Genomic DNA, 55326 nt, shown 5'->3' on the forward strand with positions numbered 1-55326 from the left:
GGTTTTTTTGAGGCTCCGAACGGAGCCTCGGGAAGCGTAGATCCGGCGGTGCCAAGTCAGCGCGAATCACGCATGACGCAGCATCACGCGCTCGACGATCCGCAGATAGTGGTTCAGATCGGGCGTCGGCTTGCCTGCCATCTTGGCGAGGTCGTCCCAGCGGCGCAGGCGCACCGCATCCTCCGCGAACGGGCGCTCGGCAAACTCGCGCGCCTGTTCTTCGCTGAAAATGCCGCCCTGCAGTTCGAGGCTGCGGACCGAATCCGCCGACAGGCGACCGAAATAGGCCTTGTCGGTCGCGCAGAGATAGCGCTTCGCGTCCACGTGCAGCTTGATCGGCTCGAGCACGCTATCCGGCAGCACCGCCCGCAGAAACGGGAGTGCGTAGTACTGGTGGAGGTCGTCGATGCCGCGCTCGGTCGGCGTTTCGCCCTGGCGATTGAGCAGGTGCCCAAGATCGTGGAGGAACGCCGCCGCCACCAGTTCCTCGCTCGCGTCCTCCTCCTCGGCCAGCGCACCGCTCTGCAGCGCGTGCTCCAGCTGTGTGACCGGCTCCCCGCTATACGCGAGCGCGCCGTAGCCGTCGAACAGCCCCTTGATATCCGCCAGGCTCAATGCCATACCTTCTTGCTCCTTGTTTCATAGCGGCAGCCCATACGCTCCGGCTTCCCGCCTCAACCCCTGCGGCTCACGCCGCCCGAATCCTCAAATCCTCAGTCCGCCCGGCGCCTCGGCACCCGCGCCGCGATCACCAGCAGCGCCGCCAGCGACACGATCAGGAGGATCAGCGAGAGCGCCGACGCCGGCAGGTAATAGCCACGCTCGACGGCGCCCACCACCACGATCGGCACCGTGGCAAAGCCCGGCGGATACACCGTGAGCGTCGCGCCCAGTTCGCCCAGCGACAGCGCAAAGCCGAGCGCGAGGCTCGCCCGGATCGCCGGCACGAGCTGAGGCAGCACCACGCGGCGCAGCACCATCGACGGCGGCGCGCCAAGGCTGGCCGCCGCTTCGCGCAGGATGGTCAGCTCGGGGCGCAGCGCGGCCGATGCGCAGCGATAGCAGAACGGCAGCACGAGCGCGAGCTGCACCAGCACGACAATCGCGGCGGACCCCGACAGGTCGAGCGGCGCCTTATGGTAGGCAATCAACACCGCGAGGCCGAGCACGACGCTCGGTACGCCATTGGGCACCATCGCCAGCGTATCGACCACCACGCCAAGGCCGCGCCGGTCGCGCCCCTCGAGCGCCAAAGCGAGCCATAGTCCCAGTACGGTGCCGAGCACCGCCACGCCGAAGCCGACCTCGAGGCTAGTGAGGAGTGCGTCGAAGTCGTCCGAACCGAGACGCTCGAACCAGCGCATGCTGAAACCGTCGGGGAAGATCGTGCCGGACCAGTGTGACGCAACGCTCGACAGCGCCACGACGATTACCGGCAGCACGAACAGCCAGAAACAAAGCAGCGCGGCAAAACCCGCCAGCACGCCGCCTGCGATGCGCGCGACGAGATTGCGCTCGGCCGCCTTCTCGCGCGGATGAAGCGGCGGCAGCGCCATGCGATCGGGATTAGCGGCCATGACGCGCGCCTCCTTGAGAGCGGCGATTCACGCGCCGGTACAGCGTATAGAGCGAAAGCGACATGGCCAGCATCACGACGGCGCCGGCGGCGGCGGTCGGCAGATCGAGGTCGACCGTCGCCGAACTGTAGATCGCCACCGGCAGCGTGACGAGGTGCGCGCTGCCGAGCACGAGCAGAATGCCGAATTCGTTGAACGTCAGCAGGAAGCACAGGATCGTGCCCGCCGCGATGCCCGGCCACGCGAGCGGCAAGATCACGCGCGCGGCGACCATCCACGTGTTCGCACCGAGGCTGCGCGCGGCTTCGATCAGACGCATGTCGAGCAGCGCGAACGCGGTGAGCGTCGGGCGCACGACGAACGGCGCGTAGAACACCACTTCCGCGAGAATCACGCCGCCCATGCCGAACAGGAAGTCGAGCGGCGGCGCCTGCAGATGGAAGAGGCGCTGCAGCCCGATGCTCACCGAACCCTGCGAGCCGTAGAGGAAGATCAGCGTAAAGGCGACGAGGAACGAAGGAAACGCCACGAACAGTTCGAGGAAGCGCGTCACGAGGCGCGCTCCCGGAAACGGCTTGAAGAACAGCATCGCGGCCAGCGCGACGCCAAGCACCGAGGCAAGGCCCGCGCTCACGCAGAGGATCCCGAGCGTCGTGCCGATCACGCCGCGCGCATCGGGATTGCCGAAGAACCTCGCGTAGGCGCCAAAGCTCAAGCCGTGCGCGCCGGTGAGGCTCAGCAGCACGAGACGCACGAGCGGATAAACGACGATCGGCCCGAGCACGAACACGAGCAAAAAGGCGATATGCCACTGCGCGCGGCGCTCGCGGCGGCGCACGGCGGCCGCGTGCGCGTCGGCGCCCGCCAGCGGGAGCGCGGAATCAGGGGTTGATAAGGACGACATCTTCCGCCTCGTAACGCAGGGATACACGCATGCCTTTCTCCGGCGTCAAGCCGTGGCCGCGCTGCAGGGTGACGAGCACCGGCTCGTTCGGCATGGCGTCGAGCAGCACCGGCACCGAGAGCACCGAGCCGTACCATTCGACCGATTCGATCGTGCCGTGCAGCGAGCCCTCGCCGAGCGGCACGATACGCAGGCTCTCGGGCCGCAGGCAGGCGAGCTTGTCGCGCACGTCGTGGCGCGCGTCGCCCACCGGGAACACGACGTTCGGCGGCAGCAGGTTCGCCGCGCCGAGGTAACGCGCCACATAGGCGTCGTTCGGCGTGTCGTAGAGCTCCTGCGGCGTGCCGAGCTGCGCGATGCGGCCGTCGCGCATGAGCAGGGTGCGATCGGAGAGCACGAGCGCGTCGTCCTGATCGTGCGTCACGCAGACGATCGTGAGATCGGGCAGGCGCTCGTGCAGCGCCTTGAGCTCGGAGCGCACCGAATGGCGCAGATTGGCGTCGAGCGCGGAAAGCGGCTCGTCGAGCAGCAGCACGTCCGGCTCGATCACGAGCGCGCGCGCGAGCGCCACGCGCTGCTGCATGCCGCCGGAGAGCTGCGCGGGCATGATGTGGCCCGCGTCGCCGAGCTGCACGAGCTTGAGCGCGTCGGCCACGCGCCGCGCGATATCGCGCGACGGCACGCCGCGCGCCTTGAGCCCGAACGCGACGTTCTCGAACACCGAGAGGTGCGGGAACAGCGCGTAGCTCTGAAACAGGAGACCCAGGTTGCGCCGGTGCGGCGGCACGTGGGTCAGGTCGCGGCCCGCTACGTGGAGCGAGCCGGCGAGTTCATCGGCCTCGATGAACCCGGCGATGAAACGCAGCAGCGTGGTCTTGCCACAGCCGCTGCGGCCGAGCACGGTCAACAGTTCGCCGCGCCGGATCGTGAGCGATAGATCGTCGAGGACAGTGCGGGTGCCGAAACGGACGCTCAGACGGTCGATCTGGACGCCCGCGGTTTCCGTTGCGCCTGCGGTTTCCGTTGCGCCCGTGATGCCGGACTGGTCCGGCAGGGCGCGGGCCATGCCGGCCGGCGAGAGGCTTGCTGTATTCACCGGGTTCATCTCCTTCGCTTATTACTGACTACTGACCACGCCTACTGCGGCTTGACGACTTCGAGCTGCTTGCCCGACGAGCCGATCACCTCGTTCTTCCAGCGCGTGGCCCAGTCGCCCTTCTTCGCCATCACCTGATTCCAGTCCACGGGAATCAGCTTGACGCCCGCAATCGCCTGCTTGACCGCCTCGCCGTTCTTGCCCGTGAGCGCGACGTCCGTGCGGCCCGGAATGCCGAAGATGTCCGGCACCTTCGACTGCACCTGCGTCGACATCAGGTAGTCGATCAGCTTCTTGCCTTCGGCCTGGTTCGGGCCGTTCTTGATCAGGCCGATCGCGTACGGGAGCTGGAACGTGGTGGGATGACCGCCGGCGTCGGCCGCGAGGAAGATCGGCTTGAGCGAGAGACCACCGTTGGCCGCGTCGTCGAGATCCATCTGCAGGTCGCCGTTGGCCACCGCGATTTCGTTGCGCGAGAGCAGCACGTCGAGGTAGCCCGTGCCCTTCGTGTGGAATTTTGCGCTTTGCTCGAGCTTCTTCAGGTAGTCGAACGCCTTGTCTTCGCCCATCAGCGAAGTCGTCAGGATGATGACGGCCATGCCGTCGCCCGCCGTCGCCGGGTTCGAGTACGCGACCTTGCCCGAGTAGTCCGGCTGCAGCAGATCGGCAAAGGTCTTCGGCTGGCTCTTCACGACGTCCGGGTTGATCGCGAACGAGAAGTAGTTGTTCACGAACGTGGCCCACGAACCGTCCGCCGACTTCGCCATCGCTGGCACGTTCTTGTAGTTCACGCTCTGGTACGGCTGCAGCAGACCATTTTGCTGCGCCTGCTGGATGAACGGCGGCAGCGTGACGAGAACGTCGGCCTTCGGCGAATCCTTCTCGACAGTGGCGCGGTTCACAACTTCGCCGCTGCCCGCCGTCACGATGTTGACCTTGATGCCTTCCTTCTTCTCAAAGGCCGGCAGTACATCACGGTAGAGATTTTCGAGACCGTCGGCCGTGTAAAGCACGACTGCGTCGGCCGCGTGCGCGCTCAGCGCGAAGCCTTCCAGCATCAGCGCGGCAGCCAGCGTCGGCAGCAGCTTGCGTGCGAAACCCGCGCGATGGGAATTCCGGTGGTTCATGTCGCTCTCCGAAGGCAAAAACCAGGGTTGCTCGGGAATACCCGATGCGTGTGTGATCGAACGTCGGCGGACTGTGCCGCCTGCCTTGCCCCGGCCAGCGCCGCCACGAATTGCCACTTGTTTGCAATCCGCCCGGCCCGGCCCGAAGACCGCGGCCTGCACGCGGCGCCGGCTGCGGTCCGCCTGGCGTGCAAGCCCGTCTGAACGGGCATCGAAAGAATCTCAAATTTCCGTGACATTGCCGTGACGAATGTGGCAATCAACAAAAAATTCCACAAATTGCCAATTTTCGATTCGAGTGGAATTGCGACGTGATGTGGCGCCGCAGTAGCACCATCATGGTGCAATCGACAGATTGAGATGGCGAAGAAACACCGCCCGGGAAACCGGCGCGAGAAGTCGCGCCGGCCGGCTTTCGCCTCAGGCCAAGGCTCAGGCGACGATCAGTTCGGGGCCGCGCGCCGCGATCGCGCGCACGACCGACTTTTCCGGTGCGACTTCGGTAATGACATAGCGCACCCGCTCGAAGCCGTTGATCCGTACCGGCGTCACGCGCCCGAACTTCGACTGGTCGGCCACGACGATCGCGCAGCCCGTGGCCGTGAGCATGCGGCTGCGCACCTCGGCGACCATGCGCGAGTAGTCGGTCAGCCAGCCGTCGGCGGTGATGCCGCCCGCGCCGACGAACGCATAGTCGGCGTGATACTGGTCGAGCTGCTGCACGGTGTCGAGGCCGAACGTGGCCTCCTCGTGATCGGACAGCTCGCCGCCCAGCAAGGTCACGCGGTTTTCGTTGCGGCGGCCGAGCAGCAGCGCGATGCGCCAGTCGTTGGTGTAGACGGTCAGCCGATGGCGGTCGGTGAGCGCGCGCGCCACGGCGTGCGTCGTGCTGCCCGAGTCGATGATGACCGAAGCGCCGTCGGGCACGAACGCGGCCGCGCGCTCGCCGATCACGTGCTTCGCATTGGCGTTCGCCGCCTCGCGCACGTCGATATCGGGCTCGCGCCGGCCGCTCGAAAGCGCGCCGCCGTGCGTCGTGACGAGCAGCCCGCGCTCCGCGAGCGTATTCAGATCGCGCCGGATGGTCTCGCGCGAGACGCGCAGTTCGCGCACGAGTTCGGACACCGAAAGCGCGCCATTCCTGTTCACTTGCGAAAGGATGTATTGGTGACGTTGTTCTGCAAGCATCTCGATGTGCGCATGGCGCGCGTGAGTTCGGAAAGGCCGACGTATTGTATTACGTAGGCGCCGCCCGGCATGCCCTCGCCCGCAGCCCGCGCCTCGCGAAACGCGAAGCGGCGGCGATTCGCCCCGACGAAATCGCACTGCCGCCCGACACGCAACCCTGCTACTCTCGCCCTGTGTTCAGTGCCCTGCCTTGCGCGCGGCGCGGCTTTCATCGACAACGGCATCGATGCGTTCGAAACTCCGACAACTCCGACTCCTCTTTTGTGCGCTGCGTTACGGCGTCAGGCTGCTCTGGCTCGCGGCGCCCGAACATCACAAGTTGCACTGGCTCCTCACGCTCGCCTCGCGCCTGCGCGACGACGCCCGTTTCGCCTCGAGTCTGCATGGCGCGCTGCCCCAGCTCGCACCGCTCGCGGCCACGTTCGCGCAGACGGTGGCGGCACGCCCCGAGCTCGCCACGACGACCCTGCACGACGCCATCGAGGCGATCGAGCGCCTCGAGGAACCGCTCCCGCCGGAAGGACTCGACGCGGCTCTCCATGCCGCGCTCGGCAAGCCGCCGAAGACCGTGTTCTCGTGGATCGCCCCTACGCCGGTCCATCACGGCTGGTGCGAGCAAACGCACGTCGCGCGGCTGGCGCTGCCCATCAACGGCCATCAGAGAGTGACGCTGCGCGTGCTGCGCACCGACCACATCGAAGCCGTCGACGACGAAGCCGCGCTGCTCTGCGGCGCCGCGCGCTGGCTGGAGCGCTTCTCGCGCGCCGCGCGCGAGCTGCGGCTGCGCGAGCTGGCGCTGGCGCTGCGCGAGGATCTGCAGCGCCGCTTCGATCTGCGCGCGCAGGCCGCGAACCTGAGCCAGGCCGGCCATCATCTCGCGGACAACCCCCGCATTGCCGTGCCCGACGTGATCTGGGATCTGTGCACGCCGCACACGCTCGCCGTCCAGCATATCGACACGGTCGGCGCCACCGATCTGGCCGGTCTCGCCGAGCATGGCATCAACGTGACGCGCGTTGCGACCAATCTAATCGAAGTCGTCACGCAACAGGCGTTCGAGCACGGCTTCTTCCACGCGGCCATCGACGCGCGGCACGTCTCGGTCAGCGTAGAAGAGCCGACACGCGGACGTCTCGTGCTCGCCGGTCCGGCGATGATGACGAGCCTCTCCTCGCCCGAACGCGAATTCTTCGTGCATGGCGCGACGGCGCTGTTCCAGCAGGACTACGGGCATCTCGCCCAACTGCATCATGCCGCCGGCCATGTGCCCGCGCACGCGCGCACCGAGCAGATCGAAGCCGAGCTGCGCACGCGCAGCGAAGCGCATTTCGCAGACGCCGCCGACACGCGCAGCGCCGGCGCGCTCTTCCACCAACTGCTGCATGCCGTGCAGCCGTTTGGCGGCCAGGTGTCGCCGCGGCTCATGGCGGCACAGCGCGCCTTCAGCCAGGCGGAGGATCTCGCGCGGACGATCCATCCTGGCGTCGATGCATGGGGTATCGCGCAAAGCACGCTTGCCGGCCTTGCGCAGCGCGATCTCGACCATCGCGGCTGGATCCGCCGGCTCTCGCAGGAACTGCCGCATCTGGCGCAGATCGCGCCGCGCGTGCCGCAAATGCTGTTTCATTTCCTGCAACACCACGCGGGGCCGCGGCACGGCCATCCCGCGGCCGCGCCACACGCCGATCTCGCCGAAGCGCTGCGCCGCGAATACCGGCACACGCGCACCCTGCTTGCCGCCTGCGCGCTGTGCGGCGCGGCCATCGGCGTGGCGGCGATCTGGCTGGGGCACTGAAGCCAGGCCGCGTTGCCGCCTGGCGACGGTTGCACCAGCAGTGCAGTCCTGAACAAGACGCGTCGCGGCGGCCGGGCGATACTGCCGGCCTTTCGGATCCTCCGCGCACGCGCGCTCCACCGCAACCGACACCGATGCTCGCCCCCCTCGCTCCCGCCCTGTTCGTCGTTCTCTGGTCGACGGGTTTTGTCGTCGCCCGTGCCATTGCCCCCTACGCCGACCCCAACCTGTTTCTGCTCGCGCGTTTCGCCGGGACAGCCGCGTTGTTTGCGGGCGTCGCGCTGATCGCGCGCGCGCCGTGGCCGCGCGGACGTCAGTTCGGCAAACACCTGTTTGCCGGTGCGTTGCTGCAGGGGATCTATCTCGGCGCGGGCTACTGGGCCGTAGCGCAAGGCTTGAGCGCGGGCGTCATGGCCCTGCTCGGCGCACTCCAGCCGTTGCTCACGGCGGCTTTCGCGGCGCGGCTCTTCGGCGAACCGCTCGCGCCGCGCCGCTGGGCGGGCATGGCGCTCGGGCTCGCGGGTGTCGTGCTCGTGCTGCTGCCGAAGCTGCAGGCAGCCGCGCAGGGCCACGCGCTTGCTGGACACGCGAACCCGCTGCTCGTGGTGATCGTCGCGGTGGCGGCGGTCGGCTCGATCACGGCGGGCACGCTCTATCAGAAAACCTCGCTGGCGAACGCCGATATCCGCAGCGCGAGCGCCGTGCAGAACGCAGGCGCCGCTATCGTTGCCGCGCTGCTCGCGCTGGCGCTCGAGGAAACGCGCTGGATCGCCTCGGCGACGCTCTGGGTCTCGCTCGCCTGGGGTATCGCGATGCTCTCCGGGGCGGGCGTGACGCTGCTCGTCTGGATGGTCCGCCGCGGTGATGCCGCGCGCGCCACGGCCCTGCTCTTTCTCGCGCCGCCGCTCGCGGCGCTCGAAAGCTGGCTGCTCTTCCGGGAAACGCTGGCACCTTTGCAGATCGCGGGCTTCGGGGTGGCGCTCGTGGGCGTGCTGATCGCGCGGCGCGCCCAGGCCGACGACGCGAGCGCTCGCGCGGTGCGCAAGCCATCGCGCGCCTGAACCATCACGGCGCGCTGCGCACGAGCCCGGGCTCGGCTACGTGCGCGGTTCAAGGCTCAATCGGCCGTATCGCCGCCCGCCGGCACCTTCGCGCGCGCCTTGCTGCCAGGTGCGGGCGCCCAGGCGGGACGTGTCTTGCGCTCCGAATCGACGACGACGATGAAGCGCCCGGCCCAGGGCGTGGCCTCGCGATCCGGATGCAGCACCCAGAGCGACTTGCCTGACGCAACGAGCGCTTCATACTCGGCGTCGATGATGCCGTGGTGATCGAGGAACGTATTCAGCGATGCCGGAATCCGCACGCAGCCCTTCGAATGGCGAATGCCGAGCAGCGGCTCGAGCCGGTCGGGATCCGTGGCGTGCATCTGGAAGCGCATCTGCGAGTAGCCGCCCTTGCCCCAACCGCGCTCGCCGTCCACCCAGCCGAAGTCGTAGATGCGCATGTCGCGCTTGCCGTAGCCGCGTATGCCGTTGTCGTTCATCGTGCCTTCGGCGCGGAAATCCATATTGCCGGGCGTGTGCTCGAAAACGCCGAGCGGCGTGAGGAAGTGATCGAACTCGCCGGGCCGCCCCGTCGCGACGGGCGAAGCGCCGATCAGTTGCCACCGTTCGCCGGGCATCGCCCGAAAGTAGATGAAGAGCGCCTGCACGTTCGCGGCGCGATCCACGAGGACGACGAACTCGCCCGCCAACTCGCCGAGGTTCGCCGCTTCAAGCGCCGTCTGCAGGCGCTCGCCGTAGGCATGCTGGTCCGCGGGGGGCACCCGCAGGCGGCGCGTGACCTCGCGCGCGAACACCGCGCGCATTTGCAGCGCGCGGTGCATTTCCTCGGTGGCCTGCTCGGGTGTGAGAGAGGGATGTTCGGGCAGCGTGAATCCGGCAGGTGCTGAAGCCCCAGTGGGTGCCGAAGCCGCCGGCAGCGCCGAGGCCCCGGCGGGTGCCGATGCCGCGCTGCCGGACACCGGCGCGGCCCCCGACACAGACGAAGCACCCGACGCGGGACTCGCCGCGGATACAGGCACGGCCGCTGAAGCCGGCGCCGATGCCGCACGGAACCCGGCGCCCGATGCGGCCCGCGTCGCCGTCCCGGCCGAAGCGGGCGCGGCTTGCACGGCCCCCGAAACCTCATGCGCCGCAGCCGTCGACGCAGCGTCGGCCGACCACGCGGGAGGCGCCGCCCCGCACGCGCACGCGGCGGCGCAGAGCGCGAGGCGCAACGTCAGCAGCAACGAGCGGCCGGCACGCCGCAGGGGAAAAGAGAAGGTGTTGCCCCGTGCGCCCATCTTCGCGCGCGCGCCAGGCCGGCGCGAAATCTGGTTGTTCATCGTTCGAGTACGGCCCGAGTGATTACAGCCCGATTATGCGTTTGTTCTGAAAGAGAACGGCGTAATACAGGACGTTCGGAAACCGGAACAGGAAAGCGCCGGCACCCGCAGCACTGACGAGGCGGCGTGCGCGAGAATTCGCGCCGTGCGAAACGCAGGGAACGTTACGGCTGGGCAGACTCGCCCTCGAACGGGTCGGCGCTCACCCGCAGCGCCACGCCCGCGAGATGCCGGCCCTGCAGTTGACGCGCGACCGCTTCCGCAACGTAGGGCACGTCGGCGTGCAGCTCGAGGTCGGCGTGCGCGTTGGGCGTACCGACGTCGTACACCGTCACGTCTTTCGCATAGTGACCGAGTTCGCGCGTGAAAAAGTCTCGCACTTCCTGCTCGCTGCAGGACGCGGGAACATTCCAGACCGTGAGATGCTGCATGGCAGGCTAGCGGGGATAGCGCGTGCGATCCGCACGCACGCGCACGGGCTGCAGGTTTGCACGCGAACGTGCGCGAGTCCACGCCAGCTGGCCAAGCAATGCCGCGACGGAAAGCAGCAACAGGGTGGACGCGATCATTTCACAGCTCCTTCTTTTTGACTAATGTCAGCATAGTCCCAATTCGAGACTTCTGCGCTGCGGCATATTGCCATTGAGATGGGGCCCGTTTTTGGGTTTCGCCAATCGGCATGCCCATGGGTATGGGAGCGCTCACTGACCGTCGTCGCTGGCCGCCGTGAGGTCCGCCGAGGTGCTCGCACCGCAGGCCATGCGCGTGAGGCGCTCATATTCGCTCACCCAGTCGCCGAGGATGGCGTTCTGGGCATCGGCCAGCGTCATCTGGCCCGCACATACGCAGCGCTTGAGCCGCACCGTCAACAGCGCCTTGCGGCGCTCGCCGGCATGCCCGCCCCACGGCAGCAGGTCGTAGTTCGCGACGGCATCCGGCGATCCGCCAAGCACGATGGGCACGCGCCGGTCGAGCGCATAACTGGCGCCTTCGTCGGCCTCGATGCCGCGCTGCGCGAGCAGCCTGTCCTTCAATGCCATCGACTCGTCGAACGGCGGCGCGACGGCATCGGCGTAGCCCGGACGGCAGATTGTTTCGCCAACCGATTGCTGGGTCACGCGCGAATCCAGCAACTGCGCGTCCTGCGCCGCGGCGGCCAGGTGATGCATGCCGCAGGTCACGGTGAGCAGCGCCAGCGCAATGTGCCGCACGCGCGCGCGGCGGGTCGGAACCACAGCCATGCTGCGCGCGATGCGGCGTCTTTCTGCCTTTTCTGCGTTCATGGGTAGGCGCACCATAAGATGCGGAATGGATTGTCTACCCGGATTATTAAAACATATTCGAAATTCTTCGTGGCGAATGCCGCGCAATTGCGCCGGCGGGCGCGGTGGCGCCCCGCAACGCGTCACACAAACGACATGTGAGTCAAGCCCCGGTTTCTACATGACAATTTTATTTCGCAATGCAAACTTTCAGCGCCTGAGCGGGAAGTGGGCCCGAAGCACGGCCCGTTAGCCCGCTCGGGCTCGCGCAAAGCCGGCCGGGCGGCCAATGGCGGCAAGAAAACCGATAGCGCATAATGAGCCGCCAGCCGGCGCCCGCCCGGGCGCGGCTCGCTCATTCGAAGAAACGAGGAATCCCATGTCTATCACCATGTATCAAGCCTCGGTGCCGGTTCTGATCCGCGGCCTCACCAATCTGCAAACCATCATCGGCAAGGCGCAGGCGCACGCGGCCGAGAAGCAGATCGACCCGTCGGTGCTGACCGCCGCACGGCTCTTCCCCGACATGCTGCCGCTCACGCGCCAGATCCATATCGCCACCGACACGGCCAAGGGCTGCGCCTCGCGCCTCGCGGGCGTGGACGCGCCGAAGTTCGAAGACGTCGAGGTGACGTTCGACGAACTGCACTCGCGCATCCAGAAGACCATCGACTACCTGAACATGTTCAAGCCCGAGCAGATCGACGGCTCGGAAGGCCGCAGCATCACGCTCAAGATGCGCAGCGGTCCGATCGAGTTCAGCGGCCTGAATTATCTGCTGGCCTTCGTGCTGCCCAACTTCTACTTCCACATCACGACGGCATACGACATTCTGCGCCACAACGGCGTCGAACTCGGCAAGCTCGATTACCTCGGGCACCCGTAACAAGGCAAGCCGCGGGTGAGCGGCAGACAAGCGACGCGGGCCGCGTCATGGCGGCCCGCACCGAAGCACCGGAACGGCGGCGCCTCGCGCCGCCCCTCAATCGAGCGACAGGCGCACCGCGAAAGCCACCAGCGCCGAAGAAAACGCCCACTTCTGCACGGTCTGAGCGACTGGATGCTTGCGCAACCATACGGCAATGCGCGCGGCGCCCAGCACGTAGAGCATGTCGAACAGCGCGCAGACGATCACGAGCAGGATGCCCAGCTGCAGCACCTGGAGCCACACCGACCCCGCCTGCGGCCGGATGAACTGCGGCAGCAGCACCGAGCAGAACAGCAACGCCTTGGGATTGAGCAGGTTCGTCAGCAGGCCCTTGACGAAATCCGCGCGGCGCGAGCGCGCCGCGGCCGTCGGCATGTCCGCCTCCGGCAGCGCGAAGACCGGCGCCCGGAAGATCTGCAGGGCCACCCACGCCAGATAGACCGCGCCCACGTAGCGCACCCCGTCGTAAAGCCACGGCGCATTGTGCAGCAGCGCGGCAAGGCCGCAGGCCGAGAGCGTGACGTGCGTCGCGCGGGCGATGCCGAGGCCGCACGCCGCCGCGAAGCCGCTCCTCGCGCCGCGGCTCATGCTGGTTTGCATCACGAGCGCCATGTCCGCGCCGGGCAAGGCGCTAACGATAATCAGGGCGACGACGAACATGAGCAGCAGGTGGGCGGAAATCATGATGGCCTCGTGGGTTGGAGGCTCTATGTTGCCGTCAACGATGGAGCGATTTCTGGCGATTTTCTCGTGCCTCCTCGCCATGTTTGGAGCAATACACTAAAATTTTCCCATCCAACAAGGAAATCCCCTCCCACCGCCATGAGCGACATCGACAAACTGGACAGGGCGATCCTGCGTGCGCTGCAGACGGACGCGCGCATCTCGAATGCGCGGCTCGCCGAAACGGTCGGCCTGAGCGAAACGCCGTGCGCCCGTCGCCTCAAGCGGCTCGAGCAGGACGGCTATATCGAGCGCTACCGGACGGTGCTCTCGCGCCGCGCGCTCGGGTTCGGCGTGGTGGCGTTCGTGTACGTGCGCTTTGCCCAGCACGACCGCACGCTCGCGGATCGTTTCGAGCGCGAAGTCTGCGCGATTGAGCGTATCCTCTCCTGCCATAACGTATCGGGCACGGCGGATTACATCCTGCAGATCGTCGCGCGCGACCTGGACGACTACGGCACCTTCATGCGCGATCAGCTGCGCGGCCTGCCGGGCGTGACCGCGGTGGAGTCGGCACTGTCGCTGCGCGAGGTGAAGGCCGACAACGGCCTCCCCCTGCCGTGAGCGCCTCCCGTCGCCACCATGCCCATTTCACCCCTCTCACACCGGAGCTTTCGATGACCCCAGAACAGGCGCGAGCCGAAGAATCCCAGGCCATGGCGCGCGTGCTGACCGCCACGCAGCGCGTCCAGTCGGCGTTCGCCTCGCTGCAGTCGCAGTTTCCGCCGGCCGGAGACGGCCACCCCTCCCAGTTCGCCCTGACGACGTTCGACGCCGCCCTGCAGGAACTGGAAGACGCCCAGGCCGCCTTCGACGAACTGCTCAACGATCTACTGGACGGCGAGCGCTGAGCAGTCGAAGCGCTCGCGCGCGAAGGCCGCGATCCGCTCGCAGGCCTCGACGAGCCGCGGCTCGTCGACCACGAAGCCCAGGCGCACGTAGCCATTGGCCGTCTCGCCGAACGCGCTCGCATCGAGCACCGAGACCTTCTGCGCGCTGAACAACTGCCAGGTGAATTCGTGCGTATCGAGCCCCGTGCCGCGCGCGTCGATCATCATGAACATGCCCGCCTCCGGCAGCAGGCAACGCAGGCCGGGCACGCCGTTCAGTCGCTCGTAGACGATATCGCGCCGGCGCCGGTAGAGCTCGCGCATGTCGGCGACGATCTGAGCGCGGTTCGCCAGCGCGGTCAACGCCGCCTCCTGGATAAAACCTGGCAGTCCGTAGAACATGCAGAGCGCGAGCCGGCCGAAATGGCCGACCAGCGTTTCCGGCGCAATCGCCCAGCCGAGCCGCCAGCCCGCCATCGCATGCGATTTCGAGAGGCTGCCCAGCGTGACGGTACGTTCCGCCACGCCGTCTAGCGAAGCCATGCTCACGTGCTCGCGCTCGGCTCCTTGATTTGTTCTCACGCGCGGCGGACTCGGCCGCGGATGCGGAATCGGACCGGATCTTTGTCCGGGACAGGCATTGTGCCCCGGGACAATGCGGGACTGCAAAGCGGGACTGCAGCGCATTGGTGCTAACCCGCAAACCGTTCGATAATCGCACACTCATGTGCGCTCACCGCTCGAAGACGGGCGCGCGGCGATTGCCGTGGCGCGCCGTGCGGCCTATGCTCGCTTCACCCAACGCCCCGCCCCGGCACCACGCCGGGGCACCGCCACAAGACCCGGCCGCGCACCGCGTTTGCGCCGGCCTCAGGAGACACGATGACCCCCGCCTTTGAAACCCACGATGCGCCCGCCTCGCGCCGCTCCCCGTCCCGCGCGCGGCGCGCGGCCGTCGGCAGCTTTGTGGGCGCCGTCGTCGACTGGTACGACTTCCTGCTCTACGGCATCGTCGCCGCGCTCGTGTTCAACTCGGCCTTTTTCCCCAAGGTGAGCCCGACGATGGGCACGCTCGCCGCATTCGCGACGTTCGGCGTAGGCTTCCTGTTCCGTCCGCTCGGCGGCGTCGTATTCGGCCACTATGGCGACCGGCTCGGCCGCAAGCGCATGCTCGTGCTGACCGTCATGATGATGGGACTCTCCACCGTCGCGATCGGCTTTTTGCCGACCTTCGCCGCCATCGGCTGGTGGGCGCCCGTGCTGCTCGTCGCGCTGCGCGCGCTGCAGGGCTTCGCCGTGGGCGGCGAATGGGGCGGCGCGGCGCTCATGGCCGTGGAATCGGCACCGCAGCACAAGAAGGCGTTCTACAGCAGCGGCGTCCAGGTGGGTTACGGCGTGGGTCTCGTGCTCGCCACCGGCATCGTCTCGGTGCTCAATCACACGTTCGGCGAGGCGGCGTTCAAGGCCTGGGCCTGGCGCGTGCCGTTCGTGCTGAGCATCGTGCTCGTGCTGATCGGCCTGTGGGTGCGGCGGAGCATGGAAGAATCGCAGGAGTTCGTCGAGAAGGTCGAGCAGTCCCACCACAAGGTCCGCATGCCGGTGATCGAGGCGCTCACGCAGCATCCGAAGGCGTTCCTGCTGATCGTCGCGCTGCGTCTCGCCGAACTGTTCACGATGTACATCGTCACCGCGTTCGCGCTCAGCTACTCGACGACGAATCTCGGCATGTCGCGCGACGTGTTCCTCAGCATCGGCCTCGTGGTCGGCGCGATCAGCTGTGTGACGATCCCGCTCTTCGCCGCGCTCGCCGACCGCTTCGGCCTGCGCCGCATCTACATGATCGGCGCCGTCGTCGGACTCGCTTCCGCCATCCCGTTCTTCCTCGCGCTCGAAGCCCGGTCCGTCGCGTGGATCGTCCTCTTCTCCGTGCTGCTCGCCAATCTCGCGCACGACATGGTCGTGAGCGTGCAGCAGCCGCTCTTCACCGAACTGTTCGGCACGGAGTATCGCTACAGCGGCGCCGGTGTCGGCTACCAGTTCGCGAGCGTGGTGGGCGGCGGCTTCACGCCGTTCATCGCGGTCGCGCTCGTGGGGATCGCCGGCGGCTCCTGGCACCTCGTCGCCGGCTACCTCGCCGCCGGCTGCCTGATCTCGCTCGTCGTCGCCGCCCGCATGCGCGCCGCCTGACACCCCGCCGCGTCGCGTTGCGATGCGAATAACGCCCCGAGCCCACGCGCAAGCGCCGGGCCCGGGGCGTTCGCGCTTGTGCCGCCTTTTGCCTCCTTGTGCCGGCTTGCACCCGTTCCGGCTCGCTTGATAGACTGCACGCAAATCTCCCGCCGCCCTCCGGCACCCACCGCATGACCGAAAATGCTCCCCATGTCTGATACGCGATCCGGCGGCAATCCTGGCGGCACCCCCGGCGACAATCCTCTCGGCATTCGCGGTCTCGAGTTCGTGGAGTTCGCCTCGCCGGACCCCGCGGCGCTGGCGCGATTGTTCGCGAGCCTCGGCTTTCGCGCCGTGGCGCGCCACCGGTCGAAGGCCGTCACGCTGTACCGGCAGGGCGACATCAATTTCCTCGTCAACGCGCAGCCCGATTCGTTCGCGAGCCGTTTCGCCGACGTGAACGGCGTGGGCGTCGTGGCCATCGGCATGCGCGTCGAACATGCCCAGCAAGCCTGCCACCAGGCGGTACGCTGGGGCGCATGGCGCTTCGACAACGAAACGATCGGGCCGCAGGAGTTGCGCATTCCCGCCATCCAGGGCATCGGCCATTCGCTGATCTATTTCGTCGAGCGCTGGCGCGGCAAGCCGGGCGGCAACGAGTCGGTATTCGACGTCGACTTCGTGCCGCAGGACGGCATCGACGACATGCAGGCCGTCATCGCAGGCACCGGCCTCGAGACGGTCGATCACCTCACCCAGGTCGTGAGCCGCGGCACGCTCGCCGAGTGGACGGACTTCTATCGCACGGTGCTGCACTTCTCCGAGACTTCCGAAACGAACGCGAACTGGCACGTCTCGGAAGCCTCGGGCGTGATGGTGTCGCCGGGCAACCTGATCCGCATTCCGGTGTACGAAGAAGGCGCGCCGCGCACGGCGCTGATGCACCGCTACCTGCACGAGCACGCAACGGACGGCGTGCAGCACGTGGCGCTCTCCACGAAGGACATCTTTTCGGCGGTCGACCGGCTGCGCGAGGCCGGCCTCGAACTGGTCGAACCGCCCGCGCCGTACTACGACCAGCTCGACGCGCGCCTGCCCGGGCATGGACTCGACATCGGCGCGCTGAGAAGCCGGCATATCCTCGTCGATGGCGACACCACGGGGCCCGGCGCGCCGCGTCTTTTCCTGCAGACCTTCGTGCGCCGCGGGCTGGGCGAGATGGCGCTGGAGATCGTCGAGCGGCGCGGCGACGAAGGCTTTGGCGCGGGCAATCTCGCGGCGCTCGAACAGGCTCGCCTTGCGCTGGGGGCAACGCAGCCGTCGGGCGGACAGTAAGCCAGTAAGCCAGTAATTGCGCCGGCCAACCGGCCGGCATGAAACCAGACAGGATCGAGCGCATGGATCGCCCGCCGCTTGCGAGGCGCGACTGGATCGCGGGACTGGAAAAAGGCCTCGCCATCCTCGAAGCCTTCGACAGCGAACACGCCCGCATGACGCCCTCGGAGGCGGCCGCCCGCACCGGCCTCACCCGCACGGCGGCGCGCCGCTATCTGCTCACGCTGCAACATCTGGGCTACGTCGCCGGCGACGGCAAGCAGTTCGGCCTCACGCCGCGCGTGCTGCGCGTGGGTTGGTCGTATTTCGATTCCGCGCGTCTGCCAAGGCTCGTGCAGCCGTATCTGCAGCAATTGAGCGCGCGCATCAACGAGTCGGTGTACGTGAGCGTGCTCGACGCGTGGGAACTCGTCTTCATTGCCCGCAACAGCGCCTCCCGCGTGATGACGACCGGGTTCGTGCTGGGCGCGCGCGTGCCGGTGCCGCTCACCTCGCCGGGCATGGTGCTGCTCGCGCACCACCCCGACCAGGAGGCCGTGCGCCGCTGGCTCGACACCGTCGATCTGCACCCGTTCACGCCGCATACGCTGACCGCGCGCACGCCGCTGCTCGAAGCTATGCGGATCGCACGCGCCGGCGGCTACGCGCTCGTCGAGCAGCAATTGCAGTCCGGCGTGCGCGGCGTGGCCGTGCCGGTCAAGAACCGCCACGGCGAGGTCGTGGCGGCATTGAGCACCAACATGCCGATGGGCCGGGAGTCGGCGGAAAAGGCCGTGCAGCGCGTACTCGTGCCACTGCAGGAAACAGCGCTGGCGCTGATGAATATCGTCTAACAGGAGCAAGGCTCATGGGAAGCATCGACGCGGTTGTGGCGGCGGCTGTCGCCTTCGTGGCCAGCCATTTCCTTCTGTCTCATCCCCTGCGCAAGCCGTTGGTCGGCGCGATCGGCGAAGCGGGATTCCAGGGCGTCTATTCGGTGGTGGCGTTCGCGACCTTCGGCTGGCTGATCGCTGCCTACCTCAGGGCGCCGCTCACCGAGCCCCTGTGGCAAGCGGGCGACACACTCTGGGCGCTGGTGTCCCTCGTCATGCTGATCGCTTCGATCCTGCTGATGGGCTCGCTGATCCGCAATCCCGCGCTACCCACGGGCGGGCGGCCCGCGCCGTTTCCCGAAACGGCGCGCGGCGTGTACGCAATCACGCGCCATCCGATGATGTGGTCGTTCGCGCTCTGGGGGCTCTGCCATATCGCCGTGTTCCCGGTGACGAAGAGCATCGTGCTGGCCGCGGCCATGATCGTCCTCGCGCTCGTGGGCGCCGCCTTGCAGGACCGCAAGAAGGAGCGGCTCGAGCCCGAACGCTGGCCGGCCTGGGAAGCGAAAACGAGCTACGTGCCGTTCGCGGCGATCATTGCGGGCCGCGCGCGGCTGGGCGGGTTCGGCCTGCATGCGCTGCTGGGCGGCCTCGTCGTCTGGCTAGTCGCCACCTGGGCTCATATTCCGCTGACCGGCTGGCACGCGGGCATCTGGCGCTGGATCTAGCACGCGGACAAAAGACGAAAAAAAGCCGCTCCGAAGAGCGGCCTTCGCCGACGGACAGGCGGACACGCAGCCCGCTGCCCGTTCAGTCGTCCAGCAAGGACAGATCGCGCACCGCGCCCTTGTCCGCCGACATGACCAGCTTCGCGTAGGCCTTAAGCGCCGCCGACACCTTGCGCGGACGCGGCTTCGCGGGCTTCCAGCCCAGCGCGTTCTGCGCTTCGCGGCGGCGCGCCAGTTCCTCGTCGGACACCAGCACGTCGATCGTGCGGTTGGGGATGTCGATGCGGATCCGGTCGCCGTTGCGCACCAGGCCAATGGCGCCGCCGGCTGCCGCCTCCGGCGAGCAGTGGCCGATCGAAAGGCCCGAGGTGCCGCCCGAGAAGCGGCCGTCGGTAAGCAGTGCACACGCTTTGCCGAGACCCTTCGACTTGATGTAGCTCGTGGGGTACAGCATTTCCTGCATGCCCGGGCCGCCCTTCGGACCTTCGTAGCGCACGATCACGACGTCGCCGGCCTTGACCTGGTCGTTGAGGATATTCTCCACGGCTTCGTCCTGCGATTCGGTCACGTGAGCCGTGCCCTCGAACACGAGCAGGCTGTCGTCCACGCCGGCGGTCTTCACCACGCAGCCGTTGCGCGCGATGTTGCCCGTCAGCACAGCGAGGCCGCCTTCCTTCGAAAACGCATGCTCATACGAGCGGATGCAGCCCTCGGCGCGGTCGAGATCGAGGCTCGGCCAGCGCGTGTTCTGGCTGAACGCCACCTGCGTCGGAATGCCGGCCGGGCCGGCCAGGTAGAAGTTTTTCACGGCGTCGTCGCGCGTGTGAGCGACGTCCCACTGCTGCAAGGCATCTTTGAGCGTGGGGGCGTGCACCGTCGGCACGTCGGTATGCAGCTTGCCGGCGCGGTCGAGCTCGCCGAGGATGGCCATGATGCCGCCCGCGCGATGCACGTCCTCGATGTGGTACTTGTTCGTGTTGGGCGCCACCTTGCACAACTGCGGCACGGCGCGCGAGAGACGGTCGATGTCGGCCATCGTGAAGTCGATGCCGGCCTCCTGCGCCACGGCCAGCAGATGCAGGATCGTATTGGTGGAGCCGCCCATGGCGATGTCCAGCGTCATGGCGTTCTCGAACGCCTTGAAACCCACCGAGCGCGGCAGAACGCGCTCGTCGTCCTGTTCGTAATGCTGGCGCGTAAGTTCGACGATGCGGCGGCCGGCGCGCTTGAAGAGCTGCTCGCGGTCCGCGTGCGTGGCCACCACCGTACCGTTGCCGGGCAGCGAAAGGCCCAGCGCCTCGGTCAGGCAGTTCATCGAGTTGGCCGTGAACATGCCCGAGCACGAGCCGCAGGTCGGGCAGGCCGAGCGCTCCACTTCCGCCACTTCGGCGTCGGAATACTTCGTGTCGGCGGCGATCACCATGGCGTCGATGAGATCGAGCTTCTTGATCTCGATGGCCTTCGTGGCGGGATTCGCGAGACGCGTCTTGCCGGCTTCCATCGGACCGCCGGAAACGAAGATCACCGGAATGTTCAGGCGCATCGCGGCCATCAGCATGCCCGGGGTGATCTTGTCGCAGTTCGAGATGCACACCATGGCGTCGGCGCAGTGCGCGTTGACCATGTACTCCACCGAGTCGGCGATGATGTCGCGGCTCGGCAGCGAGTACAGCATGCCGTCGTGCCCCATGGCGATGCCGTCGTCGACGGCGATCGTGTTGAATTCCTTGGCCACGCCACCCGCAGCCTCGATCTCGCGCGCGACGAGCTGGCCCAGGTCCTTCAGGTGCACGTGGCCCGGCACGAACTGGGTGAACGAGTTGACCACCGCGATGATCGGCTTGGCGAAATCGTCGTCTTTCATGCCGGTGGCGCGCCACAGGGAGCGCGCACCCGCCATGTTGCGGCCGGCGGTGGAGGTTTTGGAACGGTATGTGGGCATCGTGGGTGCTGTAGAAAGGTCGCAGGAAAAAACGGGCCACGGGATTGAAGGCCCTCGCGCGCCCGTGCGTACAACCTCTTGAGTCGCGCCCTGGGCAGACCGGGAATTATTGCACAGGCCCGACGGGCGCGCGGCCGCGCCCCACGCGGCGCAGGCCGTGCGGGCTCAGTTGCCGCGCGGTTATCGGAATGGCGCCGGCCTGTGACTTCCGCGAGTCGTCTTCGCTACGGCAGAGGGGGATTCAGAACAAGGCAGGAGAGAAAAGCATTCCCCGCGAACGGGGGAAGCGAACGAACCCGCCTGCATGGCAGGCGGGTTGCGAGTACAACGCGACTTCTGACTTCTTACTTCGCGCCGGCTTGCGAGGCACCGTTCATCGACGAGCCGTAAGCCGTATTTTCTTGCGCCACACGTGCCTGCGCGGCTTGAATGTCCGACGTATAGGTGCGCGGGTTCATACGTGCCGGGTTGTAGCCAGCTTGTTCGACTTGAGCCAGTTCGGCACGCACCTGGGCGCGGGTCAGCGAATCGTTCGATTGAGCAAACGACACAGCGGGAACGGCGAGAGCAGCGGCAACGACAACAGCAACGAGGGAATTCTTCATGGAAACGCTCCGGAAAGGGACGGGTAGGCGGCTCCCCGCAGGAACCTTAAACCGGAGTCTATAGGTAATACCACCTACAGATAAACCCTGAAATGGCGAATTCACTATTCTCCTCACAGATACAATCCGGAGTGCAAAAGGTACCGTCCCCATACGCTCCTGCCATCTGCTGGAGTGGCGCATCGCCAATCCGGACTATCTGGAACCGCAATAAAACAGGTGTGCGCCCGATTTATTTCATTTACCTTTCTATTGGCGCGATTTCCTTTCTTTTTCATTAAATTCGGCCCGCCCCGGTGCCGAAGGAAATCGCGCATATCCCTGCCGGCAGGCCGTGGCGCGGGCCTCCCGGGATATTAAACCTTCGTTCATCAAAATTTTTGGCCATTGCACAAAAAAATAAATCAATCAATAGAGAGTAACCTTGCGAAATCGACAGGCAGGCGGACACTCTTTTAAAAACAATGACTTATTGCGAACATAACGCCGTCGTACATTGACCTGCCTTTCCCCCCTTTGTAATTTGGCGACAATTCGCAACACCAACGCATTCTTCCCTCGCCTCGCCCGGTCGCCTTTGATACATTTGTTGTGAAAATAAACAAAAGAAGGCAGCAGAAAGTAGTTTCGCTCCCTGACACAGCCTCCCTGACACAGCAAGCGTGATCGCCCAGGACGCAGGGCAAAAGCAGCGGCGCCCCCGGAAGTGATTCGAGGTGCCCTGCTTGCAACAGGCGTCTTCGCTCACGGTATAACAACCATTGGGCAAAGTTAGTAGTACTACAACCCAACTCTTTTTTTGCGAAGGTATGGAGGAGAGAATGAAGAAGGCTTTGCTCGCCGCGGCACTCATGTCTGCGGGAATCGTCGCCCATGCACAAAGCAGCGTGACCCTCTACGGCCGGCTGGATGTCGGCGTCCAATATCGCCAGGGCATCTACGGCGGCAACGCGGTCCAGGCAGAGAGCGGCGACTGGGGTGAATCGGAACTCGGCCTCAAGGGCGCTGAAGACCTCGGCGGCGGCACGAAGGCCATCTTCAAATTGGAGATGGGCCTGAACGTGATGAACGGCGAGTACAACAACGGCTCGCTGTTCGGTCGCGAAGCCCGCGTCGGTCTGACGAACGATGCTTGGGGTACGTTCAAGATCGGCTACGCCGGCGCTGCTGAAATCATTCAGGACAGCTGGGATCTCGACCCGCAGTTGATGCAGCAGTACGCAATCGCCACCCTGGTGCGTGGCCGTAACTGGGCACAGGCAGGCAACAGCGTGGAATACACCTCGCCGCTGCTCTACGGCCTGACGTTGAAGGGTCAGTATGATCTGGCCAACAGCCCGAACTGGAACGGCAGCGTCACCTCGCCGGGCAGCTCCGGCCCGAACCAGCTCGGCGGCACCGCGCAAGGCCGTTCGGACGGCTTCAAGATCCAGTACAACGCTTCGGCCTTCGAGCTGCAGGCGATCTACGACGAAACCCGCGACGCGTTCGGCAACTTCAGCAACGTCTACTTGTTCTCGCGCTCGATCATCGCCGGCGGCAACTACACGCTCGGCCCGGTCAAGTTCTACGCGGGCTACCAGCACCTGTCGGCGCCGGGCGCCGACGAGTACGGTTACGGCAACGCTGCTTCGCCGGCCGGCGCCGGCCTGCCGACCGCGGTCGATCACGAATGGGGCGGCGTGGCCTGGCAGATCAACGCGGCTACGGCTCTTACGGGCGCGATCTACCATGCCAATGCCAACAACGGCAACGGCAACGCCACGATGTACACGCTGGCCGGCACCTACAACCTGTCGAAGCGCACGTTCTTCTACACGGAACTGGGTTACATCCACAACAGCTCGACGTCGAACATCGGTCTTGGCGACGGCTACTCCGACCCGTACGGCACGGCTGGCCAAAGCCAGGTCAACGGCGGCTCTGGCTCGAGCGGCAGCTCCTTCGTCAACGACGGCCCTGGCTACGGTCACAGCCAGTTCGCGGCTAACGTGGGTATCATGACGCAGTTCTAATGTAGTACCCGCAGTATCGGCAACAAGCATCGACTCGCACCGCGGGAAGTCGCATCGCAACACGTGCGCTTCCCGCGGCAGACATTTACCCCGACATTCACCCCGTTATTCAACGAATAATTTTCAGGGCATAGGAGAATCGATATGAAGTTGATACAAGTTGCCAAGGCAACCACGGCCGCGTTCGCACTGACGCTGGCTCTGGGCGCCCACGCACAGGCCAGCGATACGTCGGCGAATAACAACGCGGCCGCAGCAGCACCGGCACCGACTTCGGCCAAGGCGTCGAAGGCAGCCAACCGTGCGCTCGCCCGCAAGATTCATCGCGCCCTGTCGAAGACCAAGGGCCTCGATCCGACCCATATCTACGTCAAGGTCGTCAGCGGCGGTGTCGTGACGCTGACCGGCAGCTGCGTCAGCCAGGACCAGATCAACCTGGCCGGCGATACGACGCAGAAGGTCGACGGCGTGACGTCGGTCAGCAACAAGCTGAGCGTGAAGACGCCGCAGTAATCGCTTTGTAGTGCTTTGTTGTTTTTGCGTCGGGTGGTGTTCGCACCGCCTGACGCTACGTTGCTCCCTCCCGCACCTTACGTTTGTAGTACGATGCAAACGCCCGCCCGTCTTTCTCTCCGTCCCGTCTTCCCCTTCTGCATCGTTCGAACCGCATCAATTTGATGACAGAGGTTTAATCCTCACCCTGCTGCATCTTTATCAAGTCCGGCGACCGCGCGGCCGATAATTGAATTAACCAATGATAGGGACCGTGCGTCGCGCGACGCGCCGCGGGTCAAAAAAACGGAGACAACGCGGTGCACCCCGAACTGCCGCAGCGATCGCGCGTGCCACTCACGGCGGATTGCCCATGAATCAGCTTCAAGCCATGCGCGTGTTCACGAAAGTCGTGGAGCTGAACAGCTTCGGCCTGGCCGGCAAGCAGCTCGGCATGTCCGCGGCTGCGGTCACGCGCAGTATCGGCATGCTCGAAGCGCATCTGAACATGCGCCTGCTGAACCGCTCCACGCGCTCGCTTTCGCTGACCGAGGCCGGGCAGCTCTACCTGGAAGGCTGCCGCGCCGTGATCGAAAAGCTCGACGACATGGAGTCGGAGCTCGTCCGGACCACGCGCGATCCGAGCGGCGTTCTGCGCATCGCCTCGCACTCGATCTTCGCGGGTCACGATTTCGCGTCGCTCCTGGGCGCGTACCGTGAAGCCAATCCGCGCGTCGATTTCGACGTCACCATTTTCGACACCCATCTCGATCTGATCGAAGGCGGTTTCGACCTGTGCTTCGCCATCGACCGGCAACCCATCAATGCCACGCTGGTGCGGCGCGAGCTCACCACGATCCGGGAGATTGCCGTGGCGACGCCGGGCTACCTCGCACGGCGCGGCGCCCCGCATACGCCGCTCGATCTGGCCGGCCACGACCTGCTCGTGGCCGGGAACGGTCCGCGCACGTGGGAATTCAGCAACGGCACATCGCAACATCGCATCGGCGCGAGCGGGCCGTTCGTGGCGAACAGCTACGCGACGGTGCGCGCGGCGGTGCTCGCCGACATGGGTATCGGGGTCCTGCCGCTGCCCTGCATCGCCGACGACCTCGCGCGCAACCGCCTGTTGCCGGTTCTGAACCAGTACGCGGTCAACGGCGGCGAGCGCAGTCTTTCGCTGGTCTACCCGGGCCGCAGCTATCTGAGCATCAAGGTGCGGAATTTCATCGACTTCGCCGTCGAGCGCTTTCGCACCATGACGCCCGGGACCCAGCCAGGCAACCACCACGTTCTCGCCTGATCCCCGTCGCGACCGGCCGGCCGCGGCCTTTATCCACTTTCCCTGTTCCAGCCGACATCATGCATCGAGTTCTCGCGATTGAAGATCAAGCGCTCGGCCGCGACGCCGTCGCGCCGCGCCTTGCGCAGTCCGGCTTCGACGTGGAAGTCGCCCGCACGGGACGCGAAGGCATCGCGCTCGCCCTCTCCGGCCAGTACGACGCGGTCACCATCGAGCGGCGGCTGCCCGATCTCGACGGTCTCGCGATCGTCACCACGATACGCAGCGTGGGCCTCGATACGCCCATTGTTCTGCTGAGTTCGTCGCAGGCGGTCGAGGAGCGCGTGCAGGGCCTGCGCGCCGGCTGCGACGACTATCTTTCGCGCCCGTTCGTGCCCGAGGAAATGCTGGCCCGCGTGGAGGCGATCCTGCGCCGCTACCGGCACACGAGCGCGCCGGAGACGGTCCTGCGCGTGCCGCCGCTCGAGCTCGATCTCGTGCGCCACACGCTGGTGTCGAACGGCAAGCTCCTGAAGCTGCGGCCCGCCGAAATGAGCCTCATCGAATATCTGATGCGCCACCCGCGCATGGTGCTGACACGCACGATGATCTACGAGTCGGTCTGGGGCGGCCGCTACGACCCGACGAGCAACGTCGTGGACGTGCACATCGGCCGCCTGCGCAGCCGCATCGACGTACCGGGCACGCCCTCGCTGATCCGCACGGTGCGCGGCACGGGCTATCTGCTCGGCTGAAGACGGCGAGGAACAGCCCGCATTGCGTCACCTAACCATCTCTTCATCTTCACGCGATCGTTTTGGCAGGCAGGCCTGACTATGCTGACTCTCATGTGCCCGAGGGGTACATCTGAAGTATCCAGGCACACGCGGGAGGGTATTCAGCATGACAAGACATCGCACTGGCGTTCTGGCGCGCCGCCTCGCCGTCGCGGCGATCGGCATCTTCGCGCTCGCGGGCTGCTCGTCGCTGCAAGGCACGGCTAACGGGCCCAACGGCTGTGTCGGCCCGCCCGACTTCTGCACGCCCTATTTCGGCTCCTGAGCAGGACGAGCCTGCTTAGGCCCGCTGACGTCGAACGTCAAGCCGACGACAAATCCGGCACCGTAGTCAGCTGATAACCGTAGCGGTTCACGGTGTCGAGCCGGAAGTGCGCGCCGGAGGCCTTCAGCTTGCGCCGCAGCCTCGACACGACGAGATTGACGCTCGACGGCTCGACATCCTCGCGCTCGGGCCACGCGTAACGCGTGAGCTGCTCGCGCGCGACGGGCGCATTCGGCCGCCGCAGCAGACATTCGATCAGGAGAAATTCGCGCGTGGTGAGCGGAATGCGCAACTCGCCGTCCACCGCCTCGCGCGTCATCGGATCGAGCCGCAGCGTGGGCATATCGGTCTGGGTCTGCGCCGCCGCGTAGGCCGCGTTGCGGCGCAGCGCATGAATGCGCTCGTGGATTTCCAGCACCGAATAGGGCTGCACGTAACAGGCATCGGCGCCCGCTCTCAGAAGCCGCGCGCATTCGGCCGGCGTCGCCCGGCCCAGCGCCATCACGATGGCAGGCGCATTGTCGATGTGGCGCAGATCGGCAAGCACCTCGAACAGCGTGTCGAGATCCTCCTCGCTCTGCCGGCAGACGACGATCGCATCGAATTCCTCGATTCGCGCGAGATGCGAGGCATAAAAAAGATCGTCGGTCGCTTCGACACTATTGAGACTCTCGGTCAACGCCTTTTGCATGTAGTGGCGGGTCGTGTCGGCGGTCGCGGTAAGCAACACTCTCATTCGGTCGAGGTCCGTTACAGGTTATGCGGCCAGCAGTCGACGCGCACGACCGTCCCGTGGCTCGATCCGCTGATGTCCAGCGCGAAATCGTGCAGGCCGACGATGGCCGAAACGATTCCGAGCCCGAGGCCGCTGCCCGGCAGGTGCCGCGTCTGTCTGCCGCGATAGAGCTGGTCGAGCACGAGCGTGCGCTCGTCTTCGGGGATGCCGGGCCCGCTGTCCGCGATGCTGACGCTGGCGCCCGCCGCGACCGTTTCGAGGCGCACGCGCACGGTCCCGCCTTCGGGCGTGAATTTCACGGCGTTGTCGAGCAGATTGCTGAAAGCCTCGAACAGCAGCGCGCGGTCGCCCGAGACCGGCGCAACGCGTGTGAGATGCCGCTCCAGCACCACCTGCTTCTCTTCGGCGAGCGGCTCGTAGAGGTCGCACAGATCGGCGACGAGCGGCTCGAGATCGACTTCGGAAAACGCCGCGCGCCGCTGGCGCGAGCCGAGCTCCGCAATGCGCAGCATCGCGGTGAAGCGGTCGAGCAGTCCGTCGACTTCCTCGCGGGCCGCGGCGACCACCGCCGCGAGATCCTCGGCGTTGCGCCCCGTGGCTTCGCTGCTGGCGTTCGAGAGGCGCGCGCGCAGGCGCACGAGCGGCGTGCGCAGGTCGTGCGCGATGCCATCCGTGGCGAGCTTCACTTCGGCCATGAGACGCTCGACCTCGTCCAGCATGCGGTTGACGAGCTGCGCCAGCATGGCGAGCTCGTCGCGGCCGCTATTGGGCAGGCGCGCCGAGAGATGGCCCGACGCGATGGAGGCCGTGGCCTTGCGGATGGCCGACACGCGGCGCATCTGGTGCACGCTGATGAGCAGGCCGCCCAGCACGCTGGCGCCAAGGCACAGGATGCCGCCGAACACCAGCGCATGAATGAGGTCGCCGCGCACGCGCCGCACGTCCTCGAGCGTGCGGGCGACGACAAGGCGTTGACCGTTCTGCCTCACCTCGCCCATCACACGCAGCTCGCGCGGCGCGCCGTCCACGCGCAGCCCGACATTTCGCCCGGCCGTGCGCTCGTGCGCCTGCCCGACGGGATCGAGCCACAGCGCGGGCGGCAGAACGTCGAGATCGCCGGCCACGTAGCGGCCGTCCGGGGTGAAGAGTCCGTAGTGGTTCTGGTGCGGGCTTTCGCGCGCGAGCCGCGCCGCGATTGCGCCGGGCAGTTCGGCGTCGCCGCGCGCATCGAAATAGCGCAGCTGCCAGCGCAGGCCGCTGTCGGTCTCGCGCTCCATGGCGCGCGTGACCGAATACTCGATCAGACCGATCAGCGCCATGAAGGCGAGCGAAAAGATCGCTGCGTAGGCGGTCAGCCAGCGAAACGTCGTGGTGCGCCAGTGCTGGCCCGGCGCCTGCAACGCACGCGCATGCGCCGGCGACGCGGCCGCCTCGCGCTGCGGCCTCGGTTTGCGGACCGTCCAGCCCATGCTCACCATGGCCCGATCACTGCTTCGTCATTGCAAGCTGGCATTTCGTCTCCGTCGATCGCGCGAGCTACCTCTGTTGTGTCATGAAATTTCGTTCAGGATACGCATCGCCAGGCCTTGCCGCATTAACCCGTTTAACCCGTTTAACCCGCTTAACCGATCCGGATCATCCGCATGAACCTTCATCCGGCGCGAAGCCGGCGCCGGAATGCGTTGTGCAGCAAAATGCACGCCCGCCCTAGCTGCACATCACGAGCGGCAGCTTCATTTCGGCAAGCAGGGTGCGCGTGACGCCGCCCAGCAGCTTTTCCCAAAGCATGGCGCGGCCGTGCGCGCCGGCAATCAGTATGTCTGCGCCTTCTTCCAGCGCCACGCCTTGCAGTTCGTTGCCCGCAGGCACGCCGCGACGGGCGAGCGTGCGCATTTCCACGTTGACCGCATGGCGCCGCAGATGGTCCAGCACGACCGTAGGCGCAAGCTGTTCGGGGTGGTCCGGTTCATCGCTGTCCATGACGAGCACGACGGTGGACTGCGCGCACTCGATCAACGGCAGCGCGGCCGAGAGCGTGCGCGCGCATGCCGGGCTACCGTTCCAGGCAAGCGCCACCCGGCGGCCGAGCGGGCACTCGCCGGGCAGGCTGTCCACATCGGAACCGCCGCCCGGCGGCATGATCAGCACCGGGCGGCCCGTCGTGAAGAGCACGGTCTCCGCGAACGAATATTCCTCGGGCAAATCGATGTCCTCCAGCGGATCGTGGCCGACGATGCTCAGGTCTGCGTAACGTGCGCGCTGCGGAACGATCACGCGCGCACGGCCGTCGGCGCCTTGCCATTCCACCTCGACTCCGCGCTGGCGGCCGAGATCGGCGAGCATGGCGTGCAGCATGTCGGCCTGCTCGTCGAGCTCGCTTTCGATCGTGGCGCGCAGCGATCCTGCCTGGCCGCCCGGCATGAGCCCGAGCTCGGAGGCCTTGAGCCGCCGCTGCTGCGCAATGCTGCGCTCGCGCACATGCAGCGCGCTCAATCTGGCGCCGTGCCGGGCCGCCAGATCGGCGCCGCGCAGCAGACGCACCTGACCGGCCTCGCTGGCGTCGACATGCACCAGGATGTCCTTGAAACCCATCGTCCTGCCTCCCCCTTACAACTGACCACTCATTATCGCGCCTCGGCGGCCGCGTCGCTTGCAGAATGTGAGCCATACGCAAGCGGCCCGAAAGGGATCGTCTGCTTCGGCGTGGGCAGGTCGGCCGTGCTCCAGCCGCCGCCCAGCGCGCCGATCAGCGCAACCGACGTCTGCAGGCGCCGCGTCTGCACCTGTGCTTCGGCAATCTGCGCATCGAGCGCCGCGATCTGCGCGACCGTCACGTTCAGGTAGTTGTCGAGTCCTTCGGTGTACAGACTGAGCGACATGTTCTGCACCCGCACCGCCGCATCCACCGCCGCCTGCTGCTGTTGCGCCTCGGTGGCGAGGCGGTCGGTCAGCGCGAGGTTGTCCTCCACTTCGCGGAAGGCCTGCAGCACGGTCGAGCGGTAGTCGTCGCTGGCTTCGTTGAACACCGACCAGCTTGCCTGCAGCTCGGCGCGCCGCAGTCCGCCTTCGAAGAGCGGCAGCACCGCCGACGCCCCAAAGGCCCACAGGCTGTTGGAGAGCGTCGTCAGCCCCCAGCCCGAGTCCTCGAAGCCGCCCATGGCGGAAAGCCGGACGTTCGGGTAGAACGCGGCGCGCGAGACGCCGATCGCCCGGTTGGCGGCCGCCATGTTGCGCTCGGCCTGTGCGATGTCCGGGCGCCGCTGCAGGAGCAGCGACGGCATGCTGACCGGCACCGTCGGGATCGCGTAGTCGTGCTCCGGCATCGTGGTCAGACGAAAGTCGACCGGATTGGCGCCGACCAGAACGGCCACCGCATGCTCCAGAACGGTGCGCTGCGCCAGCACTTCCGTGTCCGCGGCCTGCGCCGAGGCGAGCTGGTTCTCCGCGCGCCCCACGTCGAGCCCGGACGAGATCTTGCCCGCCAGCCGCATCTGCGTGATGGAGACCGCCGTGCTGTAGGCCTTGATGGCCTGCTTGTAGATCTCGTGCTGCTTGTCGTAGCCCCAGATCGCCATGTAGTCGGACGCGAGCTCCATTTCGAGCGAAAGCCGCGCGTCGGCTACTGCGGCGGCCACGCCCTGCGCGTTGCTCTGGGCCTCGCGGGTCAGGTTGCGCGTCTGGTCCCAGAAGTCGGGCCCCCATGACGCTTGCCCGCCCCAGAAGTTCGACGCCTCGTGCATCGTGCCGCTGTTGTTATGGAACAGCGTGTGCGCCGATTCGCCGTTCTGGCTGGTGTAGGCGTTCAGCCCGATCTGCGGGAACAGGCCCGAGCGCGCTGCGGCCACGACGTCCTGCGCCTGCGTAAAGGTTTCGCGCGCGGCGGCGAGATCGGGGTTGGCGGCGTCGAGCTGCTCTTCGAGCTGGTCGAGCTGCTTATCGCCGAACATCTGCCACCACGGCCCGCGCTGCAACTGGTCCGAGGGATTCGCCGTCACGAACGGACCCGTGCCCGTGTACGAGGCGGGCAGGATCATCTCGGGCGGATGATAGGTGGGCGCGAGATCGCAGCCGGCGAGCAACGACACCGCCACGAGCGCCGCAATGCGGGTCATGCGTTTCATCAGGAGCCGTCCTCGTCTTCTGCCGGTGTCAGCGCCGCAGCCGACGCCGCAGCCGGGGCCGAAGCCGACGTCGTCTCGCCCGGCACCTCGGTGCCCTTCGCGCCCTTCACGATGCGAACCTGCTGGCCTTCGAGAATGCCCGCGGAAGGATTCAGCACGATCTTGTCGGTGGGCTTCAGGCCCGACACCACCTGCACTGTCTTTCCGAAGTTGGTCCCGAGCTTCACGTCCTGCAGATGCACGCGATCGTCGGGTCCGACGAGCGCCACCTGCATGCCGTCGGAGCGGAACAGCAGCGCCTGTTCGGGCACGACCGGGATATTGCGGTCGAGCGGCACCTTGAAATGCACGTTCGCGTAGCCGCCCGGCCAGATCAGGTGATCAGGGTTCGGCACCAGCAGTTCGGTCGTCACGGTGCGCGTCTGCGGGTTGAACGCGTTGGCGCTCGTGGCGAAGGTCGCGTCGAACACGCGGTCCGGGTACTGCGGCAGCGACAGCGTGGCCGTGAGGCCGGGCTTGAGGATGTTCGCGTAGTCCTGCGGCACCGAAACGAACACGCGCATCTCGTGAATGTCGGAGACCGTGAAGAGTTCGTCCGCCGCGCCGCGCGAGCTCACGTCGCCGCCCGCCCCATTCACGTAGTTGCCCACGTCGGTGTTGCGCGCCGTCACCACGCCGTCGAAGGGCGCCACGATGCGCTTGAAGCCTTCGAGCACCCGGAAACGGGCCACTTCGTGCTGGGCCGCGCGCACCTTGGCTGCCTGCGCGGCGGCGTCGGCCACCTGCACGTCCACTTCCTGCTGCGACACGGCCTGCGTGCCCGCCAGCGCCTGATAGCGCTTCGCGGTGAGCGCCGCCAGGTTGTAGTTGGTCTGCGCGACGTCGAGGTCGGCGATCGCGCGCTGATACTGCTCGTCCACGGCCGGGGCGTCGATCGTGGCAAGCGTCTCGCCCGACTTGACGAGCCCGCCGTAGTCCTTGTTCCACTTCAGCACGTAGCCCGAGACCTGGGCATAGATCGGCGCCGTATACCACGCGCGGATCGTGCCCGGCAGCGTGAGCATGTTCTGGGCCGGCCCATTCTGCGGCGAGATGACCTGCACGGACGGAACCGAATCTTCGTCGGCGACGGCGCGCAGGTCCGCCATGTTGTTGTGCCGCTGGATCACGCCGATGGCGACGACGACGGCAGCAATCACGCCCGCGCCGATAAGCCAGGTCCGCGGCCCGAATCGCCGGGGAACCGGTGCTTCCCTGTTTGCGCTCATGACTGTGCCTCCTTGGAAGGTTGATGATCCCGGTGCAGCAGCGCGAACACACAAGGGACGAAAAGCAGCGTAGCAAACGTGGCGAACATCAGACCGCCGATCACGGCGCGTCCGAGTGGCGCATTCTGGGTATTGCTGAAAGACATGGGCAGCATGCCGATCATCATGGCGAGCGCCGTCATCAGCACCGGACGGATCCGGCTGAAACCGGCCTCGATCGCGGCCTCGACGGCGTTGCCGTATTGCGCGAGGTGCTCGCGGGCAAACGAAACGACCAGAATCGAGTTCGCGGTCGCCGTGCCCATGCACATGATGGCGCCCGTGAGCGCGGGGACCGAAAGCGTGGTGTGCGTCACGAAAAGACTCCACACGATGCCGGCAAGGGCCGCCGGCAGCGCGGTGATGATGATGAATGGATCGAGCCAGGACTGGAAGTTGACCACGATGACGAGATACACGAGCAGGATCGACAGCGCGAGACCGCCCAGCAGCTGCGCGTAGGCGCTGCTCATGGTCTGCGCCTGGCCGCGCAGGTGCACGCTGGCGCCGTGCGGCAGCTCGCCCTGCATGTCGTTCACGATCTTCTGCACGTCGTCGTACACGCCGCCGAGATCGCGCCGCTGGTTGCTCACGAAGATGTCGATGGCCGGCAGGATGCTGTAGTGCGTGGCCAGCAAGGGCGTGCCCATCTGCGTGATGCGGCTCAGCGCGCCCAGCAGCTGCGCATGCTGCGCGTCCGGCGTGCCGGTGCCCGTGTCGATCGGAATCGTCTCCAGGTCGTTCATGGACTCCAGTTCGTTCTGCGGCGTCTGCATGTTCACGAGGTGCGACACGCCGTTCGAAGTGTCGAGCCAGTAGGTCGGCGCCGTCTGGCCGCTGCCCGAGAGCGTGGCGAGCGCGTTGTTGGCGATGTCCGCTTCCGTGAGGTTCAGGCCCGAGGCGAACGAGCGCGAAGCCGTGATCTTCAGTGTAGGCTCATTGAAAGCCTGCTGGATGTTGACGTCGGTGGCGCCCGGAATCTTGCGCAGGCGCGCGGCGATCTTCTGCGCGTAGGCGAAGTTCGCCTCCTGGCCGCGGCCGGCGATCTGCACGTCGATCGGCGCGGGCAGACCGAAGTTCAGGATCTTCGCCGTGATGTCGCCAGGCAGGAACGTGAACTGGGTGCCCGGATACAGCTTGGGCAGCTCGCGCCGCAGCGTGTAGCGGTAGTCGTCCACGGGCGAGCGCTCGCTCGCGAGACTGATCGTGATGTCGCAATCCTGCGGGCCGATCGTGCCGGTCGAGTTATACGCCTCGTTGATACCGCTCGCCGGCAGGCCGCAGTTGTCGAGCACGTTGGTCACCTTGCCCGGCAGCAACTGGCGGATCGAGCCGTTGACGAGCACCGCCAGCTTCGACGCCTCTTCAAGACGCGTGCCGATCGGCGCGCGCATGTGCATGTCGATTTCGCCGGACTTGATGCCCGGGAAGAAGTCGCGCCCGAGGAACATAATCAGCACGAGCGAGCCGAACGCGCACAGCGCGAAGATCGGCACGAAGCGACGGCGGTTCCCGACCACGCTGGTCAGCACTTCGCGATAGCGATCCCGGAAGTTCGAGAACGCATGCTCGAAGCCGCGCTGGAAACGTCCGAACATGCCGGGCGGCGCACTGTGGCCGCCGCCGTGCGCATGCTCCGCCACCTGGCCGCGCAGCAGCCATGCCGCCATGGTCGGCACGAGCGTGCGCGAGAGGATGAACGACGCGATCATCGCGAAGACGATGGCCTCGGCCATCGGCAGGAACAGGTAGCCGGCCACGCCGCTCAGCTGGAACAGCGGCAGCCAGACGATACAGATACACAGCGTGGCGACGAAGGTCGGCACGACGATCTGGTTCGCCGCCGCGATGATGCCGGGCTCGAGCTCCGCGCCGGCTTCGAGGTGGGTGTCGATGTTCTCGATCATCACCGTCGCGTCGTCCACCAGAATCCCGACCGCGAGCGCGAGCCCCCCCAGCGTCATCACGTTGATGGTCTGGCCGAGCCACGAGAGCGTCAGCACCGAGCAGAGAATGGCGAGCGGAATGGAGGTCGCGACGATCAGCGTGGAGCGCCAGCTGCCGAGGAACAGCAGCACGGTCAGGCCCGTGAGGATCGCCGCCGTGATCATTTCCTGCACCACCTCGCGCACGGAATCCTTCACGAAGCCCGAGGCGTCGTTGAGGGGCTTGATCTCCACGCCGGGCGGCAGCGTGCGCAGAATGCCGGGCAGCGCCTTCTTGATGCCGTCGACGACCGAGAGCGTCGATGCGTCGCCGCTCTTCAGGATCTGGATCAGCACGGCCTGCTTGCCTTTCACGAGCACTGCGTTGATCTGCGGCGGCGAGCCGCGGTGCACGTAGGCAACGTCGCGCAGGAAGACCGTGGCACCGTTCACGGTCTTGATCGGCATGTTGTTGAAGGTGTCCACCTGGATCGGCGTCGCATTGGTCTGCACCATATAGTCGAGCGCGCCGATCTTCTGGTCGCCGGCCGGCAGCACCACGTTCTGCGCCGCGAGCGCCTTGCCGACGTCCGTGGCCGAAAGGCCGTGTGCGAGCAGCTTGGTCTGGTCGAGGTCGATTTCGACGTTCAGCTGCGCGCCGCCATACGGTGTCGGAATGGCGGCGCCCGGGACCGCCACGAGCTGCGGACGGATCAGGTTCGACGCCATGTCGTAGACCTGGGCTGCCGTCATGCCGGGGGCCGAAACCTGCAGGTCCAGCACCGGAACGGAGGAGGCGTTGTACGAGAGCACCTGCGGCGGCGTGATGCCCGCGGGCATCTGTTTGAGCACCGTCTGCGAGATCGAGGTGATCTGGGCCTGCGCAGCGGCGATGTCCGTGCCCGGCTGGAAAAAGATCTTGACGATGCCGCGCCCGTAGAGCGACTGGCTCTCGATATGCTCGATGTTCTCGACCGTGGTCGTCAGCGAGCGCTCGTAGTAGTAAATCACGCGGCCCGACATGTCCTGCGGCGACAGACCGTTATAGGTCCAGACGACCGCGACGACGGGAATTTTGATGTTCGGGAAAATGTCGGTGGGTGTTTTGACCACCGCCAGACCGCCGAACAGGACGATCAGTATGCTCATCACCACGAACGTCAACGGACGTTTCAGGGCGACCAGAACGATTGCGTTCATTGGAACTCAGGAACGAAAGGGAAAGAATGGTCAGCAGGGAGCGCGGCTCGCGCCACGTGCAACCGCCGCATGCAACATTTCGGCGCCGCGCTCACTCCGCCAGCATGTAGCCGGAGCCACGAACTGTTTTAACGGCAGGACTGTCGCCTACCTTAGCGAGCTTGGTACGCAACCGGCTCACGTGTACATCGATCACATTGGTTCCCGGATCGAACCGGTAACCCCAGACCTCCTCGAAAATCATGGTCCGGGTCAGCACCTGCCCCGGGTGACGCAGCATGTACTCGAGAATGCGCAGCTCGGTAGGCAGCAGGTCGATCGTGGAGCGGTGGAACTGAGCCCGGCGCGAGATGAGGTCGAGCTCGAGGTCGCCCAGACTGAGCGAGGTCGCCGCCGGCGACGACTGCCCGCTGCGCCGCAGCAGGACCTCGATGCGCGCGGCCATCTCCTCGGGCGAAAACGGCTTGACCAGATAGTCGTCCCCGCCCGCGCGCAGGCCCCGCACGCGTTCGTCGAGATTCGACATGGCGCTCAGGATCAGCACCGGCGTGTTGATGCCCACGCTGCGCATGGTCGTGAGCACGGCGAGCCCGTCCACGTCGGGCAGCGCGCGGTCGAGGGTCACGACGTCGTACGGGCCGGTCATGATCTTGGCGAGGCCAAGACGGCCGGTGGTCGCCGTTTCCACCTCGTGCCCGAACGCGCAAAGAGATGTCTGGATCTCCTGCAATATCAGCTCGTCATCGTCTACAGAAAGTATCCGGGTCATGAGTCGCACATCTGGTAATGCGCAGCCGCGGCTGCTCAGGATCCTTGCGGCGCTGCAAGATAAACCGCCTCGCCGCCCTGTGATTCGGTGTGGCGCAATGATGCACGACAACACCTAACGCGCTATCGCCACCTGGATTAAGTGTTGTTAATCTTTGCGCCCGTCGATGAACGATTCGCGACAAAAGTAGTATCAACGCATTTCGCTCAACGAAAATGCAAAACTGAATTTCATTTTTCGAAAGTTCCGCCGGGGCGCGGCGTCTTCGGCTAGTTCACGCTCAGGCTACCCGGCGGCATCACGGGTCGATTGCCGATCTCGAGCAAACGGTGGGCGCTTGCCAGCGGAATCGCGAAACCCGCCCATCCGAACCCGCTATGCCGCAGGAAGAGCAGCACGCCCGCGAACGCCGGGTCGACGATCGTCTTCCAGCGCGGCTCGGTTTCGACGGGAAACTGCTGGTCGCGCGGCACCTGCGCCGGCACCGCCGGCAACAGCTCGGCCCGGGCCTGGCCGAGCGCCTCGATCAGTTCGCTGATCGAGGCCGGGTCGAGCAGCACCCGGCTATTGCCCAGCTTGAGCATGAGCGCATTCGCGCCGTACTCGTTGACGATTTCGAGCTCGACCCTGGATACGCTCGCGAAGCGAGGCTGCAGATCTAGCATGGCTTCGCTCCCTTGCGGTCCTTGCCCTCGATCGAGCGGACGGCCGCCCGCAGCTCGCCCAGCCAGCGCCTGCGCTGCCGATCGTCGAACGCGTGGCCGGTCCAGCCCAGGCCCTCGTGGCGAAAGAACACCACCGTTGCGTCGAAGAGGCGGGCCGGCTCGGCGTACCAGCACGGATCCAGCGCGACATGATAGCGGTGGCGCGGCTGCAGGCTGTCGGAGATCGGCGGTTTCATGGCGGACCGGTGCAGCGCCAGCTGCTCGATCAGCTCCTCGACGCCCTCCCCGTCCAGCATGGTCACGTCGTCGCCCACCGTGAGCCTGAGACCACGGCGCCCGCCTTCGTCGACCCGTTCTATCCGCAGAGGTTGTTGCATGAAAGATTCGCCTTCTGTGTGCCTGTCTGTTGGCAACAAGTTAGCGATTGGGCCTGCGCGGAACAATGTCTCGAACATTAAAACTCTTTTAGCCTCCCGTGCGGATTTGCCCGAAACCCCTGTGCAAGCGGCGTTGCGCAAGCGTCCTGCCCGCCATGGCGGCGCCGCGTTAACAAAGCTTAATCCTTAGTGCTATTGGTCTCCCGGTTAGCTCGACTAAGTTTGTCAATAGCGCAGCACCGAAAGCACCCACCCGGGCACTTCCGCTGCTTCGCCGCTCCGGCCTTTCCGGAGGGATTTCGCTCTACCGTCAGGAGGTTTCATCATGAAGCTCGCCGCTATCGCCGCCATTCTGGGGCTTGCCATGGCGCTCTCCAGCCCCGTCCACGCCGCCCGCTACCAGGTCTGCCACAAGGTCCTGCAGCACCACGACTGGGAAGAGCAGTGCGGTCCATGACGCCGGCTGGATTAAATAAATTTAACGTCACGGATACTTCAATTTTCCTTACACGGTCTAACATGAATCTTGCGTTTGGGTGACCGGCCAGTAAGGTGGCCAGAGCAAGCGTGACTAACCGGAGGCAATTATGAGGAATGCTACTCTTTTGGGCGCTGCAGCGATCGTACTGGGTCTGGGTTCGGCGTATGCGCCAGCAACGATGGCAGCACCGTTGACGGCACATGAATGCCAGTCCTATCCATTCGTGAAGTCCAATGGAGCCGTCACCCACAGGCAGCTGATGCGCGAATTGCGCGAGCTGGAGGCAGTCGGCTATGACCCGGCCCGGATCGACGTCTACTATCCCTCGGACATCGAAAAAGCCGAAAGACGTCTCCACGCCAAATACGAGCGCGATTGCACGGGCGGCGCGGCCGGCGCCCAGACGCCTGGGACTGCACAAGGCCTGTGAAGCCGGTTAGTCGAGCAGTGAATCGGGTAAATCGTAGTGCCCCGACCGCACGCCGCGCGAATTCCCGCGCGGCGTGTGTCGTGGCGTGCATCGTGGCGTAATTCGCACCGCCCTCATCCGCGCCACGCTTCGAGGAACCGCAGCCATGCGGTCGCGCCGGGATCGGCATGACCGGCGCTGCGTTCCTGCAGCCACCCCGCCCGCCCTTTCTTCGACTGCAGCGCCGCGGTTGCGCGCACCTGCTGCGCCGCCGTCGCGATCATCGCGTCGAGTTGCGCACGTTCGTCGCCGCTCGCCGTTTCGAGCGTGTCGAGACTCGGCACGAGCGCGTCGAGCACGGTCTTGTCGCCCGGCTGCGACTTGCCGCGCTCGGCAATACGCGCGGCCAGCGCCCTTCCTGCCGTCAATGCATCGGCCTTCCCGACATCGCGCCGGCCCGCCAGCGTCTTTGCCGCCGCCAGCATGCCGCCGCCCATGAGCGCGGCGAAGGTCGAGGGATTCGCGGTGGAGAACGCCTTGCCTATTGCCATCAGCACGTCGGAAACCGCGGCGTCCGCCGGCAGTTTCTCGATTGCCTCGGCCGCGGCCAGCGAACCCGCCTTGACGGTCACACCCAGATCGCCATCGCCGAGCGCCGCGTCGAGTTCGCGCAACTCCTCGGCGCACGCCGGCATCGCGCGCAATGTCCCGACGAGCCGGGCACGCAGTTCGTCCACGGTCAGGCTCATCGCGCGCGCCCGTCGTCGACGCGCCAACCCTCGCGCCAGAACGGCGAGCGCACCGGCGCATCGAGCAGCGTGTCGAGCTCTTCGTCGAGCTGCATCACGGTAATCGATGCGCCCGCCATTTCGAGGCTCGTCACATACTCGCCGACATACGCGCGCGCCACGCGCAGCCCCGCGGCGGCGACTTCGCGCGCCGCACGCCGGTAAAGCAGATACAGCTCTTCGAGCGGCGTGGCGCCGAGGCCATTGACGAGCAGCGCGACGCTCGAGCCGGCTTTCGCCTGCAGATCGCGCAGGATCTCGGTCGAGAGCCGCTCCGCAATCGTGTCCGCGCTCTCCAGCTTGCCGCGGTGCGTGCCGGGTTCGCCATGAATGCCGATGCCGATCTCCATCTCGCCTTCGGGCAGCGTGAACGTGGGCTTGCCGGCTGCCGGCAGGATCGTGGGCGACAGCCCCACCCCCATCGTGCGCGTGGCGCCGTTCGCCTTCGCCGCGATCCGCGCCACCTCGTCGAGCGTATCGCCGCGCTCGGCGGCGGCCCCCGCGCATTTGAAGCCGAACACCATGCCCGCCACGCCGCGCCGTTCGGACGCGCGCTCGGGCGGCGCGGACGCAACGTCGTCCGCCACGAGCACCGTGCGCGTTTCGATACCGTCCGCATCGGCGAGGTCGGCGGCGAGGTCGAAGTTGAACACGTCGCCGCCATAGTTGCCGTACAGATAGAGCACGCCGGCGCCGCCCTGCACCGCCTTCGTGGCTTCGTAGATCTGCTCGGAAGACGGGGAAGAGAACACGTTGCCGACGGCCACGCCGCTCGCCAGCCCCTTGCCGACGTAGCCGAGAAAACCGGGCAGGTGCCCCGACCCGCCGCCCGTCACGATGCCGACCTTGCCCGCGCGCGGCGAATCGGCGCGCACCAGCGCGCGGCGGTCGGCGGTCACGGGCTTGAGCCAGCCCGGATGGGCAAGCAGCAACGCATCGATCATTTCGTCGACGAAATGATCAGGATGATTGATGATCTTTTTCACGTCTCGCGTCTCCAGAATCGGCGGCAGGCACGCCGCCAGTCGGGGATGAAGCGGCGCGCGCCTAGCGCTTGCGCCGCTGGCTGAGCGCGTCGAGCAGCACGGCAGCGAGGATCACGCCGCCCTGGATGAACTGCGTCCAGAACGGATTGACGCCCAGCAGCGAGAGCCCGACGTTGATCACGCCGATCAGCACCACGCCGATAAACGTGCCGACAATCGAGCCGCGGCCGCCGGAGAGCGAGGTGCCGCCGATCACGATCCCGGCGATCACCTGCAGCTCCAGCCCGTTCGCCGCGGAGGGCAACGCGGAGTTGAGGCGCCCGGCCAGCACGATGCCGGCGATCGCGGCGGTCAGGCCGGCGAACGTATAGGTCAGGAAAATCACGCGATTCACGGGGATGCCGGCCAGCCGCGCCGCTTCCTTGTTACCGCCCACGGCAAACACCTGGTGGCCGAACGCGGTCTTGCGCAACAGCACGTGACCGCTCACGAACACCACCAGCATGACGAGCATCGGCATGGGCAGGCCCGCCAGAGTCTTCGCGCCGAACGAGGTGAACACGGAAGGGAAATCGAACTTCGTCTGCCCATCCGAGATGGCGAGCGTGAGACCGCGCCCCATCGCCATCATCGCGAGCGTGACGATGAACGGCACGAGGCGCAGCCACGCAATGGCGAAGCCGTTGAGCGCCCCCACCGCCGCGCCCGTGACGAGCGCAATGGCGAGACCCGCAATGCCGAGCCCGACCGCGCCGGGGCTCGCCCCCGCCATCACGGTGGCCGCCACCATGCCGGAAAGCGCGACGAGCGAGCCGACCGAAAGATCGATGCCCGAAGTAATGATCACGAACGTGCCGCCCACCGCCGCAATGCCGACCACCGACACCTGCACCATGACGCTCGTGAGCGTGCTCGTGGTGAGAAATTCGGGCGAGGCAACCGAAAGCGCGATGCAGATCAGCACGAGCGCCGCGATCAGCGGCCCGAGCCCGCTCCTCAACTGCCGCAGCACACGCTGCTGCAGGGTTTCCGAATCGTTCGCGGAAGCGGTGGTGGACGTCATGCTGCGACTCCGGTGGTGGCCCATTGAATGATCGTTTCCGAACTCGCGTCCTCGCGAGCCAGTTCGCCGACGATGCTGCCGCGATACATCACGAGCACGCGGTCGGACATGCCGAGCAGCTCGGGCAGTTCCGAGCTCACGAGCACGACGGCGGCGCCGGCGCGCGCCATCTCCACGATATCGGCATAGATCTCCGTCTTCGCGCCCACGTCGATGCCGCGCGTGGGCTCGTCGAGCAGGATCACGGCCGGCGACGTGGCGGTCGCGCGCCCGAGAATCACCTTCTGCTGGTTGCCGCCCGAGAGATTGCCCGTGGTTTGCAAAACCGACGGCGCTCGCACGCCAAAGCGCTCTGTCGCTTCGCGGGCGAGACGGCGCTTGCGCGCGGCGCTGACGAAGCCGCCGCGCACGAGCGCGCGCAGGCTGGAAAGCGCAATGTTTTCTTCGATGCTCGCGTCGAGCACGAGCCCTTCGAGCTTGCGGTCCTCGGCCGTGTAGACAATGCCTTCCCGCACGCCTTGCGCGGGCGAGTGCAGCGCAAGCTTGCGCCCGCGCAGCCACAGTTCGCCGCCGGTGAGCGGCAGCGCGCCGCACAGCGTCTTCAGGAGCTCCGTGCGTCCCGCCCCGGCAATCCCGCCTATCCCCACGATCTCGCCGGCGCGCACGCTGAAACTCGCGCCGCGCAGCACGGGCGCGCTCGCCACGTTGCGCGCTTCGAGCACGACGTCGCCATACGCCCGCGGCTGCCACGGATAGAACGAGTCGAGATTGCGGGCCACCATGGCCTGCACGAGCGCGGGCTCGGTCCATTCGGACATGGGCCGCGCGCCCACCGTCGCGCCGTCGCGCATCACCACCGCGGAATCGGCCAGCTCGAACACTTCTTCGAGGTGGTGCGAAATGAAGATGATGCCCATGCCGGCCGCGCGCAAACGGCGTACCACCGCATAGAGATTTTCGATGTCGTGGTGCTGCAGCGCGGCCGTGGGCTCGTCCATCACGAGAATGCGGGCGTCGCGCGCGAGCGCCTTCGCCACCTCCACGAGCTGGCGCTTGTTGAGCGGCAGATCGCCCACGCGCATCGAAGGAGACACGCCTTCCAGCCCCACCTGCGCCAGCGCCTCGCGCGCCGCGGCCTGCGCTTCGCGCTGCGCGAGAAAGCCATAGCGGGTGGGCATGCGGCCGAGGAAGAGATTCTCGGCCACCGTCATGTCGTTGACTAGCGAAAGCTCCTGATAGATCACGGCCACGCCCGCATCGATCGCGGCCTGGGTGCCGCGCGCGAGCGGGCGTCCGTCGATCTCGATCGTGCCCTCGTCGGGCTCGTAGGCGCCGGAAAGCGTCTTGATCAGCGAGGACTTGCCCGCGCCGTTCTCGCCCACTATCGCCATCACGTGGCCTGCGTGCAGCTCGAGACTCACGCCGCGCAGCGCCTTCACGCCGGGAAAGCTCTTGACGATGCCGCTCATGCGCAACAGCGGCGAGTGCACCGTGGTTGCATGCAATGCTGAACCTGGTTCGCGTTTCATCCGTTCATCCTGCCCGCCGGCGCACGCCGCTCGCGCGTGCGCCGGGCGTGTTGATCGAAGCGCGTTACTGCGAGACTTCGAGCGCCCACAAACCGTATTGCTTCACGCCGTCCGAATCGATGTTCGACTTGTCGATCAGATAGGTCGGCCACGCGTAATTCGCGGGCACGTCCTTCTTCGCTTCGTAGTCCGTGATGAAGCTCATCGCCTTCGCCGACATGCCGATCGGGTTCTGCGAGATCGTCGCATCCTGCTTGCCCGCCCGGATCGCCTGCAGCGCCTGGGCCGTGCCGTCCGCGCCGATGACCATGATGTGATCCGGATCGCCCAGCGGCTTGTAGCGGCCCGCATTGTCGATGGCCTTCTCGGCGCCCACCGTGTTGTCGTCGTTGGCGCCGAACACCGCATCGATCTTCGGATACTTCTGCAGGATACTCGTCATCGCGTTGAGCGACTTCTCCTGATCGAAGCCGCCTTCCTGACGCGCGACGACCTTGATGTCGGGATACTTCGCGATTTCCTGCGAAAAGCCTTTCTCGCGATCCGTCGCCGCGGTCGTGCCGACAAGGCCGATCAGATCGACCACGTTGCCCTTCGGCGAGCCATAGCGCTTCGTCAGCTGGTCGGCGATCCACTTCGCGCCGGTGGCGCCCAGCGCCACGTTGTCCGATGCGACGAACGACGTGACCTTGCCGCCGTCCGAGCCCCGGTCGAGCATGAAGACCGGCACGTTCATCGAATTCGCCTTCTCGACCGCCGGGATGATCGCCTTCGAATCGATCGGATTGAGCACGAGCGCGTTGACGCCCTGGCTCAGGAGGTTCATCGCGTCGTTGACCTGCTGCTGCGCGTCGCCGTTCGCGTTGGTCTGCACGAGGTCGAAGCCTTGCTGCTTCGCGCCCCGCTCCACGCCGTTCTTCAGGCCTACGAAGAATGCGTTGTTGAGCGTGGCGATCGAGAAACCGACCTTCAGCTTGCCGCCCGCGGGCGCCGCGGCGGCCGGGGTTTGCGCGCTTGCGGGTGCATTCGCCGCCGCCGCGCCGGACGAAGCATCGCTGGACGATGGCGACTCGCTCTTCGAGCAACCGCCCAGCACCGCCGCGAAGGCCAATACCACCGCGCCCAACGAGACGCCCATGCGCGCACGCGGCGCGGCCCCTCTGTCGAAACCTGCCGAACTCCACGCCATCACTGTCTCCTTGATCGAATACGTTAGTTGCCGTGTGTACCGCATTGCCGCGACTGCCCCGGGCGCGCGCTGCCCTGTTTCATTTGCGCGGTCCGTACCCCTTGAACTTTTCCACCACTTCCTCCATCTGCGCGTCCGAGAGCAGCGGCGGCTCGCCGAGCTGACACGCGAGCAGATACTGCTTCGCCAGCACCTCCACTTCGTTCGCGAGCCACAGCGCCCGCGCGAGATCGCGGCCGAGCGCAATGACGCCGTGATGCGCGAGCAGGCACGCGAGCCGGCCGCGCAGCGCTTCGAGCACGTGATCGGAGAGCGCCTGGCTGCCAAACGTCGCGTAGTTTGCACATCGAATCGAATTGCCGCCCGCCGCGGCCACCATGTAATGATGAGCGGGAATGCCTCGGCCATGAATCGCGAGCGCCGTCGCCGCATTCGAATGGGTATGGACCACGGCGCCCACTTCGGGCCGCGCCTGCAGGATGTCGCGATGAAAGCGCCATTCCGACGAGGGACGCTGCGTTTCGAAGAGCGGGTCGTCGTCGCGCACGTGAAGCGGCATCCAGACGATGCGCTCGCGCGCAAGCGCCGCGCAAGGCACGCCGCTCGGCGTGATCAGGAGTCCGTCACGCCAGCGCGCACTGACGTTGCCCGAGGTGCCCTGATTGATGCCAAGGCGCTCCATCTCGCTCGCGGTATCGACAATCTGCTGGCGCAGTTCGGCTTCGGCCCGCACTTCGCGTGCGCGTGCCGCGGCCTCGCCTGCGTGTTGCGGGGTGCCCGTTTCGCTCATGTCGCTCATGTCGCCCATGCCGGTCATGCCGCTTCCCCGGGCGCGAACAGCGCCGCCAGATTGGCCTCGAACGGCGCGCGCACGATACCCAGCTCCGTCACGATGCCGGTAACGAGCTCATGCGGCGTGACGTCGAAGGCGGGATTGCGCACCTTGATGCCCGCCGGCGCGGTTCGCTGCCCGCCGAACTGCGCCACTTCGTCGGCGCCGCGCTCCTCGATGACGATATCCGCGCCGCGCGCGGTGCGCAGGTCGAGCGTGGACGAAGGGCACGCCACATAGAACGGAATGCCGAAATGCTTTGCCGCGATCGCAACGCCTAGCGTGCCGATCTTGTTCGCGACGTCGCCGCTCGCGGCCACGCGGTCGGTGCCGACGATCACGAGATCGACGAGCCCCTGCGCCATCAGCGCGGGCGCCATGCTGTCCGTGATCAGGGTGACGTCGAGCCCCGCCTGCTGAAGCTCGTAGGCGGTGAGCCGCGCGCCTTGCAGGAGCGGCCGCGTTTCGTCGGCATAGACGCGAAACGCCACGCCGTCGCCATGCGCGCGATAGAGCGGCGCCGTCGCGGTGCCGATACCCGTTGTCGCGAGCGCGCCGGCGTTGCAATGCGTCAGCACACCGCTGCCCGCGGCGATCAGCTCGCGCCCCTGTTCGCCAATCCGCGCGCACAACTCGACATCCTCGCGGTGAATGCGCGCCGCCTCGGCCACGAGCGCTTCGTAAAGCTCCACCCCGGTCTGCGCACGAACACTGCGGATATGGGCGCGCATGCGGTCGAGCGCCCAGCGCAGATTCACGGCCGTGGGCCGCGCGCTGTCGAGATAGGCGGCGTGCTGTTCCAGCCGTGCGAGAAACGCCTCGCGCGAAGCGGACCGCTCGCGCTGCATCGCCACGCACAACCCGTAGGCAGCCGCCACGCCTATGGCCGGCGCGCCGCGCACGCGCAGTTCGTGAATCGCGCGCCACACCGCCTCCACGCTGGTGGCCGCCTCGACCACGCACTCGCGCGGCAAGCGCGTCTGGTCGAGCAACAAGAGGGTGTCGTCGCGCCACGCAATGGTGGGGGGAAGACTCGATTTCATCGGCTGCGAGGCCATGTATTCTCCGTCGATACCGCTATTCCGTATCATTTCCGCGCGTGCCATGGATCCCGCTTCATTGCGAGCCTCACTGCGCACTCAAACGTCGCCGTCCAGGGGCTGCGCGAGCACTTCGGCCGCGAGCGCCACCACGGCCTCGATCGAAGCCAGCTCGCGCCGCCGCACGAGCAGCGCTTCGGCAAGACGCAGGCAGCGCACTTCCACGAGCGCGCGCACCGCGTCGTCCTTGATGCTGGTGATTTCCGCAACTTTCGCCATGCCGACGATACGCCGGATCATCTTGCAGCCCGCAAAGCCCAGCGTATCCGCAAAGAGGCGCCGCATGAAGTCCTCGCGGAACGCGTCGGCCGCGCGCGTATCGGCGGGACCGCCGATGAAGGCGCGGCCCGCCTTGCGTTCGTGCATGCGCCACAGGCCCGCGAATTTCTCCGCGAAACCGTTCCAGACCTGATTGACCTGTTCGAGCAGCCAGCGCTGATAATCGCGCGGCTCGCGACCGCGCAGGCGATCGTGCCAGTCGCGCGCATAGTACGCCAGCAGCAGGTTCGCGATGAAAGCGCCCGTGTCGAAACCGAACGGCCCGTAGAACGCGAACTCGGGATCGATCACATAGGTCTCGCTCTCGTTCGCCATGATCGAGCCCGTGTGCAGATCGCCATGCACGAGCGTTTCCGCATGGTTCATGAAGGCCCATTTCATCTCGCCGGCCGCGCGGCGCAGCGGCTCGTGCGAGCGCAGCCGCGCGATCGCACTCGCGGGCAGCGCCGGGCTGTACACGTTCGACGGATCGTCTTCGAACGGGAACGTGAAAACGAGGTCCTCGGTAATCCGGCACAGCTCCGTGTTGATGTTGGCGCGCACGGCTTCCTTCTTCGCGCCGGGCGCGAGCGCCAGGTCGGAGCCGTGAAAGAGCGTGCTTGCGAGAAAAGTGGAGATATGGTCGGCGAGCCGTGGATACACGATCCCCTCGATCAGCCCCTGGCGCAGCACGCGATGCGAGGCGAGCCGCTGCATCACCATCAGGTACTTCTCGCTGTCGGCGTGATAGACGCTTGGCACGTGCTGCGGACACAGCGCCCCGAACGAGCGCAACGCCGCCACCTCGCGCTCCATGCGCTCGCGCGGCAGCGGCCAGGCTTCGCCCACGAGCCGCAGGAACGGCGGCGCCTGTTTGACGACGACGCTGTGCCGCGGGTCGCTCGCACTGCTGACGAAATACACGTAGTTCAGGTTGCCGTCGCCGACTTCCACGACCTCCAGGTCGCTGTCGCCACCCAGCCGCTCGCTGACGGCAGGAATGCCCCGCAGGTATGCGGTCAGTTCGGCAGCACTGAAAGCCTCGAATTGCATCGTTTTTCCTGTCCGGAAAGGGAGACGAAAATCCTTCTACCGCCGCTTGCGCACGAGATCGAACTTGAAGATGCTGGTGTTGTAGTAGTCGTTGCTATAGCAAACCGCGCGCCCCGTGTCGTCGAAATCCACTTCGTCGATCAGCAGGAACAGACCGAAGCTTTCCTGCAGTTCCGGCAGGTCGCGCGGCGTGAGTATCGTGGGCTGGATCGAACTGTGCGTATGCGAGAGCCGGATGCCGGCGCGCTCCAGCGTGCCGAAGAGCGACTCGCCCAGCTCGTGCTCGTCGAACACCGACTTCGGCACGATGTCGATGCAGTACGCCGCGATCGCGTCGTCCGCGCGACGCACGCGCTCCACCCGCATGCAGGCATCCCCCACCGCAATGCCGAGCTTCTGCGCGAGACTCTCGGAAGCGGCAATCGTCCTCACCTGCAAGCGGCTCGTGGACGGCACGGCGCCGACACTGTGGATCATGTCCGTCACGGACATCAGATCATCCAGGCCGCCCTGCAGCTTCAGCACGACCTGTCTGACGAAGGTGCCCTTGCCCTGCACGCGCGTGAGGACGCCATGCGAAATCATCTGCGCCACCGCCTCGCGCAGGCTCGAACGGCCGACGCCCAGCAGCTCGCACAGCTCGGTTTCCGTGGGGATCTGATCGCCAGGCTTGAGCGAGCGCTCGCGGATCATCGCCAGCAGCGAGTCCTGGATCCGCTCGCTCATCGATTGGTCGACGCTCAGACGCATGCTGTACTTTCGTAGCCCCGCTTTTAGCCCGCTTGTAGCCCGTTTATGGCCCGTTGGACTGAATGTACATCAGACGTCTGATGTCATCGATTCATGGTTTTCCCTCTCGTGCAGCGCAGCAGGCGCCGCGCGCCGCCCGGCGCCTGGATTCGCGGGCGACGCCCCGTCCTCACTCGTGGCCCTGCCGCATGAAGGGTGCGCCCACCGCCGCCACGAGCAGCAGCGCGGCCATGATGATGAGCCCGTTGCGCGTGCTGCCGGTCGTCTGCTCGATCACGCCCATCACCGAGGGGCCGAGGAAACCGCCCACGAGCCCGCAGGTATTGATGAGCGCGAGGCCGCCCGCCAGCGCCAGGCCGGAAAGACGCGACGCCGGGAACACGAACACGATCGACTGCACGACGAAGAACATGAGCGCGGTGAGCGAAAAACCGGTCAGCGCCAGCGCCGGGCCCGTAAAGGCCGCGATCAGGAGCCCCACGGCCATGACCACGAGACCGAGCAGCAGCAGGCGGCGCCCGCGTTGCGGCGTATCGGCGTACTTCGGCAGCCATGCGGCGCCCACGGCCGCCGCAATCCAGGGCAGCGAATTGAGCAGACCAATCTGCAGCGGCGTGAGCTTCCCGTAGGTGCCGATGATGCCGGGCAGGAAGAAGATCACCGTATAGATAGAGATCTGATGACAGAAGTAGATGAAGATCGCGAGCCACACCTGCGGGTCGCGCACCGCCGCGAAGGACGTATGCCCCGCACGCACCGCCGCGCCCGATGTCTCGCTGTCGAGCCGGCTGCGCACCTCTTCCGCCTGGGCGGGCGTGAGCCACGGCGCGGAGTCGGGCCCGTCCGGGAGCTTGCGCCAGACGACGAACGCCAGCGCCACGGCGGGCAGCCCTTCGGCGAGGAACATCCACTGCCAGCCCTTCAGGCCCAGCACGCCGTCCATCTCCAGCAGCGCGCCTCCCAGCGGGCCGCTCACGATGTTGGCAATGCACACGCCCAGCAGAAAATAGCCGACGGCCCGCGCGCGGTCCTCGCGCCCGAACCAGTAAGTCAGGTAAAGCATCACGCCGGGAAAGAGGCCGGCTTCGGCCGCGCCCAGCAGCACGCGCATGACGTAGAACGAAGTGGGGCCCTGCACGAACGCCATCGCCGCCGAAAGCACGCCCCACGTGATCATGATGCGCGCGATCCAGAAGCGCGCGCCGACGCGATGCATGATCAGATTGCTGGGAATTTCGAGCAGCGCGTACGAGAGGAAAAAGAGACCGGCGCCCAGCCCGTAAGCCGCGGCCGAGATATGGAGGTCGACGGCAAGGTGCGACTTGGCGAGCGCGATATTGGTGCGGTCGACGAAGCTGATCACGTAGGCGAGCACCAGCAGCGGCATCAGCCTGCGAAAGAGCAGTGAGGTCAACGAACGATCGGCGGAATCCGGAAGCGAAGCGTCGGAAACATGAGCGGTTGGCATGAGCGGAAGTCTCCACGGCACGCGGGGCGGCTGCCCCGGCGTGCGACCCCGAAGGTCAGGTGAGAGGAAGCGGAAGTACGGGCATGAGCGCGGCGGCGGGCTTAGAAGGCCGCGCCCGCAGCACCCTTCAGCTCCAGAATGTCGCGGGCTTCGTCGGGCGAGGCCACGTCGATATTGAGGGCGTCGAGCACCGTGCGGATGCGCACGACCTGTTCCGCGCTCGAAGCCGCCAGCTGGCCGGGCCCGATCCACAGCGAATCTTCCAGCCCCACGCGCACATTCGCGCCCATGGCCGCGCCGATGGTGGCCAGCGGAATCTGGTTGCGGCCGGCACCGAGGATCGACCAGCGGAACCGGTCGCCAAACAGGCGCTGCGCGGTGCGATGCATGTGCATCAGATCTTCGGGGTCCGGACCAATGCCGCCCAGAATGCCGAACACCGTCTGCACGAACACGGGCCCCGTGACGAGCCCACGATCGACGAAATGCTTCAGGTTGTACAGGTGGCTCACGTCGTAGCACTCGAATTCGAAGCGCGTGCCGTTCGCCGAGCCGATGCGCAGGATATTCTCGATGTCCTGGTACGTGTTCTTGAAGATCAGGTTGCGGCTGTTCTCCAGATGCTCGCGCTCCCAGTCGTGGCGAAATTCCTTGAAACGCTCCAGCATCGGAAAGAGGCCGAAGTTCATCGAGCCCATATTCAGCGAGGCCAGCTCCGGCTTGAAGGTGGTGGCCGGGCGCATGCGCTCCTCGACCGTCATATGCGGACTGCCGCCCGTCGTGATGTTGATCACCGCGTCGGTCGCGGCGCTGATCTTCGCGAGGAACGGGCGAAACAGTTCGGGATCCTGAGAAGGCCTGCCGTCGCGCGGATCGCGGGCGTGCAGGTGCAGGACGGCGGCGCCCGCGCGGGCGGCCTCGATGGCGGCCTCGGCGATTTCGTCGGCGGTGACCGGCAGATGCGGCGACATGCTCGGCGTATGAATCGCGCCCGTTGGCGCGCAGGTGATGATGGCTTTGGCTCGCCTGGCCATAGTGTCTCCTTCCCGGTTCGGGTCGTGGCGCGGCTGGGCCGCTCGAATAAGTGTGTTAACTGAGCGCCTGCGTCAACCCGTCGACGACCAGCTCCTGCCCGTGCACGCTCGCTGCCTGATCGCTGCAGGCAAAGCGCACCATGTTGGCGATGTCGCGCATCGTCACCATGCGGCCCAGCGCCGCCTGCGAGGTGTAGCTGCGGGTCACGTCCTCCACGGGCTTGCCGAGCGATTCCGCCTTGGCGGCAATCACGGCGCGAATGCGCGGTCCGTCCACGGCGCCCGGCAGCACTGTATTGACGCGAATGCCTTGCGGCCCGAGTTCGAGCGCCAGCGATTTCGTGAAGCCCACCACCGCCCACTTCGAAGCTGAGTAGACCGAACGACCCGGCATGCCCAGATGCCCCGCGGCCGAAGAGAGGTTCACGATGGCCGGCGCGCGGCCCTGGCGCAGCCGCGGCACGGCTGCCCGCGCGCACAGGAACTGGCCCGTGATATTGACGGCGAGCGTGCGCTCCCAGTCGGCGAGCGAAAGCGTTTCGACGCCGCCCGTCGGCCCGGCCACGCCCGCGTTGTTGACGAGCACGTCGAGCCCGCCCAGCGTCGCGTCCACGCGCTCGAACAGCGCCGCCACGTCGCTCTCGCTCGACACGTCCGCCCTGACGGCCAGCACGCCGGGCAATTCGGCCGCCACGCGCTCGAGGCCGGCCCCCGAGACGTCGCACACGGCCACGCGCGCGCCGGCTTCCACGAAGGCCCGGGTGATCTCCAGCCCAATGCCGTCCGCGCCGGCCGTCACCAGCACTCGCTTGCCAGCGAGCGATTCATCCTTCCACATGTCCGTTGTCTCCATGAGTGCGTCGTGTCCGGATTGAATCCTATAACTGTGATCACAGATATCATATCGGGGATACCCTATGTGCTATGATCGAGCCATGGCCCTGAACGAACTCGTGACCCCGCTGACGCGCCAAACGCTCAGCCGCGACGTCTACGCGCAACTGCGCGACCTTCTCATCACCGGACAAATGATGCCGGGCGAGCAGATCTCGCTGCGCAACATCGCGGCGGCGCTGGGCGTGAGCGTGATGCCCGTGCGCGAGGCGGTGCACCGGCTGGTGGCCGAACAGGCGCTCGAACTCACGCCCAACCGCGCGCTGCGCGTGCCGACCATGAGCATCAGCCAGTTCGGGGAGATCACGCAGATCCGCGTGAATGTGGAAGGCCTCGCCACGGCGCAGGCGGCCGGGCGCATCGAGGAAGACGAACTCCAGCGCCTGCAGGCGCTGCACGCGCGGTTCGCCGACGAAATGGAAAAGGCGCGGCCCGACGGCGCCAAGGTGATCGCCATGAATCAGGCGTTCCACTTCGCCATCTACGAAGCGGCCCGCATGCCCATGCTGCTGCAGATGATCGAAACGCTGTGGCTGCGCATCGGGCCGATTCTCAACTACGATCTGCGCTCCGGCTCGAAGCGCGTGGGCGAGCGCGTTGCCGTCAAGCATCACGGCAAGCTGCTCGACGCTTTACGCCTGCGCGACAGCGACGCGGCATGCGCCGCCTTGCGCGGCGATATCGAAAGCGCGGCGGCTTATATCGTCTCGGCCGGCGTGCTGCTGAGCGCGGAGACCGGCGGTGCCGCTCCTCTCGCCGCTCCGGCGGCGAAGACCGCGAAGCCGCGGGCCGCGCGGGCCGAACGAGCGACGCGGGAGAAAGCCGCGAGCGCCAAGGCCTGAACCGCGGCGCGCATGACCTTGACGGCGCCGCACCATGCAAAAGCGCCGCGGCCCGTAAAAAACGGGCTCGCGGCGCAATGACAGCGACTGCGTGGTTACGTTGCCTGGTTACTTCGCAACCGGCATCGTGAACTCGGCACCCTTTTCGGTGCTCTCCGGCCAGCGCTGCATGATCGACTTCTGCTTCGTGTAGAAACGCACGCCTTCCTCGCCGTAGGCATGCATGTCGCCGAACAGGCTGCGCTTCCAGCCGCCGAAGCCGTGCCATGCCATCGGCACCGGAATCGGCACGTTGATGCCCACCATGCCCACCTCGATCTGGCGGCCGAACTCGCGCGCCACGTGGCCGTCACGCGTGAAGCAGGCCACGCCGTTGCCGAACTCGTGGTCGTTGATCAATTGCACGGCCTCGGCAAAATCCTTCACGCGCACGCATGCCAGCACGGGGCCGAAGATTTCTTCCTTGTAGATGCGCATCTCGGGCGTGACGTTGTCGAACAGCGTGCCCCCCGTGAAGAAGCCGTTTTCGTGACCGGGCACCTTCAGGCCGCGGCCGTCCACCACGAGCTTCGCGCCTTCCTCCACGCCCGTCGCGATGTAGCCCTCAATGCGCTCCAGGGCCTGTTGCGTGACGACCGGACCCATTTCGGCGTCGGCTTCCATGCCGTTCTTGACGATGAGGCTCTTCGCACGCTCGGCGAGGCGCGGCACGATCTTGTCGGCCACCTCGCCCACCAGCACCGCCACCGAAATCGCCATGCAGCGCTCGCCCGCCGAACCGTAGCCCGCGCCGATCAGCGCATCCACGGCCTGGTCGAGGTCGGCGTCGGGCATCACGACCATATGGTTTTTCGCGCCGCCCAGCGCCTGCACGCGCTTGCCGTGCTTCGCGCCGGTCTCGTAGATATAGTTCGCGATCGGCGTGGAGCCCACGAAGCTCACCGCCTTCACGTCGCGGTGCGCGAGCAGCGCGTCGACCACGACCTTGTCGCCCTGCACGACGTTGAACACGCCGTCCGGCAGACCGGCTTCCTTGAGCAGACGCGCCATGAACAGCGACGCCGACGGGTCGCGCTCGCTGGGCTTGAGGATGAACGTGCAGCCGGCAGCCAGCGCGACCGGGAACATCCAGCACGGCACCATGCAGGGGAAGTTGAACGGCGTGATGCCGGCCACCACGCCCAGCGGCTGGCGCACGGTCCAGTTGTCCATGCCCGTGGAAACCTGCTCCGTGTAATCGCCCTTGAGCAGTTGCGGAATGCCGCACGCAAATTCGACGACGTCGATGCCGCGCGCGACTTCGCCCTGCGCGTCGGCAAACACCTTGCCGTGCTCGGCCGTGATGATGGCGGCGAGTTCGTCCTTGTGGCGGTTCATCAGCTCGAGAAAGCGCAGCATGACGCGCGCGCGGCGGATGGGCGGCGTGTTGCTCCAACCCGGAAATGCGGCTTTCGCGCTCGCCACGGCGGCGTCCACGTCGGCCGCTTCGCCCAGCGCGAGGCGGCGGGCGGCGGCGCCCGTGGCCGGATTGAAGACCGCCTGCGTGCGGTCGCCGGCGCCGCGTACGGTCTTGCCGCCAATATAGTGGACCACGTCTGCGCTATCGGTGTAAGCCTGCATGTCATCTCCTTGCGGGTTGTTCGATGGGACCCAGTGTACGTAGACCGCCCGGCCCTGCAAAGCCATGGCGGCTGAATTGATTGTTTTCGATGGCGAACAATCCGCCGTGCGAATGGTGAAAGATGGGCCGGCGTGGTGCTATGATCGGACCCTGATCAGCAGACGTTCGGCGGGAATCATCGGCATGGACACGCAGAAGATCGAGGCGCTCTGGGCGCACCTGCACTGGCTCAACGTGCTCGCGGAGCAAGGCAGCTACACGGCGGCGGCGGCGCGTCTCGGCGTGAGCAAGGCCGCGATGAGCCAGCGCATTGCGGAGCTGGAACGCGCGGCGGGCGTCGCGCTGGTGCAGCGCACCACGCGCAGCGTGCGCTTTACCGAAGCGGGGCGGCAGCTCGTGGAGGAAACGCGCGCGGAGTTCGAGCGCATTGCCGCGAGCTTCGCGAACGTGCGCGAAATGGCCGACGTGGTGCGCGGCACCGTGCGCGTCACGGCGCCCGTCGCGTTCGCGCGCCAGCAGCTCGTGCCGCGCCTCGCGCAGTTCGCGCGCGCGAATCCCGAAGTGCGCGTGCAACTGGAGCTTTCCGACCGGCTCACCTCGATCGCGACCGAAGGCTTCGACCTCGCGATCCGCCATAGCGCGCAGGTGCCCGAAACGCACGTGGCCTTCAAGCTTTGCGATACGCATTCGGTCATTGCCGCCACGCCGGCCTACCTGCGCAGGCGCGGCATGCCGCAAACGCCAGCCGATCTCGCGTCGCACGACTGCCTCTACTATCCGCGCACGCCGGGACCCGGGGTATGGTCGTTCGAGAAGCCGGGTCGCCGCGCCGAGGCCACACGCGTCAGCGTGACCGTGAACGGCCCGGTCTCGGCCAACAACAGCGAAGCCTTGCGCGACGCCGCGCTCGAACACCTGGGCATCGCGCTCCTGCCCGATTTCAGCGCGCAGAGCGCGCTGCAAACGCGCAAACTCGTCGTACTCCTGCCCAACTGGCGCCCCGTGGGCGCGTATGCTTCGCAACTGCATGTCGTGCGCCCGTACGGCGCCCACGTGCCGCGCGCCGTCACGCGCTTTACGGAGTTCCTGCGGCAATCGTTCGAGGGCGGATTTTCGCTCGAATGAATCGCGACAGCCCCGGAGACACCCCATGACCGACACCCCCACGCCGCGCCGCAAACGCAGCGCGCGTTTCGCCGATATCGCCGAGGCGGCGGGAGTCAGCCCCGCAACGGTCGATCGCGTGCTGAACGAACGCGGCAGCGTGTCGGCGGCCATGCGCGCACGCGTCGTGGCGGCGGCGCGGCAGCTTGGCGTGCCGCGCGTCCTGCCGGCCACGAGCCACGGCCTCGTGCATATCGACGTCCTGCTGCCGCAAAACACCACGCCGTTCTTTCAGCGCGTGGCGCAAGGGCTCGAGCGCTCGATGCAGATGCTCGACCGGCGCATTGTCCTGCATCGCCAGATCCTTCCGGAAGCCGACGACGACGTGATCACGCGCGCCATCCTGCGCCCGAACTACAAGCGCGCCGGCCTGATCGTCACCACGCGCGACACGGCTGCCGTGCGCGAGGCGCTGCGCGCGGTGATCGCGCGGGGCGAGCCCGTGGTCACGATGGTGACCGATATTGCGGAGGTCGAACGAATCCATTACGCCGGCATCGACAATGT

The 55326-nt window shown here is 66.4% G+C and carries 54 protein-coding genes and 1 pseudogene (1 of these 55 only partly in view); 19 read left to right on the forward strand and 36 right to left on the reverse strand.

What is annotated here, in order from left to right; translation table 11 throughout:
- Window positions 1-66: 66 nt before the first annotated feature.
- The 6 genes from BAC01S_RS26810 to BAC01S_RS26835 form a co-directional block, all read right to left on the reverse strand.
- Entirely contained in the window at window positions 67-621 is a 555-nt protein-coding gene (locus BAC01S_RS26810) for a phosphonate degradation HD-domain oxygenase (RefSeq protein WP_027797532.1), read from the reverse strand.
- A gap of 92 nt (window positions 622-713) precedes the next feature.
- Window positions 714-1556, reverse strand: coding sequence for a 2-aminoethylphosphonate ABC transport system, membrane component PhnV (gene phnV / locus BAC01S_RS26815; protein WP_156954556.1), 843 nt, complete (start codon window positions 1554-1556; stop codon window positions 714-716).
- Between the two features lie 10 nt (window positions 1557-1566).
- Complete coding sequence (locus BAC01S_RS26820) at window positions 1567-2481, reverse strand: 2-aminoethylphosphonate ABC transporter permease subunit (protein WP_027797534.1); 915 nt, start codon at window positions 2479-2481, stop codon at window positions 1567-1569.
- Window positions 2459-3577: a 2-aminoethylphosphonate ABC transport system ATP-binding subunit PhnT gene (phnT, locus tag BAC01S_RS26825; protein ID WP_027797535.1), complete on the reverse strand. Its 1119-nt coding sequence runs from the start codon at window positions 3575-3577 to the stop codon at window positions 2459-2461. Before phnT ends, BAC01S_RS26820 begins: the two co-directional genes overlap by 23 nt.
- 41 nt (window positions 3578-3618) lie before the next feature.
- On the reverse strand, window positions 3619-4704 hold the full coding sequence (gene phnS / locus BAC01S_RS26830; protein ID WP_027797536.1) for a 2-aminoethylphosphonate ABC transporter substrate-binding protein: 1086 nt from the start codon (window positions 4702-4704) through the stop codon (window positions 3619-3621).
- A gap of 432 nt (window positions 4705-5136) precedes the next feature.
- Window positions 5137-5892 carry a DeoR/GlpR family DNA-binding transcription regulator gene (locus BAC01S_RS26835; RefSeq protein WP_027797537.1) on the reverse strand — a complete coding sequence of 252 codons (756 nt, stop codon included), beginning with the start codon at window positions 5890-5892 and terminating at the stop codon, window positions 5137-5139.
- Between the two features lie 226 nt (window positions 5893-6118).
- Between BAC01S_RS26835 and BAC01S_RS26840 the strand changes: the two genes are divergently transcribed.
- Both BAC01S_RS26840 and BAC01S_RS32725 read left to right on the forward strand, forming a co-directional pair.
- Window positions 6119-7687 (forward strand): ABC1 kinase family protein, encoded by a 1569-nt coding sequence (locus tag BAC01S_RS26840; protein WP_027797538.1) that lies wholly within the window; start codon window positions 6119-6121, stop codon window positions 7685-7687.
- Window positions 7688-7821: 134 nt separating this feature from the next.
- Window positions 7822-8748 carry a DMT family transporter gene (locus BAC01S_RS32725; protein WP_043203821.1) on the forward strand — a complete coding sequence of 309 codons (927 nt, stop codon included), beginning with the start codon at window positions 7822-7824 and terminating at the stop codon, window positions 8746-8748.
- Between the two features lie 56 nt (window positions 8749-8804).
- On the opposite strand, the gene BAC01S_RS34145 is transcribed toward BAC01S_RS32725, so the two are convergent.
- The 4 genes from BAC01S_RS34145 to BAC01S_RS34905 form a co-directional block, all read right to left on the reverse strand.
- Complete coding sequence (locus BAC01S_RS34145) at window positions 8805-10031, reverse strand: L,D-transpeptidase (RefSeq protein WP_084168904.1); 1227 nt, start codon at window positions 10029-10031, stop codon at window positions 8805-8807.
- Window positions 10032-10237: 206 nt separating this feature from the next.
- Window positions 10238-10504 carry an RNA-binding protein gene (locus tag BAC01S_RS26855; protein WP_027797540.1) on the reverse strand — a complete coding sequence of 89 codons (267 nt, stop codon included), beginning with the start codon at window positions 10502-10504 and terminating at the stop codon, window positions 10238-10240.
- A gap of 6 nt (window positions 10505-10510) precedes the next feature.
- A complete protein-coding gene (locus BAC01S_RS35840) occupies window positions 10511-10642 on the reverse strand; it encodes a hypothetical protein (protein WP_281175950.1) in 132 nt (43 codons plus the stop codon).
- 132 nt (window positions 10643-10774) lie between these two features.
- The gene (locus tag BAC01S_RS34905) at window positions 10775-11314 is read right to left on the reverse strand and encodes a hypothetical protein (RefSeq protein ID WP_245616696.1); all 540 of its coding nucleotides are present in this window, start codon (window positions 11312-11314) and stop codon (window positions 10775-10777) included.
- A 400-nt stretch (window positions 11315-11714) separates the two neighbouring features.
- Here BAC01S_RS34905 and BAC01S_RS26870 point away from each other — a divergent pair, with 400 nt between their 5' ends.
- Window positions 11715-12221, forward strand: a complete 507-nt coding sequence (locus tag BAC01S_RS26870; protein ID WP_027797541.1) for a DUF1993 domain-containing protein — start codon at window positions 11715-11717, stop codon at window positions 12219-12221.
- 96 nt (window positions 12222-12317) lie between these two features.
- Here BAC01S_RS26870 and BAC01S_RS26875 read toward each other — a convergent pair whose 3' ends face one another.
- Complete coding sequence (locus BAC01S_RS26875; protein WP_027797542.1) at window positions 12318-12947, reverse strand: LysE family translocator; 630 nt, start codon at window positions 12945-12947, stop codon at window positions 12318-12320.
- A gap of 138 nt (window positions 12948-13085) precedes the next feature.
- On the opposite strand from BAC01S_RS26875, the gene BAC01S_RS26880 reads away from it, so the two are divergent.
- Window positions 13086-13550, forward strand: a complete 465-nt coding sequence (locus BAC01S_RS26880; protein ID WP_027797543.1) for an Lrp/AsnC family transcriptional regulator — start codon at window positions 13086-13088, stop codon at window positions 13548-13550.
- A gap of 53 nt (window positions 13551-13603) precedes the next feature.
- Window positions 13604-13837: a hypothetical protein gene (locus BAC01S_RS26885; protein ID WP_027797544.1), complete on the forward strand. Its 234-nt coding sequence runs from the start codon at window positions 13604-13606 to the stop codon at window positions 13835-13837.
- On the opposite strand, the pseudogene BAC01S_RS32740 reads toward BAC01S_RS26885, so the two are convergent.
- Window positions 13817-14377, reverse strand: a pseudogene (locus BAC01S_RS32740) (pyridoxal phosphate-dependent aminotransferase); the annotation flags it as partial. The gene BAC01S_RS26885 and the pseudogene BAC01S_RS32740 overlap by 21 nt on opposite strands.
- A 321-nt stretch (window positions 14378-14698) precedes the next feature.
- On the opposite strand from BAC01S_RS32740, the gene shiA reads away from it, so the two are divergent.
- The 4 genes from shiA to BAC01S_RS26910 all read left to right on the forward strand — a co-directional run bounded on the left by shiA (window position 14699) and on the right by BAC01S_RS26910 (window position 18860).
- Window positions 14699-16003: a shikimate transporter gene (gene shiA / locus BAC01S_RS26895; RefSeq protein WP_027797545.1), complete on the forward strand. Its 1305-nt coding sequence runs from the start codon at window positions 14699-14701 to the stop codon at window positions 16001-16003.
- 192 nt (window positions 16004-16195) lie between these two features.
- Window positions 16196-17320, forward strand: coding sequence for a 4-hydroxyphenylpyruvate dioxygenase family protein (locus BAC01S_RS26900; RefSeq protein WP_027797546.1), 1125 nt, complete (start codon window positions 16196-16198; stop codon window positions 17318-17320).
- 62 nt (window positions 17321-17382) lie between these two features.
- Complete coding sequence (locus BAC01S_RS26905) at window positions 17383-18153, forward strand: IclR family transcriptional regulator domain-containing protein (RefSeq protein ID WP_027797547.1); 771 nt, start codon at window positions 17383-17385, stop codon at window positions 18151-18153.
- A gap of 14 nt (window positions 18154-18167) precedes the next feature.
- Window positions 18168-18860: an NnrU family protein gene (locus BAC01S_RS26910; RefSeq protein ID WP_027797548.1), complete on the forward strand. Its 693-nt coding sequence runs from the start codon at window positions 18168-18170 to the stop codon at window positions 18858-18860.
- An 82-nt stretch (window positions 18861-18942) separates the two neighbouring features.
- On the opposite strand, the gene ilvD is transcribed toward BAC01S_RS26910, so the two are convergent.
- Entirely contained in the window at window positions 18943-20802 is a 1860-nt protein-coding gene (gene ilvD, locus BAC01S_RS26915) for a dihydroxy-acid dehydratase (RefSeq protein ID WP_027797549.1), read from the reverse strand.
- A gap of 344 nt (window positions 20803-21146) precedes the next feature.
- Complete coding sequence (locus tag BAC01S_RS26920; RefSeq protein WP_027797550.1) at window positions 21147-21407, reverse strand: DUF4148 domain-containing protein; 261 nt, start codon at window positions 21405-21407, stop codon at window positions 21147-21149.
- An 821-nt stretch (window positions 21408-22228) separates the two neighbouring features.
- Between BAC01S_RS26920 and BAC01S_RS32745 the strand changes: the two genes are divergently transcribed.
- The 5 genes from BAC01S_RS32745 to BAC01S_RS35205 all read left to right on the forward strand — a co-directional run bounded on the left by BAC01S_RS32745 (window position 22229) and on the right by BAC01S_RS35205 (window position 26258).
- Entirely contained in the window at window positions 22229-23422 is a 1194-nt protein-coding gene (locus BAC01S_RS32745; protein WP_043203825.1) for a porin, read from the forward strand.
- 144 nt (window positions 23423-23566) lie between these two features.
- Window positions 23567-23935 carry a BON domain-containing protein gene (locus BAC01S_RS26930; RefSeq protein WP_027797551.1) on the forward strand — a complete coding sequence of 123 codons (369 nt, stop codon included), beginning with the start codon at window positions 23567-23569 and terminating at the stop codon, window positions 23933-23935.
- A gap of 352 nt (window positions 23936-24287) precedes the next feature.
- The gene (locus BAC01S_RS32750) at window positions 24288-25217 is read left to right on the forward strand and encodes a LysR family transcriptional regulator (RefSeq protein WP_043203827.1); all 930 of its coding nucleotides are present in this window, start codon (window positions 24288-24290) and stop codon (window positions 25215-25217) included.
- A 59-nt stretch (window positions 25218-25276) separates the two neighbouring features.
- Window positions 25277-25951 carry a response regulator transcription factor gene (locus tag BAC01S_RS26940; RefSeq protein ID WP_027797552.1) on the forward strand — a complete coding sequence of 225 codons (675 nt, stop codon included), beginning with the start codon at window positions 25277-25279 and terminating at the stop codon, window positions 25949-25951.
- A 148-nt stretch (window positions 25952-26099) separates the two neighbouring features.
- A complete protein-coding gene (locus tag BAC01S_RS35205; RefSeq protein ID WP_169740157.1) occupies window positions 26100-26258 on the forward strand; it encodes a hypothetical protein in 159 nt (52 codons plus the stop codon).
- Window positions 26259-26295: 37 nt separating this feature from the next.
- Here BAC01S_RS35205 and BAC01S_RS26950 read toward each other — a convergent pair whose 3' ends face one another.
- The 9 genes from BAC01S_RS26950 to BAC01S_RS32770 form a co-directional block, all read right to left on the reverse strand.
- The gene (locus BAC01S_RS26950) at window positions 26296-26994 is read right to left on the reverse strand and encodes a response regulator transcription factor (RefSeq protein WP_027797553.1); all 699 of its coding nucleotides are present in this window, start codon (window positions 26992-26994) and stop codon (window positions 26296-26298) included.
- A gap of 14 nt (window positions 26995-27008) precedes the next feature.
- Window positions 27009-28472, reverse strand: a complete 1464-nt coding sequence (locus tag BAC01S_RS26955) for a sensor histidine kinase (protein WP_245616697.1) — start codon at window positions 28470-28472, stop codon at window positions 27009-27011.
- 229 nt (window positions 28473-28701) lie between these two features.
- Window positions 28702-29586, reverse strand: a complete 885-nt coding sequence (locus BAC01S_RS26960) for a universal stress protein (protein ID WP_027797555.1) — start codon at window positions 29584-29586, stop codon at window positions 28702-28704.
- A gap of 32 nt (window positions 29587-29618) precedes the next feature.
- Window positions 29619-31115: an efflux transporter outer membrane subunit gene (locus tag BAC01S_RS32755; RefSeq protein WP_043203829.1), complete on the reverse strand. Its 1497-nt coding sequence runs from the start codon at window positions 31113-31115 to the stop codon at window positions 29619-29621.
- Window positions 31115-32383 (reverse strand): efflux RND transporter periplasmic adaptor subunit, encoded by a 1269-nt coding sequence (locus tag BAC01S_RS32760; RefSeq protein WP_052408852.1) that lies wholly within the window; start codon window positions 32381-32383, stop codon window positions 31115-31117. The genes BAC01S_RS32755 and BAC01S_RS32760 overlap by 1 nt, the downstream gene beginning before the upstream one ends.
- Window positions 32380-35547 carry an efflux RND transporter permease subunit gene (locus BAC01S_RS26975; protein ID WP_027797556.1) on the reverse strand — a complete coding sequence of 1056 codons (3168 nt, stop codon included), beginning with the start codon at window positions 35545-35547 and terminating at the stop codon, window positions 32380-32382. The genes BAC01S_RS32760 and BAC01S_RS26975 overlap by 4 nt, the downstream gene beginning before the upstream one ends.
- A gap of 91 nt (window positions 35548-35638) precedes the next feature.
- Window positions 35639-36316, reverse strand: coding sequence for a response regulator transcription factor (locus tag BAC01S_RS26980; protein ID WP_027797557.1), 678 nt, complete (start codon window positions 36314-36316; stop codon window positions 35639-35641).
- Window positions 36317-36585: 269 nt separating this feature from the next.
- Window positions 36586-36981 (reverse strand): hypothetical protein, encoded by a 396-nt coding sequence (locus BAC01S_RS32765; protein ID WP_084168896.1) that lies wholly within the window; start codon window positions 36979-36981, stop codon window positions 36586-36588.
- Window positions 36975-37358, reverse strand: a complete 384-nt coding sequence (locus BAC01S_RS32770; RefSeq protein WP_156954553.1) for a hypothetical protein — start codon at window positions 37356-37358, stop codon at window positions 36975-36977. Before BAC01S_RS32770 ends, BAC01S_RS32765 begins: the two co-directional genes overlap by 7 nt.
- Before the next feature lie 325 nt (window positions 37359-37683).
- Here BAC01S_RS32770 and BAC01S_RS35845 point away from each other — a divergent pair, with 325 nt between their 5' ends.
- Window positions 37684-37815 (forward strand): hypothetical protein, encoded by a 132-nt coding sequence (locus BAC01S_RS35845; RefSeq protein WP_281175951.1) that lies wholly within the window; start codon window positions 37684-37686, stop codon window positions 37813-37815.
- A gap of 130 nt (window positions 37816-37945) precedes the next feature.
- Window positions 37946-38269, forward strand: coding sequence for a DUF4148 domain-containing protein (locus BAC01S_RS27000; protein ID WP_043203831.1), 324 nt, complete (start codon window positions 37946-37948; stop codon window positions 38267-38269).
- Between the two features lie 113 nt (window positions 38270-38382).
- Here the strand turns inward: BAC01S_RS27000 and BAC01S_RS27005 are convergent, their stop codons facing one another.
- The 12 genes from BAC01S_RS27005 to BAC01S_RS27060 all read right to left on the reverse strand — a co-directional run bounded on the left by BAC01S_RS27005 (window position 38383) and on the right by BAC01S_RS27060 (window position 51136).
- Entirely contained in the window at window positions 38383-38997 is a 615-nt protein-coding gene (locus BAC01S_RS27005) for a DAK2 domain-containing protein (RefSeq protein WP_027797560.1), read from the reverse strand.
- Window positions 38994-40022: a dihydroxyacetone kinase subunit DhaK gene (locus tag BAC01S_RS27010; RefSeq protein WP_027797561.1), complete on the reverse strand. Its 1029-nt coding sequence runs from the start codon at window positions 40020-40022 to the stop codon at window positions 38994-38996. The genes BAC01S_RS27005 and BAC01S_RS27010 overlap by 4 nt, the downstream gene beginning before the upstream one ends.
- 61 nt (window positions 40023-40083) lie before the next feature.
- Window positions 40084-41085: an ABC transporter permease gene (locus tag BAC01S_RS27015; protein WP_027797562.1), complete on the reverse strand. Its 1002-nt coding sequence runs from the start codon at window positions 41083-41085 to the stop codon at window positions 40084-40086.
- Window positions 41082-42614 (reverse strand): sugar ABC transporter ATP-binding protein, encoded by a 1533-nt coding sequence (locus BAC01S_RS27020; protein WP_043203834.1) that lies wholly within the window; start codon window positions 42612-42614, stop codon window positions 41082-41084. The genes BAC01S_RS27015 and BAC01S_RS27020 overlap by 4 nt, the downstream gene beginning before the upstream one ends.
- A 64-nt stretch (window positions 42615-42678) precedes the next feature.
- Window positions 42679-43803, reverse strand: coding sequence for a sugar ABC transporter substrate-binding protein (locus BAC01S_RS27025; RefSeq protein ID WP_027797564.1), 1125 nt, complete (start codon window positions 43801-43803; stop codon window positions 42679-42681).
- A 79-nt stretch (window positions 43804-43882) separates the two neighbouring features.
- Window positions 43883-44485, reverse strand: coding sequence for a class II aldolase/adducin family protein (locus BAC01S_RS27030; protein WP_245616702.1), 603 nt, complete (start codon window positions 44483-44485; stop codon window positions 43883-43885).
- A 131-nt stretch (window positions 44486-44616) separates the two neighbouring features.
- Entirely contained in the window at window positions 44617-45693 is a 1077-nt protein-coding gene (gene mtnA / locus BAC01S_RS27035) for an S-methyl-5-thioribose-1-phosphate isomerase (RefSeq protein WP_027797566.1), read from the reverse strand.
- A gap of 81 nt (window positions 45694-45774) precedes the next feature.
- Complete coding sequence (mtnK, locus tag BAC01S_RS27040) at window positions 45775-47046, reverse strand: S-methyl-5-thioribose kinase (protein ID WP_027797567.1); 1272 nt, start codon at window positions 47044-47046, stop codon at window positions 45775-45777.
- A gap of 36 nt (window positions 47047-47082) precedes the next feature.
- Window positions 47083-47796 (reverse strand): GntR family transcriptional regulator, encoded by a 714-nt coding sequence (locus tag BAC01S_RS27045; RefSeq protein ID WP_027797568.1) that lies wholly within the window; start codon window positions 47794-47796, stop codon window positions 47083-47085.
- 169 nt (window positions 47797-47965) lie between these two features.
- Window positions 47966-49264 (reverse strand): MFS transporter, encoded by a 1299-nt coding sequence (locus BAC01S_RS27050; RefSeq protein ID WP_027797569.1) that lies wholly within the window; start codon window positions 49262-49264, stop codon window positions 47966-47968.
- Between the two features lie 101 nt (window positions 49265-49365).
- Entirely contained in the window at window positions 49366-50298 is a 933-nt protein-coding gene (locus BAC01S_RS27055; protein WP_027797570.1) for a BKACE family enzyme, read from the reverse strand.
- 55 nt (window positions 50299-50353) lie between these two features.
- Window positions 50354-51136, reverse strand: coding sequence for an SDR family oxidoreductase (locus tag BAC01S_RS27060; protein ID WP_027797571.1), 783 nt, complete (start codon window positions 51134-51136; stop codon window positions 50354-50356).
- 97 nt (window positions 51137-51233) lie between these two features.
- On the opposite strand from BAC01S_RS27060, the gene BAC01S_RS27065 reads away from it, so the two are divergent.
- Window positions 51234-52034, forward strand: a complete 801-nt coding sequence (locus BAC01S_RS27065; RefSeq protein ID WP_027797572.1) for a GntR family transcriptional regulator — start codon at window positions 51234-51236, stop codon at window positions 52032-52034.
- Between the two features lie 108 nt (window positions 52035-52142).
- On the opposite strand, the gene BAC01S_RS27070 is transcribed toward BAC01S_RS27065, so the two are convergent.
- The gene (locus BAC01S_RS27070; RefSeq protein WP_027797573.1) at window positions 52143-53654 is read right to left on the reverse strand and encodes a CoA-acylating methylmalonate-semialdehyde dehydrogenase; all 1512 of its coding nucleotides are present in this window, start codon (window positions 53652-53654) and stop codon (window positions 52143-52145) included.
- A 184-nt stretch (window positions 53655-53838) separates the two neighbouring features.
- Here BAC01S_RS27070 and BAC01S_RS27075 point away from each other — a divergent pair, with 184 nt between their 5' ends.
- Together BAC01S_RS27075 and BAC01S_RS27080 are read left to right on the forward strand one after the other, a co-directional pair.
- Window positions 53839-54780: a LysR family transcriptional regulator gene (locus BAC01S_RS27075; protein WP_027797574.1), complete on the forward strand. Its 942-nt coding sequence runs from the start codon at window positions 53839-53841 to the stop codon at window positions 54778-54780.
- A gap of 25 nt (window positions 54781-54805) precedes the next feature.
- Window positions 54806-55326: the 5' end (the start) of a LacI family DNA-binding transcriptional regulator gene (locus tag BAC01S_RS27080; protein WP_027797575.1), read on the forward strand. It continues 544 nt past the right edge of the window; only the first 521 of its 1065 coding nucleotides appear in the window; the start codon lies at window positions 54806-54808; its stop codon lies beyond the right edge, outside the window.

The sequence above is a fragment of the Paraburkholderia acidipaludis NBRC 101816 genome, from assembly GCF_000684975.1.
Taxonomy (GTDB): Bacteria; Pseudomonadota; Gammaproteobacteria; order Burkholderiales; family Burkholderiaceae; genus Paraburkholderia; species Paraburkholderia acidipaludis.

What these genes read in the sequence shown, in the direction of transcription:
- BAC01S_RS35205 (WP_169740157.1), top strand. Translation starts at nt 26,100, where the DNA reads ATGACAAGACATCGCACTGGCGTTCTGGCGCGCCGCCTCGCCGTCGCG.
- BAC01S_RS26930 (WP_027797551.1), top strand. Translation starts at nt 23,567, where the DNA reads ATGAAGTTGATACAAGTTGCCAAGGCAACCACGGCCGCGTTCGCACTG.
- BAC01S_RS26870 (WP_027797541.1), top strand. Translation starts at nt 11,715, where the DNA reads ATGTCTATCACCATGTATCAAGCCTCGGTGCCGGTTCTGATCCGCGGC.
- BAC01S_RS27045 (WP_027797568.1), bottom strand. Translation starts at nt 47,796, where the DNA reads ATGCGTCTGAGCGTCGACCAATCGATGAGCGAGCGGATCCAGGACTCG.
- BAC01S_RS32755 (WP_043203829.1), bottom strand. Translation starts at nt 31,115, where the DNA reads ATGAAACGCATGACCCGCATTGCGGCGCTCGTGGCGGTGTCGTTGCTC.
- BAC01S_RS32745 (WP_043203825.1), top strand. Translation starts at nt 22,229, where the DNA reads ATGAAGAAGGCTTTGCTCGCCGCGGCACTCATGTCTGCGGGAATCGTC.
- BAC01S_RS27065 (WP_027797572.1), top strand. Translation starts at nt 51,234, where the DNA reads ATGGCCCTGAACGAACTCGTGACCCCGCTGACGCGCCAAACGCTCAGC.
- BAC01S_RS26920 (WP_027797550.1), bottom strand. Translation starts at nt 21,407, where the DNA reads ATGAAGAATTCCCTCGTTGCTGTTGTCGTTGCCGCTGCTCTCGCCGTT.
- shiA (WP_027797545.1), top strand. Translation starts at nt 14,699, where the DNA reads ATGACCCCCGCCTTTGAAACCCACGATGCGCCCGCCTCGCGCCGCTCC.
- BAC01S_RS26810 (WP_027797532.1), bottom strand. Translation starts at nt 621, where the DNA reads ATGGCATTGAGCCTGGCGGATATCAAGGGGCTGTTCGACGGCTACGGC.
- BAC01S_RS26855 (WP_027797540.1), bottom strand. Translation starts at nt 10,504, where the DNA reads ATGCAGCATCTCACGGTCTGGAATGTTCCCGCGTCCTGCAGCGAGCAG.
- BAC01S_RS26875 (WP_027797542.1), bottom strand. Translation starts at nt 12,947, where the DNA reads ATGATTTCCGCCCACCTGCTGCTCATGTTCGTCGTCGCCCTGATTATC.
- BAC01S_RS26910 (WP_027797548.1), top strand. Translation starts at nt 18,168, where the DNA reads ATGGGAAGCATCGACGCGGTTGTGGCGGCGGCTGTCGCCTTCGTGGCC.
- BAC01S_RS26820 (WP_027797534.1), bottom strand. Translation starts at nt 2,481, where the DNA reads ATGTCGTCCTTATCAACCCCTGATTCCGCGCTCCCGCTGGCGGGCGCC.
- BAC01S_RS32760 (WP_052408852.1), bottom strand. Translation starts at nt 32,383, where the DNA reads ATGAGCGCAAACAGGGAAGCACCGGTTCCCCGGCGATTCGGGCCGCGG.
- BAC01S_RS32770 (WP_156954553.1), bottom strand. Translation starts at nt 37,358, where the DNA reads ATGCAACAACCTCTGCGGATAGAACGGGTCGACGAAGGCGGGCGCCGT.
- BAC01S_RS35845 (WP_281175951.1), top strand. Translation starts at nt 37,684, where the DNA reads ATGAAGCTCGCCGCTATCGCCGCCATTCTGGGGCTTGCCATGGCGCTC.
- phnV (WP_156954556.1), bottom strand. Translation starts at nt 1,556, where the DNA reads ATGGCGCTGCCGCCGCTTCATCCGCGCGAGAAGGCGGCCGAGCGCAAT.
- BAC01S_RS26840 (WP_027797538.1), top strand. Translation starts at nt 6,119, where the DNA reads ATGCGTTCGAAACTCCGACAACTCCGACTCCTCTTTTGTGCGCTGCGT.
- BAC01S_RS26975 (WP_027797556.1), bottom strand. Translation starts at nt 35,547, where the DNA reads ATGAACGCAATCGTTCTGGTCGCCCTGAAACGTCCGTTGACGTTCGTG.
- BAC01S_RS27015 (WP_027797562.1), bottom strand. Translation starts at nt 41,085, where the DNA reads ATGACGTCCACCACCGCTTCCGCGAACGATTCGGAAACCCTGCAGCAG.
- BAC01S_RS32765 (WP_084168896.1), bottom strand. Translation starts at nt 36,981, where the DNA reads ATGCTAGATCTGCAGCCTCGCTTCGCGAGCGTATCCAGGGTCGAGCTC.
- BAC01S_RS32750 (WP_043203827.1), top strand. Translation starts at nt 24,288, where the DNA reads ATGAATCAGCTTCAAGCCATGCGCGTGTTCACGAAAGTCGTGGAGCTG.
- BAC01S_RS35840 (WP_281175950.1), bottom strand. Translation starts at nt 10,642, where the DNA reads ATGATCGCGTCCACCCTGTTGCTGCTTTCCGTCGCGGCATTGCTTGGC.
- BAC01S_RS27005 (WP_027797560.1), bottom strand. Translation starts at nt 38,997, where the DNA reads ATGAGCCTGACCGTGGACGAACTGCGTGCCCGGCTCGTCGGGACATTG.
- BAC01S_RS27050 (WP_027797569.1), bottom strand. Translation starts at nt 49,264, where the DNA reads ATGCCAACCGCTCATGTTTCCGACGCTTCGCTTCCGGATTCCGCCGAT.
- BAC01S_RS27000 (WP_043203831.1), top strand. Translation starts at nt 37,946, where the DNA reads ATGAGGAATGCTACTCTTTTGGGCGCTGCAGCGATCGTACTGGGTCTG.
- BAC01S_RS26980 (WP_027797557.1), bottom strand. Translation starts at nt 36,316, where the DNA reads ATGACCCGGATACTTTCTGTAGACGATGACGAGCTGATATTGCAGGAG.
- BAC01S_RS27060 (WP_027797571.1), bottom strand. Translation starts at nt 51,136, where the DNA reads ATGTGGAAGGATGAATCGCTCGCTGGCAAGCGAGTGCTGGTGACGGCC.
- BAC01S_RS26880 (WP_027797543.1), top strand. Translation starts at nt 13,086, where the DNA reads ATGAGCGACATCGACAAACTGGACAGGGCGATCCTGCGTGCGCTGCAG.
- ilvD (WP_027797549.1), bottom strand. Translation starts at nt 20,802, where the DNA reads ATGCCCACATACCGTTCCAAAACCTCCACCGCCGGCCGCAACATGGCG.
- phnS (WP_027797536.1), bottom strand. Translation starts at nt 4,704, where the DNA reads ATGAACCACCGGAATTCCCATCGCGCGGGTTTCGCACGCAAGCTGCTG.
- BAC01S_RS32725 (WP_043203821.1), top strand. Translation starts at nt 7,822, where the DNA reads ATGCTCGCCCCCCTCGCTCCCGCCCTGTTCGTCGTTCTCTGGTCGACG.
- BAC01S_RS26905 (WP_027797547.1), top strand. Translation starts at nt 17,383, where the DNA reads ATGGATCGCCCGCCGCTTGCGAGGCGCGACTGGATCGCGGGACTGGAA.
- mtnK (WP_027797567.1), bottom strand. Translation starts at nt 47,046, where the DNA reads ATGCAATTCGAGGCTTTCAGTGCTGCCGAACTGACCGCATACCTGCGG.
- BAC01S_RS34145 (WP_084168904.1), bottom strand. Translation starts at nt 10,031, where the DNA reads ATGGGCGCACGGGGCAACACCTTCTCTTTTCCCCTGCGGCGTGCCGGC.
- mtnA (WP_027797566.1), bottom strand. Translation starts at nt 45,693, where the DNA reads ATGGCCTCGCAGCCGATGAAATCGAGTCTTCCCCCCACCATTGCGTGG.
- BAC01S_RS26960 (WP_027797555.1), bottom strand. Translation starts at nt 29,586, where the DNA reads ATGGGTTTCAAGGACATCCTGGTGCATGTCGACGCCAGCGAGGCCGGT.
- BAC01S_RS27030 (WP_245616702.1), bottom strand. Translation starts at nt 44,485, where the DNA reads ATGGAGCGCCTTGGCATCAATCAGGGCACCTCGGGCAACGTCAGTGCG.
- BAC01S_RS26885 (WP_027797544.1), top strand. Translation starts at nt 13,604, where the DNA reads ATGACCCCAGAACAGGCGCGAGCCGAAGAATCCCAGGCCATGGCGCGC.
- BAC01S_RS27055 (WP_027797570.1), bottom strand. Translation starts at nt 50,298, where the DNA reads ATGGCCAGGCGAGCCAAAGCCATCATCACCTGCGCGCCAACGGGCGCG.
- BAC01S_RS26955 (WP_245616697.1), bottom strand. Translation starts at nt 28,472, where the DNA reads ATGGTGAGCATGGGCTGGACGGTCCGCAAACCGAGGCCGCAGCGCGAG.
- BAC01S_RS27020 (WP_043203834.1), bottom strand. Translation starts at nt 42,614, where the DNA reads ATGAAACGCGAACCAGGTTCAGCATTGCATGCAACCACGGTGCACTCG.
- BAC01S_RS26950 (WP_027797553.1), bottom strand. Translation starts at nt 26,994, where the DNA reads ATGAGAGTGTTGCTTACCGCGACCGCCGACACGACCCGCCACTACATG.
- BAC01S_RS27025 (WP_027797564.1), bottom strand. Translation starts at nt 43,803, where the DNA reads ATGGCGTGGAGTTCGGCAGGTTTCGACAGAGGGGCCGCGCCGCGTGCG.
- BAC01S_RS34905 (WP_245616696.1), bottom strand. Translation starts at nt 11,314, where the DNA reads ATGGCTGTGGTTCCGACCCGCCGCGCGCGCGTGCGGCACATTGCGCTG.
- BAC01S_RS27075 (WP_027797574.1), top strand. Translation starts at nt 53,839, where the DNA reads ATGGACACGCAGAAGATCGAGGCGCTCTGGGCGCACCTGCACTGGCTC.
- BAC01S_RS26900 (WP_027797546.1), top strand. Translation starts at nt 16,196, where the DNA reads ATGTCTGATACGCGATCCGGCGGCAATCCTGGCGGCACCCCCGGCGAC.
- BAC01S_RS26835 (WP_027797537.1), bottom strand. Translation starts at nt 5,892, where the DNA reads ATGCTTGCAGAACAACGTCACCAATACATCCTTTCGCAAGTGAACAGG.
- BAC01S_RS26940 (WP_027797552.1), top strand. Translation starts at nt 25,277, where the DNA reads ATGCATCGAGTTCTCGCGATTGAAGATCAAGCGCTCGGCCGCGACGCC.
- BAC01S_RS27070 (WP_027797573.1), bottom strand. Translation starts at nt 53,654, where the DNA reads ATGCAGGCTTACACCGATAGCGCAGACGTGGTCCACTATATTGGCGGC.